The sequence below is a fragment of the Geodermatophilus sp. SYSU D00691 genome (genome assembly GCF_054050275.1).
Genome location: NZ_JBJGYZ010000011.1, coordinates 1 through 54,248, shown reverse-complemented (window position 1 = coordinate 54,248; position 54,248 = coordinate 1). Strand labels below are relative to the sequence as shown.

The following is a 54,248-nucleotide window of genomic DNA, read 5'->3' as shown; positions in this document are numbered from 1 at the left end:
TCATGAGGTAGCGCAGCAGCTTGAACTCCGTCGGCGAGAGGGGGATCAGCTGCCCGGCCTTGAGCACCTCGTGCGACTCCTCGTCGAGCTCGATGTCGGCGAAGGTGAGCCGCGGCGCCTCGGCGGCCCGCTGCGGACCGGACGTGCGGCGCAGCACCGCCCGGATGCGGGCGAGCACCTCGTCGAGGCTGAACGGCTTGGTGACGTAGTCGTCGCCGCCCAGGGTGAGCCCGGAGACCTTGTCCTCCGCCGCGTCGCGCGCGGTCAGGAACAGCACGGGGGTGTGCCGGCCGCTCTCGCGCAGCCGCCGCACGACGCCGAAGCCGTCGAGGCCGGGCATCATCACGTCGAGCACGAGCAGGTCGGGACGGAAGGACGCCGCGAGGGCGAGGGCCTGCTGGCCGTCGGCGGCCGTGGCGACCTCGAAGCCGGCGTAGCGCAGGCTCGCCGAGAGCAGCTCGCGGATGTTCGGCTCGTCGTCCACCACCAGGAGGCGGGCCTCGGGCGCGGGGCGCCCGCTGGGCTGGCTGCCGGTCACGGCTCCTCCCGAGGGGCGCGCTGATGCCGTGGTCATGCCTGAGAGGTTCCTGGCACCGGCTTCGGCTGCCCTGGACGGTACCTGTGAACTGCCTGTCAGCGATGTCGTCGGGCGGCTTCCGCGCCGCGGTCCGCTCCTCGCTCGTTCCTCGCTGCGATGCTCCCGCGGCGGTCAGCCGCCGGCGGGCGACATCGCCCGCCCGCGCCGCCAGTAGCCGATCGCGTGGTGCTGCGCCCGCCCCAGTCCCCAGCGTCCGCGCAGGTCGGCGCGCACCGCGCGGACGGCGGCCGACTCCGCCGCCACCCAGGCGAACAGGTCGTCGCCGGCCGGCCGCTCCAGCGCGGCCACCGCGTCGGCCAGCAGGGTGCTCTCGCCCGGCGCCGTCCCGCCGCGGTGCAGCCAGCGCACCTCGACCCCGGCCGGAGTGGCGAGCGGCTGCTCCTCCTCCGGCCCGGCGACCTCCACCAGCGCCAGCCCCTCCGTGGCCGCCGGGGCGGCGGCGAGGACCCGGCTGATCGCCGGGAGGGCGGTCTCGTCACCGGCCAGGAGCAGCCGGCCGGCCGGCCGGTCGCCGAGCGCCGCGCCACCGGCGACGGCGAGCGGGGCGCCGGCCGTGGCGGCCGCGGCCCACGCGGCGGCCGGGCCGGTGCCGTGCAGCACGAAGTCGATCTCGACCGTGCCGGCGGCGAGGTCCTGCCGGCGGGCGGTGTAGCTGCGCAGGCTCACCCCGTGGCTGCCCTGCGGCCAGACGATCCGGCCGTCCCGGGCGATCCCCGGCCATACCGGGGCGTCGTCGCCGACCCGGGGGACGAGGAGGTGCACCGTGGGACCGGCGGCGGCGACCGCGGCCGGCTCGCCGCGCAGCAGCACCCGGCGCACGGTCGGCGTCACGTCCGCCACCGACGCGACGGTGAGGACGTCGACCGGGCGGACGTCGGGAGCGTTCACGGGGGACCAGCGTAGGAACGGGCCGACCCGGCCGACCCCGGGGGAATGGAGTCGACCGGGCCGGCGATCGAGGACGGCGGTCGAACTCACCCTCGGTAGTCGTCGTCCGCGCCTTGACCAGCGCGGATGAATGAGAGCGACCCCGTCGACGAACACGCTACGTCACCGGGGCGGCGATGTCAGTGCCCGCACGGGTGAGACCCGGTTCCTTTCGGGTGATGTGTGCCCGCCGCCCGCCACGGGCAGGGGAGCGGGGACCGCGCAGACCAGGAGGAGCGATGGCCGACGACTTCGAGAAGGGTGATCACGTCACCTGGAACAGCCACGGCTCGAAGGCCGAGGGCACCGTCCAGCGGAAGATCACCGAGGAGACCGAAGCCGCCGGCCGGAAGGTGAAGGCGAGCAAGGACGAGCCCCAGTACGAGGTGAAGAGCGACAAGAGCGGGGGCACCGCCGTGCACAAGCCGGGTGCCCTGCACGAGGACTGAGGAGATCCCGTGACCGAGAGCGCAGACCAGTTCGCCGGCACGTCGGCGCGCAGCACCAAGCACAGCCCCCGCGTGGACGAGGAGCTCGAGCACGAGTTGCAGGGCATGCTCAAGGCCGAGCGGGGCACCCGCGCCGAGGAGTGGCGCGAGGTCGAGCCGTCGGCCGAGGGCGAGCCCGACATCGACGCCGACCCGGCCGGCACCCTCGTCGGGGGCACCCCGGTCGGCATGGACGCCGACGCCGTCGTCCGACGCGCGGAGCTCGCCCGCTGGCTCGACCGCGCCGACTTCCCCAGCGACGGCCCGAACCTGGTGGAGGCCGCGCGCGACCACCGGGCACCCGACGCCGTCGTCGCCGAGCTGGAGCGGCTGCCCGGGGGCCAGACCTACGAGCGGATCGGTGACGTCGTCCGCGCGCTGGGCTACCCCACCGAGACCTGACCGCGACCCGCCGCCGGGTCGTCAGGACCCGGCGGCGGGCCCCGCTCCGTCGGAGGACGGCTCCTCCGCCTGCTCCTGCGCGATCTCCTCGCGCCCGCGGCGGCGGAACAGCCTCGAGCCCGGGAAGCCCTTCACCACCTCGCGCAGGTCCTGGACGGTGTCCAGCAGCGCGTGCACGTCCGGCGCCACGCCCTCGAGGCCCTGCAGCACGGGCAGGATGTCGTCGTCCAGGTGGGTCACCAGGGTGGGCAGCCGGTCGATCAGCGTCACCAGCGCCTCGACCTCGTGCGGGTCCATGGTCTCGGCCAGCCGGCGCAGCGAGGGTGCCAGCTGCTGCAGCGGCTCGGCGTAGCCGTCCACCACCGGTTCCATCCGCCCGACCAGCCCCTCCGCCCGGGCCAGGGCGCCGTCGGCGCGCTCGGTGGTCCGGCCGACGGCGGTGATCGCCTCGTCGGCCTTGGCCCGCGTCGCGCCCACGGCGGCGATCGCGTCGTCCGCCCGCTGCTGGGTGCCGGCCAGCCGGTCGATGGCCTCGTCGGCCTTGCGCTGCGTGTCACCGACCCGGCCGATGGCGGCGTCCGCCTTGTCGCGGGTCGCCTCCAGCGCGGTGAGCGCCGCCTCGGCCCGCCCGACCGCGACCTCCACCCGGCCGATCAGCGTCGTCACGCGGCCGAGCAGCTCCTCGACCCGCCCCACGACCGAGCCGATGCGCGGCACCAGCGCCAGCGCGTCCGAGACCCCCTCGCGCAACCCCTCCACCGCGTTGAGCACGTCGCCCGGACCAGGGAGGGAAGGCAATCTCACCCCCGCGACGCTACGACGGGTGCGGATCCGGCGCCCCTCGGTACAGGCGAGTCGACACGATCGAGCGGTGCGGCGCCCGTATCGTGGGAGGACCGCCGCACGGATGCGCGGGCGCCGGCGCCTGGCCGCCGGATGCGGACGGGGTACGGCAGCGCACGCACAGCCACGATGGGAAGTCGACAGCGGTGGGGGAACAGCCGAGGCGGGACGACGGCGGCGACCGTCGGGTGCCCGGGCGGTCCCGGGCCCGCGCCGACCAGCCCGGCGCCCAGCCGATCACCGTCGAACAGCTGCTCGCCCGCCAGGGCGGTCCGGCCACCGGCCGCCGGCGCGCCGTCCGGCGCGGTGGGGAACCCGGGCCCGGCGAGGCGCCCGCGCGGCTGAGGGCCCCGGACGCACCGCCGGCGGGCACGCGCGGCGGCATGCCCCCGGTCCCCGGTGCCGGCCCGGCGCCCGTGGCGCCCCCGCCCGCCCCGGCCCCGCCCGTGTCCTCCGCGACGACGGCCCCACCCGCCGGCCACCGCCCCGGCCTGCCGCCCATGCCCGACGGCCGGGCGCGCCCCTCCGTGCCGGTCCCGCCGCTGCCCCGTGCCGGCGCCGCGGTCTCCTTCCCGCCCGCCGACGTCGAGCCGGGCGTGCGCCCGTCCCGTCCCGTCGCCCCGCTGCCGCCGATCCCGGGCAAGCGGCCGGCCCCGCCGGCGCCGGAGGAGCGGCCGCCCCCCGGCTTCGCCCACCGGGCCCGCCGGTCCGCCACCGCCACCCGCGGTCGCCGGCGCCTGACGCGTGCGGTCCTCGTGATCGTCGCGGTCGTCGCCCTCGTCGGGCTGTACCACCTCGGCCTGTACTTCTACGTCGACCGCAGCATCGGGCGGGTGGACGCGCTGGCCACCGACGGGGCCGAGGTGCTGGCCCCGCAGCTGCAGGCCGACACCGAGACCTACGTGGTGGTCGGCTACGACGTCCCCGGGCAGGAGGGGCCGGCGTCGGTCGCCACGCTGGTCGCCTCCGTGTCCGAGGAGGAGCAGCGGGCGGTGCTGGTCAGCATCCCGCCGACCGCCTACGTCGACACCCCGGCCTGCCGCACCTCCGACGGCTCGCTGCGCCCGCCGACGTCGGAGGCGTTCGCCTCCTCGCTGCTCGACGGCGGTCCGGCCTGCCTGGTGCGCGCCGTGCAGCAGCTCTCCGGCCTGCGCGTGGACCACTACCTGGCGGTGGACCTCTCCCAGCTGCCCGGCATGGTCGACGCCCTCGACGGGATCTCGGTGTGCGTCCCGGGCTCGGCGGCGTCGGCAGCGGCGGCCGAACCCCTGCCCGCCGGGCAGCACCAGCTCACGGGCGCGGACGCGGCGGCGTTCCTGCGCCCGGGGGACGCCGGCTCCGACGTCACCGGCGCCGGGGTCGCCGAGCGGGCGCAGGTCGTGCTGACCGCCACCCTGGGCGGGGCGATGTCGACCGGCACGCTGCTGAACACCGTCGCCCTCACCCAGTTCCTGTCGCGGGCGGCCGACGCCCTCACCGTCGACGAGGCGACGACCCTCGGCGACCTGCGCGGCCTGGCCGGCACCCTCGGCGAGCTGCCGGACGGCGCGGTGCAGGGGGCCGGCCTGCCGGTGTCCCTGGTTGGCTACGTGCCGGTCGGCTCCGAGGAGGCGTACGTGCTCCTCGACGGCGCCGGCGCGCGGAAGATCTTCGACGCCGTCATCGAGCGCACGGCACTGCCGGAGGAGTACACCGCCGCCCCGCCGGCTGCCGACGGGGCACCGGCGGAGGCGTCGCCCCCGGCCGAGCCGAGCGCGTCCGCCGAGGCCGCGGTCCCGCCGGCGCCGGCCGGTCCCGAGCCGCTCACCGCGGCGCCGGGCACCGTCACCGTCGACGTCCTCAACGGCACGGGCACGGCGGGGCTGGCGGCCCAGGTCGGCGACCAGCTGCGGGCGCAGGGCTTCGGCGTCGGGGCGGTGGGCAACGAGCCCGGGACCGTGAACGAGACCCTCGTCCGCCACGGCCCGGCGGCCCTCGAGCGCGCCCGCACCGTCGCGGCGGCGGTGCCGGGTGCGGTGCTGCAGGCCAGCGACAGCATCGGCGACGCCGTCCAGCTGGTGCTCGGCCCCAACTTCTCCACCGTGGTGGCGGTGACCGTCCCCGATCGCGCGGTGGCGGTGCCGGCTCCGGAGACGCCGGCCGCCGAGACGACCGCCGCACCCACCCCCGAGCCGACCGCGCCGGCCTGCAGCTAGCCCCTGCGGCCGCGACGGTGCGGTGGACCGGCGGCGATGTGCACCACCGGCGCATGCGCGCGCCGAAAGTGCGCCCCTGCCGCACAGGGCTTCGCGCTGGAGCCGGCACCTGCCGGGGAACGACACCGGCGCCGTCCCCCGGTGGGGACGGCGCCGGTGGGCGACGACTACGGGCGGGCGATCACCCGAAGCGGCCGGAGATGTAGTCCTCGGTCGCCTTCTCGTCGGGGTTGGTGAAGATCTTCTCGGTCGGGTTGAACTCGATCAGCCGGCCCGGCTGCCCCACGCCGTTGAGGTTGAAGAACCCGGTGTGCTGGCTCACCCGCGCCGCCTGCTGCATGTTGTGCGTGACGATGACGATCGTGAACTGCTCCTTGAGCTCCGTCATCAGGTCCTCGATGGCCAGCGTCGAGATCGGGTCCAGGGCCGAGCAGGGCTCGTCCATGAGCAGCACGTCGGGCTCGACGGCGATCGCGCGGGCGATGCACAGCCGCTGCTGCTGACCGCCGGACAGGCCGGCGCCGGGCCGGTCGAGGCGGTCCTTGACCTCGTCCCACAGGTTGGCGCCGCGCAGCGACTGCTCCACCAGCTCGTCGAGCTCGGGCTTGCGCATCTTCTTGCTGTTGAGCCGCACGCCGGCGATCACGTTGTCGTAGATCGACATCGTCGGGAACGGGTTCGGCCGCTGGAAGACCATGCCGATCTGCCGGCGGACGTCGACGGGGTCGGTGTCAGCGGCGTAGAGATCCTGGCCGTCCATGACGACCTTACCCTCGACGCGGGCGCCGGGGATCACCTCGTGCATCCGGTTGAGCGAGCGCAGGAAGGTGGACTTGCCGCAGCCCGAGGGGCCGATGAGCGCCGTCACGGCGCGCGGCTCGATCGAGACGTTGACCCCCTCCACCGCGAGGAAGTTGCCGTAGTAGATGTTCAGGTCCGAGACGTCGATGCGCTTGGCCACGATGTTCTCCGTAGGTCGGGTCGGCCGGGTCAGCGACCGGTCTTGGGGGCGAAGACGCGGCTGATCAGCCGTGCGACGAGGTTCAGGATGAGCACGATCACGATGAGCACGAACGCCGCGGTCCAGGCCCGGTTGATGCCGTTCTCCGGAGGCACGCCGGGCTGGGTGAGCTGGTAGTACGCGTAGACCGGCAGGGTGGCCATGCGGCCGTCGAACGGGTCGAAGTTCGACGCGTTGGTGAGGCCGACGGTGACCAGCAGCGGCGCCGTCTCACCGATGACCCGGGCGATAGCCAACGTCACCGCGGTGCCGAGACCGGCGAGCGCGGTGGGCAGGACCACCTTCACGATCGTGCGCCACTTCGGCACGCCCAGAGCGTAGGAGGCCTCGCGCAGCTCGTTGGGCACGAGCTTCAGCACCTCTTCGGACGAGCGCACGACGACCGGGATCATCAGCACCGACAGGGCGACCGCACCGGCGAAGCCCATGCGCACGCCCGGGCCGAAGAAGATCACGAACAGCGCGTAGGCGAACAGGCCGGCGACGATCGACGGGATGCCGGTCATGACGTCGACCAGGAAGGTGATCCACTTCTTCAGCCGGCCGCGGCCGTACTCGACGAGGTAGATCGCGGTCATCAGGCCGATCGGCACCGACATGAGCGCGGTGATCGCGGTGATGATCAGCGTGCCGAAGATGGCGTGGTAGGCGCCGCCGCCGGGGCCGGTGACCCCCACCATCGAGGAGGAGAAGAACTCCCCGTCGAGCCGGGCGGCGCCCTTGCTGACGACCTCCCAGACGAGGCTCACCAGCGGCACCATCGCGACGAGGAAGGCGCTGTAGACCAGGCTGGTGACGAACCGGTCGGTCGCCTTGCGCGAGCCCTCGCGGGCTCGGGACGCCGTGCAGACGATCGCGGTGCCGACCACCCCGACCGCCACGGCGAGCAGGACGACGTTGAGGTCGGTGACCACCAGGAGCAGGACGGCGAGGACGGCCAGCCCGCCGAACACGGCGGGCGCGAACCTGCGCGGGAGCGGGTGGTGGTCGCTCCCGGGCAGGGAGTCGACCGGGGCGGGGGCCTCCGGGGTCCGGGTCGGGGTGCTCATCCGATTCACTCCGAGAAGTCGGCCCGGCGGTTGACGATCGCCCGGGCGAAGAAGTTGACCGCGAAGGTGATGACGAACAGCGCCAGACCGCTGAAGATCAGCGTGTTCACGTCCAGGCCGCTGGCCTCGGGGAAGTTCAGCGCGATGTTCGCGGCGATCGTCGACGGGTTGGTGCTGCTGATCAGGTTGAACGTGACGACGCCGGAGGCCGACAGCACGATCGCGACGGCGAGCGTCTCGCCGAGCGCACGGCCGAGCCCGAGCATCGCGCCGCCGATGACCCCGGAGCGGCCGTAGGGGAGCACGGCCATGCGGATCATCTCCCAGCGGGTCGCGCCCAGGGCGAGGGCTGCCTCGCGGTGCAGCGCGGGGGCCTGGCTGAAGACCTCGCGGGAGATGGCGCTGATGATCGGCAGGATCATGACCGCCAGCACGATCCCGGTGGTGAACATGGTGCGGCCGGTCGCCGAGGCGGGACCGGCGAAGAGCGGGATGAACCCGAGGTTGCGCTCGAGCCACTCGTACATCGGGACGAGCTTCGGGGCCAGCCACGCGATGCCCCAGAACCCGAAGACGATGCTGGGGATGGCGGCGAGCAGGTCGACGACGTAGCCGAGCCCCTGCGCCAGCCGGCGCGGGGCGTAGTACGTGATGAACAGGGCGATGCCGATCGCCAGCGGGGTGGCGATGAGCAGCGCGAGGATCGCGGCGAGCAGCGTGCCGAAGAGCAGCGGCCAGACGTAGGCGAGGGCGCTCTCCTCGCCGGGCAGCTCGCTCGGGTCGGCGACCAGCGCGGGGATGGACTGGGCGATGAGGAAGACGGCGACCCCGGCCAGGACGACCAGGATCAGGATGCCGGCGCCGCTGGCGCTGCCGGCGAAGAGGCGGTCGCCCAGCCGGCGGACCGAGCGCTTCGGTCGCTCCTGCTGCTGGGGGGCGCTGGTGAAGGTCACTCCGGCTCCGGTCGACGAGCGGTGGATGTGGGGTCCGGGCGGCCGAACGGCCCGGGGCGTCTGTCGACGCCCCGGGCCATCCGGGCTGAAGGCACGGTCAGGCGGCGCTGATCGCGTCGACCGCGGTCTGGGCCTGCTCGCGCAGACCCTCGGAGATCGGCGACGAGCCGGCCTGCTCGGCCGCGGCCTGCTGGCCGTCCTCGCTGATCACGTAGCCCATGAAGGCCTTGACCAGGTCGGCGGTCTCCTGGTCCTCGTACTGGACGCAGCCGATGTGGTAGCTGACCAGCACGATCGGGTACTCGTCCGGGTTCGTCGTGGTGCGGTTGATCTCGTAGGCGAAGTCGTACTCGCCACGGCCGGAGACCAGCTCCGAGCCCTCGACCACGGCCGAGGCGGCCTCGGGGCTCGGGGCGACGAACTGCTCGCCGACCTTGATGTTGGCGACGCCCAGCTCGCCGGCCTGGCTCTCGTCGGCGTAGCCGATCGCGCCCTCGCCGGCCTGCACCGCGCTGATCACGCCTGAGGTGCCGTTGGCGGCCTCGCCACCCTCGAGAGGCCACTCGCCGTCCGGCTCCGAGGTCCACACCTCCGGCGCGGCCGCCGCCAGGTACTCGGTGAAGTTGTTCGTGGTGCCCGAGTCGTCACCGCGGTGGACGGCGGTGATCGCCGTGCCGGGCAGCTGCGCCTCCGGGTTGTCGGCGGCGATCGCCGGGTCGTTCCACGTGGTGATCGCCCCGGTGAAGATGCCCGCGATCGTGGCGGGGGAGAGGTTGAGCTCCTCGACGCCCGGCAGGTTGTAGACGACCGCGATGGCCGAGATGTAGTTCGGCAGCTCGAACACGCCGGAGTCGCCGCAGACCTCGGCCGCGGCCGCGAGCTCCTCGTCGTCGAGCGGGGCGTCGGAGCCGGCGAACTGCACACCGCCGGTGGTGAACTGCTCGCGGCCACCGCCGGAGCCGACCGGGTCGTAGTTCACGGTCACGTCGGGCTGCTCGCCGCTGAAGCCGGCCGTCCAGCCCTGCATGGCGGCCTGCTGGGCGCTCGAACCGGCGCCGTTCAGGGTGCCGCTCAGCTGCTCGGCGCTGCTGCCGCCCTCGCTGCCCCCGTCACCGCTGCCGGACTCGTTGGACGCGCCGCACGCGGCGAGCGCGAGGGAGCCAGCGAGCGCCATCGCCACGGGGATGGCGCGCGTCTTGGTGCTGAGCTTCAAGTCGTTGCCTCTCGACACGGCCCGGACGTCGTAGCCGGGCGCACTGGACCAACGTGCGAGAAAGCTAGGGAGCCGAGGTGGCCTGATCCGGGTCGCCGGGTGAACGAGCGGTGAACGCCTGCCGAGCGTTTCCCGACCGGGTGAGAACGGGATCACAACCGCTCGGTGAACGAGGGCGCGTCGGCTATCGCCGGTAACGAGACCGTCTCAGCTCGCTACGCCCGGCGCCACTGCACGTCGACGGAGAACCGCCGGAAGCCGGTGCGCTCGTACAGCGCGACGGCGGCGGCGTTCTCCTCCTCGGTGTACAGCAGCACCTGCCCCAGACCGCGGCCGCGCAGGTGCGCCAGCCCGAGGTCGGTGAGCGCGCGCCCGAGGCGCAGCCCCTGGGCGTCGGGGTCGATGCCGAGCACGTAGATCTCGCCGACCGCCTCGTCGGCGGCGTCCCCGGGCGGGTGCACCTTCGTCCAGTGCGAGCCGAGCAGGACGCCGCCGTCGTCGGGGTCGCCGCGCCAGGCCAGCAGGAAGCCCGCCGGGTCGAACCACGGCTCGGCTTCGCGCAGCCGCAGGTCCTCGGCGGTCCACCGGCCCTGCTCCGGGTGCCACGCGAAGGCGCGGGCGTTGACCCGCAGCCACGCCTCCTCGTCGCGGCCGGGGACGAACGGCAGCACCTGCACGCCCTCCGGCAGCCGGGGCCGCGGGTCGGCGTCGACGCCGGTGAGGTCGCGGCGCATCTGCAGCAGCACCCGGGCCCGGCCGTAGCCGCGCCGCCCGGCCAGGGCCGTGGCGCCCGGCAGGTCGCCGTGCGCCCACACCGCCAGCGGGCCACCGCCGGCGAGCTGCTCGAGCCGGGTCACCAGCGCCGTCCCCACGCCCTGCCGGCGGGCGGCGGGTGCGACCACCAGCTCGGCGACCACGTCGGCGTCGGTCTCGAGCCGCGCGTACCCGACCAGGGCGCCGTCGGCCGCGATGGCGAGCACGTCGCGGCTGCCGGGCGGTCCCCCGTGCTGCAGCCGCAGCTCGGTCTCCTCCGACACCGGGCGGACGCCGTCGGCGTCCTGCGCCGCGTCGAGCAGCGCGAGGACGGCGGCGACGTCGTCCGGGGCGAGCCGGTCGACGTCGCGGAGCGCGGGCGCGGAGGTCAGGGCCGGCTCAGACCAGGGGTGCGGGGGCGGCCTCGGCCTCGGCCTCGGCCTTCTCGGCCTTGGCGGCGGCCTCGGCCACCTGCTGGTCGAGCTTGTAGCCGACGTTGCGCACCGTGCCGATCAGCGCCTCGTGCTCGGTGCCGAGCTTGGCGCGCAGCCGGCGGACGTGGACGTCGACGGTGCGCGTGCCGCCGAAGTAGTCGTAGCCCCAGATCTCCTGCAGCAGCTGCGCCCGGGAGAACACCCGGCCGGGGTGCTGGGCCAGGTACTTCAGGAGCTCGAACTCCTTGTAGGTGAGGTCGAGCGGCCGCCCGCGGAGCTTGGCCGAGTAGCTGTGCTCGTCGATCACCAGGTCGCCGGCCTTGGTGACGCCGCCCTCGGGGCCGTCGACCGGCGTCGCGGCGGCCAGCCGGCGGGCGGTCGCCCACTTCAGCCGCGCGTCGACCTCGGCGGGGCCCGCGGTGTCGAGCAGGACGTCGTCGACGCCCCAGTCGGCCGACAGCGCCACCAGGCCGCCCTCGGAGAGGACGGCGACCAGCGAGGAGGCCACGCCGGTGGAGGAGAGCAGCCCGCACAGCGTGCGGGCCTGGATCAGGTCGTGGCGGGCGTCGACGAGCACCACGTCGCCCGAGTCGCCGTCGAGCAGGCTGGACAGCTCGGGCGCCACCACGCGGACCTGGTGGGCGAGCAGCCCCAGCGCGGGCAGGACCTCGGTGGTCGCCTGGCGCGCCGCCGTCATGAGCACGAGTCGCATGCGGTCTCCTCGTGGGGGGAGGCGTCGACGGCGCTGTCGAGCGTGAGCACGCAGGATAACCGACGTGCCGTCGACCTCGTGGTTACCGACAGGTAACGGGACCTGGGAGGTCGTCACACCGGATCGGGTGACGCTGCGCGGGATCGTCGTGCCCTCCGCGGCCCCGCCCCGGCCGGACGGGCGCACGCTGACCTGGGTGGTGGCGCACGGCTTCACCAACTCGGTCGCCTACCCGCCGTTCGTGCGGCTGACCGGTTGGCTGCGCCGCTTCGGCGCGGTGCGGGCGCTCGACTTCCGCGGCCACGGGCGCTCGGACGGGAGCTCGTCGGTCGGCGGCGACCTCGAGCTCGCCGACGTCGACGCCGCGGTGGGCGCCGCCCGGGAGGACGGCGCCGACGTGGTGGTCACACTGGGGCTGTCGATGGGCGGGGGAGCCGTGCTGCGGCAGGCGGCGCTGGGCCGGCACCGGCCCGACGCCGTGGTGAGCGTCAGCGCGGTGAGCCGCTGGTACGTCCGGGACACCCGGCCGATGCGGCGGGTGCACTGGCTGCTCGAGACCTCACCGGGCCGGACGGTGGGCCGGCGGCTGGTGCGGCTGGACCGGCCGTGGCAGACCCCGCCCCCCGCGCCGGTTGAGGTCGTGAGCCGGATCGCGCCCACCCCGCTGCTCCTGGTGCACGGCGACCGCGACGAGTACTTCCCGCTCGAGCACTTCCGGACGCTGGCGCAGGCCGCCGGACCGTCGGCGACCGCCTGGGTCGTCCCCGGCTTCGGGCACGCCGAGAGCGGCGTGTCGGCTCCCCTCGTCGAGCGGATCGGGCGCTGGGTGTCTGAGACGATCGACCCGTGAGCTCCGCCGACGTGGACACGGTCGTCCCGCGCCGCGCGCACCACCTGCCCGCGGCCCTGGCGGCGGTGGTCGCCGTCGGCGTGGTGCTCGCCGGTGCGCAGCCGGCCGACGAGCGCGCCCTGCCGGCCGCGGTGCTGGTGCTGCAGGTGCTGCTGGTCGCCGCGTGGGTCGTGGTGACCGGTGCCGGGGTCGGGACGGCGGTCGTCGGCGTCGCGGCCGCGGTGGGCGGCGTCCTCGCGCTCGAGCTGTCCGACCGCCCCGCGCTCGGCGACCTCCTGGCGGTGCTCGGGCCGGCCTTCCTCGTCGTCGTCCTGGGGCAGATGCTCCGGCGCGACCGGCACGACGTCGTGGCCGGCCTGGCGACGGGTGTCCTGCTGGTCTGCGCGGTCACGGCGCTCGCCGTCCTGCTGCTGCTCGGCCGGACGGACCCCAGCGGCGGGCTCGTCACCACCGCGCTGCTGGTGGTGGGGGCCGCCCTGGTCGTGGGGCACCTCGTCGACCTCGTGCTGCCGCAGCCGCAGCTGGCGGCCGACGTGCCGCGCGGGCTGATCGGCCTGCTGCTGTCGGTGGCGGCCGCGGTCGCGGTGGCGCTGGTCCGCCGCGGCGAGGCCGGCCTCGCCGACGCCGTCTCCGCCGGCACGTTCGGCGCGGTGCTGGGTGCGGTCGCCGCGCTCGTCGCCGTCGCGGCCAGCTACGTGGCCGTCGAGACCGGCGGGGGACGCGGGCGGGCGGTCGCGCTCCCGGTGCTGCAGGCGGTGCTGCCGCTGGCCGCCTGCGCGCCGGTCGCCCTCGCCCTGCAGACGGCGCTCTGAGCGTGAAGGGTCTGCTGATCACGGTCGTCGTCCTGCTCGGGCTCGCGCTGGTCGCCGACCGGCTCGCCGTCGGCTTCGCCGAGGACCGGGTGGCCGAGCAGCTGGCCACCCAGGGCCGGCTGCAGGGGACGCCGTCGGTGGAGATCGGTGGCTTCCCCTTCCTCACCCAGGTGGTGGCCGGGGACTACGAGGACGTGCGGATCTCGCTGACCGCCGACGAGCTCGGGCAGCCGGAGGGGACGAGCGCCGACGTCGTCCTCCAGGGGGTGCAGGTGCCGCTGTCGAGCCTCGTCTCCGGGTCGGTGACCGAGGTGCCGGTCGACCACGTCGACGGCACGGCGACCCTCGCCTACGACCTGCTCGCGGCCGAGCTCGGAGGGGACACCACCCTGGCGCCGGAGGGCGACGGGCTGCGGATCACCAGGACGGTGGAGGTGGCCGGGTTCACGCTGCCGCTGACCGCGGCGGGCACCGTCACCCTCGACGGCAACCAGCTCGTGGTCGACGTCGAGGAGGCCGCCGGCGCGGGTGCCGACGTGCCGGGCTGGCTGGTGGGGGAGGTCAGCGACCTGCTCGACCTGCGCTACGACATCCCCGCACTGCCGTTCGGCCTGCAGCTGACCGGCGTGCGCCCCGGCGAGGACGGCGTGGTGGTCACCGTCGAGGCCACCGACACGGTGCTCCGCGGCTGACACCGGCGCCGCCCGGGAATGCGGGGGCCGGAGCGCCGTGTTGGCGCGGGGGATGAGTCCGATCGGAGCGGTCGTGCTCGGCGTCGCCCTCGTGCTGACGGCGGTCACGGCCTGGTGGCTGCGCACCCGCGACGGCGCCGTCCGCGCGGCGGGAGGGGACGGCGACGTGCGTCCGCAGGCGGTGCTCGAGCGGCTGGGGGTCCGGCCGCAGGACGCCGACCTGACCGTCGTCCAGTTCTCCACGGCCTTCTGCGCCCCCTGCCGCGCCACCCGTGCGCGGGTCCAGCAGCTGCAGGCGACCCGGCCGGGGCTGGCCTACGTGCACGTCGACGCCGAGAGCCACCTCGACGAGGTGCGCGAGCTCGACGTCCGCCGCACCCCCACGCTGTTCTACCTGCGCCGCGACGGCAGCGTGGTCGGCCGCAGCAGCGGCGCCCCGGCACCTGCGGAGCTGACCGCTCTCGTCGACGCCCATGTGGGGAGCACGACGTGATCCGTTACCCTCGGCTCGTGGGCACCCTGCTGACCTCGCGCCGCACAGTGGACCTGTGCCGCGTCGGCAGCTGCCTGTGTCCGACCTGCTGAGGTCGGTTCGCGACCGTCCAGACGTGCCCCGTCCGCCGTCCGAAGGTCTCCTCCATGACTGCACCGTCGCGTGAGATCGACGTGCGCGGCCCGCGCTTCGCCGCGTGGGTCACCACCGTCGTGCTCGCCGTCGTCCTGCTGACCGCCTCCTGGCAGCTGCTCGCCGTCCAGACGGTGGTCTTCGCCGTGGGGGCGGCCGCCGGGCTGCGGTACGCGCCGTACGGCGTGCTCTTCCGGGTCCTGGTCGCCCCGCGGCTGGGACCGGTCCGCGAGCGGGAGCCCGAGACCCCGCCGCGCTTCGCCCAGTTCGTCGGCCTGCTGTTCGCGGCGGTCGGCACGCTGGGCTACCTGCTCGACGCGCCGCTGGTCGGCGCGATCGCCACCGGTCTGGCGCTGGTGGCGGCCCTGCTCAACGCGGCCACCGGCTTCTGCCTGGGCTGCGAGATGTACCTGCTCATCCGGCGCGCGACCGGGCCCCGGACCCGCGCCGCCTGACCGCCTCCCACCAGGAAGGAAATCCCATGAGCCGCAACGACGTGCTCGTCTCCGCCGACTGGGCCCAGGAGCACCTCGGTGATCCCGGCCTCGTGTTCGTCGAGGTCGACGAGGACACCAGCGCCTACGACAAGGGCCACCTCGAGGGTGCGGTGAAGCTGGACTGGAAGAAGGACCTCCAGGACCCGCTGCGCCGCGACTTCGTCAGCAAGGAGCAGTTCGAGCAGCTGCTGTCCGAGAAGGGCATCGGCAACGACGACACCGTCGTGCTCTACGGCGGCAACAACAACTGGTTCGCCGCCTACGCCTACTGGTACTTCAAGCTCTACGGCCACCAGGCCGTGAAGCTGATCGACGGCGGCCGCAAGAAGTGGGAGCTCGACAGCCGCCCGCTGTCCGACGCCGAGGTCTCCCGGCCGGCCACCCAGTACAAGGCGCAGGAGCCCGACACCTCGATCCGCGCGTTCCGCGACGAGGTCGTCGCCGCGATCGGCCAGCAGAACCTGGTCGACGTCCGCTCGCCCGACGAGTTCGCCGGCAAGCTGGTCGCCCCCGCGCACCTGCCGCAGGAGGGCGCGCAGCGCCCGGGCCACATCCCGACCGCGGTGAACGTGCCCTGGAGCAAGGCGGCCAACGAGGACGGCACCTTCAAGAGCGACGACGAGCTGCGCCAGCTCTACGCCGACGCCGGCCTCGACACCGGCAAGGACACCATCGCCTACTGCCGCATCGGCGAGCGCTCGAGCCACACCTGGTTCGTCCTGCGCGAGCTGCTCGGCCAGCAGAACGTGAAGAACTACGACGGCTCGTGGACCGAGTACGGCTCGCTCGTCGGCGTCCCGATCGAGAAGGGGGCCTGAGCATGTGCGGAGCCCCGAAGCAGGGCGGCAGCCTCGCCGGGATCGACCTGGACACGCAGACGGTGATCCAGGGCCAGGTCTGGCACGACGGCGCGCCGGTGGCCGGCGCCTACGTCCGGCTGCTCGACGCGACCGACGAGTTCACCGCCGAGGTGGTGACCAGCCCCGAGGGCGAGTTCCGGTTCTTCGCCGCTCCGGGTGAGTGGAAGGTCCGCTCGCTGGCCCCGGTCGGCAAGGGCGAGCGCACTCTCACCGCCGACGTCGGCCTGAACGAGACGACCGTCGCCCTCGCCTGAGGACGGACCCCGCCGCCCGGCGGGGCCGTTCCAGCACGTCACAGCCCGCCCCGGCTCCGGCCGGGGCGGGCTGACGCGCATCCGGGGGAGGATCGGTCCGTGACCCGCTCCTACGTGGTGACCGGCGGCGGCCGCGGCGTCGGCCGGGCGGTCGTCGAGCGGCTGGCCGCCGACGGGAGCACCGTCGTCGTCCTCGAACGGGACGCCGCGGCGCTGGCCTGGCTGCCGGCGCACCCGGCCGGTGCGCGCCTGCTGCCGGTCACCGGGGACGCCGCCGACCCCGCCGTGACCGAGCAGGCCGCCGACCGCGCCGAGGCCGCCGGGCGGCTGGCCGGCTGGGTGAACAACGCCGCGGTCTTCCGCGACGCGGCCGTGGACACGCACCCGCCGGCCGAGGTGCTGGCCCTGATCGCGGCGAACCTGGCCCCGGTGGTCACCGGCTGCACGAGCGCCGTCCGCCGCTTCCTGGCCGCCGGCGGCGGCGGGTCGATCGTGAACGTCTCGAGCCACCAGGCGCAGCGGCCGGTCCGCGGCGCGCTCCCGTACGCGACCGCCAAGGCCGCGGTCGAGGGGTTCACCCGGGCGCTGGCCGTCGAGCACGGCGCCGACGGCGTCCGGGTCAACGCGGTGGCGCTGGGCTCGATCGACACCGAGCGCTACCAGCAGCTCCTCCGGTCGCAGGGCCCGCAGGCGGCGGCGCGGACGACGGACCAGATGGCCGTGCTCCACCCCCTGGGCCGCGTCGGCACGCCGGCCGAGGTGGCCGACACCGTGGCGTTCCTGCTCTCCGACGCCGCCTCCTTCGTCACCGGGGCGGTGCTGCCCGTGGACGGTGGCCGCGCGGTGCGCGGCCCGGACCCGGAGGAGGCCTGAGGTACTTCCCCGACGGGTGCCGACGCTCCACGATCGACAGCCGTGGAGATCGGGATCCTGGGCAGTGGGGTCGTCGGACGGGCGCTGGCGATCGGGTACGCGCGGCACGGGCACCGGGTGCGGATCGGCACCCGGCGGGCGGAGATCGAGGGCGTGCCCAGCGGGGAGCCGGCCGAGGTGGTCCGGGTCGCCGAGCTCGTCGTCCTCGCCGTGAACGGCCAGGTGGCGGTCGACCTGGTCCGGTCCGTCGCCGACGAGCTCGTCGGCAAGGTGCTCGTCGACGCGACGAACCCGCTCGACACGTCCTCCGGCCGGCCCGGCCTGTTCGTCGGCACCACCGACTCGCTGGGCGAGCAGGTGCAGCGCGCGGTGCCCGACGCGCGGGTGGTCAAGGCCTACAACACGGTCGGCAACGCGCTCATGGTCGACCCCGACCTGACCGGCGGGCCGCCGACCATGTTCATCGCAGGAGACGACGCCGGCGCCAAGCAGACCGTCACCGGCCTGCTCGAGCAGACCGGCTGGGACGTCGCCGACCTCGGCGGCATCGAGGCCAGCCGGTGGCTGGAGGCGATGGCCCTGGCCTGGACGGCGTACGGGTTCGCGCACGGCACCTGGACACACGCCTTCCGGCTGCTGCGCGGCTGACCGCCGAACGCCTCCTCGAACGCCGCCTCCCTCTCGGGCGTGGCCGGCCCGCTGTAGCCGCAGCCGTTGACCGTGCCGTCGGCGGCGGCGGTCACCAGGTAGCGCTCGCCGGCGCGGAAGTCGACGCCGTCCAGCGCGGCCGAGGTCTGGGCCGGCGGGACGGCGAGGGTGACCCGCTCGGTGTCGGCCGCGGTGACCGTGCCGGCGAACGCCACGGGCATGTCCCGCAGGACGGCCACGTCGAACGCCAGGCACGAGGCCGCGACGTCCGGCGCCGGGAGCGAGAACGCGGCGGTGCCCGGCTCCCGCGCGCCGCCCCCGCCGACCACGAGCGCGGCGACGACGACGGCGGCGGCGACGGCTGCGGCGGCGGCGAGCCAGGCCAGCGGGCGGCGGCGGGTGGTCAGGTCGGTCGGGACGTCGGTGCTCTGCACGGCGCGCTCCCTCAGCTCGGCGGCCCGCGGGCCGGTGGCGGGGTCGACCGGCACCTGCGGGCCGGCCGGGTCGACCCGGGCCGGGCGGGCGCGCAGGTCGTCGTCGTCCTCGGACCCGGTCACGCCGCACCTCCTCCGTCTCGCATCCCCACCTGTCCGGCCGCGCCGCCGTCCTTCCGCGCGGCGAACGCCTCCCGCAGCCGCAGGAGCTCCTGGTCGGCGGCGGACAGCCCGGCGAGCGCCTCGGCCAGCGCGCCGTCGTCCTCGGCCTCGTCGGTCCGCACCCGGGCGAGCCGGTGCACGAGGCGCTCCTGCCGGGCCGTGCCGCGCCGGCTGTCGGCCAGGCAACCGCGCGCGACCCCGTAGGTCCACGGCAGCGGGTCGTCGGCGGTCGCCGGGGGTCGGCCCGCCGCAGCAGGTACCGCTGGACCGGCTCGAAGACGGCGGCCACCAGGCGCTCGAAGCGCGGGCGCCGGTCGGCAGCGGGGGCCACGCCGGGAGTCTGTCCGGTGCGGGCCCCGATCTCCCGTCAGCCGGCGCGCGGTTCGTCCGATCGGCGGAGCCGGCGCGCGGCGTGCCAGGCCGCGGCCAGCACCACGCCGGCCACCAGGGCCGAGCCGCCGGCCCACCGCGCGCCGGGGAAGACGGCGTCGTCCAGGGTGCCCGCGCGCAGCGCCGCGGCGGTGCCGGCGACCACCGCCACGGCCGCGAGCAGCGGCCAGACCCACCGGGTGTCCCGGTCCGGCACGACGGGTGCGGCCGGCGTCCGCCGCCACCAGCGGACCGACCAGGCCAGCAGGACGACGACGCCGACGACGCTGCTGGCGTACTGCAGCCAGCGGTGACCCGGCAGCGGTCCCCAGCTCGCCGCGAGGGCGGGCAGGTGCTCGGGTCCCCAGCGGCGGGGGTGGGTGAACTCGTCCCACAGCACGTGCGTGGCCGCGCCGAGCACCAGCGCCGCGACCAGCAGCAGCGCCTGCCGCCCGGTGGCGAGCCGGGGACGCAGGCCCGTCCGGAGCCCGGCGAGCCGCGCCCGCAGCGGCGCGGGTGCCGTCGCCAGCGCCGGTGCCGCCAGCAGGCCGTGCCACACAGCCCACGCGAGGAGGCCCACGAGCAGGTCGGTGGTCACGACCGCCAGGGCGGTGTGCGTGGCGTACCACTGCGGCAGCGGCAGGTAGAAGGGCAGGTCGGGGGCCGTGCTGCCGATGACCAGCGCCGAGGCCGGCAGCGGTGTGCGCAGGAACGGGAGGACCGCCGCCGGGTGGCTACCGGTGAACGGCACGGGAGCTCCTCACGCCGCCGCCAGCCACCGGCGCAGCGCCTCCTGGTGACGGGTCAGGTCGCGCCGGTGCACCCCCAGGCCGGGGGGCGCGGCGGCCTGCAGCGCCACCACGGTGCCGTCCCGCAGCAGCAGCTGGAGGCCCGCTCCCTGGGCGGACCGGCCGGTGGCCGGGCGGACGTCCTCGATCTCGGACCGCGCGAAGGTCCGGGTGCGGAGCTGGTTGCGCACGAGCAGCCGGCCGTCCGCGGTCGTGCGGACCGCCGTGCCGGTGGTGCGCACGGCGATCGCCAGCCACACCACCGCGAACGCGACGCGCAGCAGCGCCGCGCCGGGGTCGCCGGCCCGGACGGCGTCGACCAGCCCGGGCCCGAGGACCAGCACCAGGCCGCCCACCGCGACCACCCAGCCGGTGACCCGCACGACCAGCGGGGCGCGGATCTCGACCTCCGGCCCCTCCGCGTTGGCCGTCATGCCAGGCCGAGCAGGTCGGCCAGTTCCCCCATGGCGCGGTCGAAGTAGCGGTCGGCGTCCTCGACGGCGCCCACGAAGTGGCCGAACAGCTCGAAGCTGATCGTCCCGTAGATCGAGCTCCACGCCAGCAGCGCGCGCACCCGGACGGTCTCGTCGATGGCCGGGTGGTCGCCGCCGAGCACGGTGACCGTGTCGTCGCTGATCAGCGCGCGGTCGCGCTCGCCGGCGCTGGCGGGCAGCTCGCCGGCCCGTGCGGCGTCCCCGAGGATCCGGCCCAGCAGCGTGCCGACGCGGACCGCCGGCGGCACCGTGTCCTCCGGCGCGCGGTAGCCGGGCACCGGCGAGCCGTAGAGGAGCGCGTACTCGTGCGGGTGCTCCCGGGCCCACGCCCGGACGGCGCGGCAGACCGCCAGCCAGCGCTGCCGGGACGGCGCGCCGGGGTCGTCGGCCTGCTCGGCGGCGGCGCCCAGGGCGTCGTAGCCGTCGATGATCAGCCGGGTCAGCAGGTCGTCGCGGCTGGGGAAGTACCGGTAGAGCGCGGACGACGCCATCCCCAGCTCGCGCGCCACGGCGCGCAGCGACAGCCCGGCCGCACCCACCTCGGCCAGCTGGCTGCGGGCCGCGTCGGTGATCTCGCGGGTGAGCTCCGCGCGGACGCGTGCGCGGGCGGTGGTCGGCACGCGGCCATGATCGCCCGCGAGAACACCAGACGCAAGTGAGAGCATCGCTCTTGACAGCGACGCGGGTGCATGGTGAGCATGGATCCCATCCGAGAGCACTGATCGCAGAACAGGGGAACGGCATGGCACTGCACGTGATCGTCGGCAAGGGTCCGGTCGGGACGGCGACGGCGGAGCTCCTCGCCGCCCGCGGCCACGAGGTGCGGGTGCTGTCCCGCAGCGGCGGCACGTCCACCGCGGCCGTCGAGCACCGCGCCGTGGACGCGGCCGACGCCACCGCCCTCACCGCGGCCACCGGCGGGGCGGCCGCGCTCTACAACGCGGTCAACCCCGCCTACCACCGCTGGGCCACCGACTGGCCGCCGGTCGCCGCCGCGCTGCTGACCGCGGCGGAGCACGCCGGCGCCGTCCTGGTGACCATGGGCAACCTGTACGGCTACGGCCGGCCCGACGGCCCGATGACGCCGGAGTCGCCGCTGCGGGCGACCGACACCAAGGGCCGCGTGCGCGTCCGGATGTGGGAGGACGTGCTGGCCGCGCACCGGGCCGGACGGCTCCGCGTCACCGAGGCCCGCGCCGCCGACTTCGTCGGCCCCACCGTGCCGGCCGCGCACTCGCACCTGCAGCGCCAACTGCCCGCCCTGCGGGCCGGCCGCCGCGCGTGGGTGGTCGGCGACCCCGACGTGCCGCGTGGGTGGTCCTACATCCCCGACGTCGCCGAGGTGCTGGTGACCCTCGCGGAGGACGAGCGCGCCCACGGGCGGGCGTGGCACGTGCCCAGCGCCGTCCGCACGCAGCGGCAGGCGCTCACCGACCTCGCCGCGGCGCTCGGGCGGACCGCGCCGGAGGTGAGCGGGATCCCGTGGGGCCTGCTGCGGGCGATCGGCCCGTTCTCGCCGATGATGCGCGAGGTGCTCGACGTCCGGCACCAGTTCGACCAGGCCTACGTCATCGACGCCTCCGCCACCACGGCCACCTTCGGGCTGACCGCCACCCCGTGGCCGGACGTCGTGGCCGACGCCGCGGGCGTCGGTCCGCGGGCGGGCGCCCCGGCCGCCTGAGGCGCCGCGCCGCCGTCCTTCTACGGTGGGGTCATGGTCTCCGCCTGGCTCCTGGTCGCCCTGGTGGCGCTGGCCGCCCTGGGCAGCGCGTACGGCGCCTACCGGGCCGGCCGCCGGCCGAGAGGCGTGCGCCGGTGAGCGCCCCGACCGAGCTGCCCGTCCCCGACACCGCCGACGTCCGCTCCGGTCCCGGCGTCTCCGACGAGCTGCTGTCGGTCCTCCCGCTGCTCGGCGAGTGGCACGGCGAGGGGCAGGCGGCCGGCCCCGAGGGCGACCACCGGTTCGGCCAGTGGATCCGCTTCGCCCACGACGGGCGCGGCTTCCTCGCCTACGAGGCGCGGTCGTGGCGGCTGACCGACGCCGGGCAGATCGTCGGCCCCGACTCCCGCGAGTCGGGGTTCCTCCGGCCGCGCGGTCAGGACGACGTCGAGCTCCTCGTCGCCAGCCCCGACGGCTGGGTCGAGATCTACGCCGGCCGGGCACGGACGACGACGAGCTGGGAGCTGGCCACCGACGTGCTGGCCCGCACGCCGGACGCGCCCGACGTCGTCCACGCCGTCCGGCTCTACGGCATCGTCGAGGGCGCGCTCCTGTACGCCATCGACCGCGCCGGGCCCGACCGCGAGCTGCGCCCCACCATGTCCGCCCGACTCGAACGGATCCGATGACCACTCCCGATTCGTCGACCCGCCCCGCCACCCCGCGCACGGTCGCCGACGCCTACGTCGAGGAGGTCAGCGACCTCGACCCGATCGTCGCCACCGCCCTCGGCAACCGACCGGGCGACGACCGGCTGCCCGACATCTCGCCCGCCGGCCTCGAGGCCGAGGCGGCCCTGCTCCGCGACACCCTCGCCGAGCTGGACCGCGTCCTGGCCGCCGACCCCGCGCTCGAGGACGACCCGGTCGAGCGGCGCTGCGCCCGCCTGCTGCGCGAGCGCCTGGAGGCCGAGCTCGCCGCGCACGAGGCGGGGGAGGGGCTGCGGTCGGTGTCCAACCTGTTCAGCCCCGTGCACTCGATCCGCCAGGTGTTCGCGCTGATGCCGGCGCAGAGCGAGGACGACTGGGCGGTGATCGCCCGTCGGCTGGCCCGCGTGCCCGAGGCCTACCGCGGCTACCGCGAGTCGCTGGAGGAGGGCTCGCGGCGGGGGCTGTTCGCCGCGCCGCGGCAGGTGGACACCGTCGTCGGCCAGCTCGGCGAGTGGCTCGCGGGGCCGTACTTCCACTCGTTCGTGCAGGCGGGTCCCGAGGCGCTGCGCGGCGAGCTGGAGACGGCGGCGCGGGCCGCCGACGAGGCGGTCGCCGGCGTCCGCGACTTCCTGCGCGACACCTACCGGCCGCAGGCGGAGGGGACGCCGGACGCCGTGGGCCGCGACCGCTACGCCATGTTCGCCCGCCGGTGGACCGGCTCCGACCTCGGCGCCGGCGGCGGCCTGGAGGAGGCCTACGCCTGGGGTTGGGCCGAGCACCAGCGGATCCTGGCCGAGCAGCGCACCGAGGCCGGGAAGGTCGTGCCCGGGGCGACGCCCATGGAGGCGATGCGCTGGCTCGACGTGCACGGCGAGGCCGTCGAGGGCGTCGAGGCCGTCCGCGAGCGGCTGCAGGCGATGATGGACGAGGCGATGGACGCCCTCGACGGGACGCACTTCGACCTCGCCGAGCCGGTCCGCCGGGTCGAGGCGATGATCGCGCCGCCCGGCAGCGCGGCCGCGCCGTACTACACCCGCCCGTCGCAGGACTTCTCCCGGCCCGGCCGCACCTGGCTGCCGACGCTGGGCCGCGAGCGCTTCCCGCTGTGGGACCTGGTCTCAACCTGGTACCACGAGGGCGTCCCCGGCCACCACCTGCAGCTGGCGCAGTGGGCCTACGTGGCCAAGGACCTCTCCACCTACCAGGCCTCGATCGGCTCGGTGGGCGCCAACGTCGAGGGGTGGGCGCTCTACGCCGAGCGGCTCATGGACGAGCTCGGCTACCTCACCGACCCCGGTGCCCGGCTCGGCTACCTCGACGCCCAGCAGATGCGCGCCGTCCGCGTGGTCGTCGACATCGGCATGCACCTGGAGCTGCCGATCCCGGACGACGCCGAGGGCGCCGTCGCCGACCACCGCGGGCAGCCCTGGACGCCGGAGCTCGCGCGGGCGTTCTTCGGGGAGAACTGCGGCCGCGACCCGCAGTTCCTCGACAGCGAGCTGGTGCGCTACCTCGGCATGCCGGGGCAGGCGATCAGCTACAAGCTCGGCGAGCGCGCGTGGCTGGCCGGTCGGGAGGCCGCGCGGGAGAACCGGGGCGCCGACTTCGACCTCAAGGCCTGGCACATGGCCGCGCTCTCCCAGGGCTCGCTCGGGCTGGACGACCTCGCCGCCGAGCTCGCGCAGCTGTAGGAGGAGCACGCCGTGGCCGCCCCGCCCGTCCGGACGTGGATCTCGCCGAAGGCGCAGAAGGGCGTCGCCAGCGGGATCGCCGGGCGGGGGCTGCGCGCCACGGCGCCGATCGCCGCGGGTGAGGTGGTCGCGGTCAAGGGCGGGCACGTCGTGACCGACGACGAGCTGGCCGCGCTGCCCGAACCGCTGCCCAACTCGGCCGTGCAGATCGCCGACGGCCTGCACCTCGTGGCGCGCGAGCCGGACGAGTACGAGCCGGTGATGCTCTTCCTCAACCACTCGTGCGACCCGAACGCCGGCTTCGGCGGGAACGTCCTCGTCGTGGCGATGCGGGACATCGGCGCGGGCGAGGAGATCACCACCGACTACGCGCTCTTCGACGACCACGACGACGAGATGCCCTGCTCCTGCGGCACGGCGCGGTGCCGCGGCGTGGTCCGGGGGCGGGACTGGCAGCTGCCCGACCTGCAGCGGCGCTACCGCGGCCACTTCTCCTGGTACCTGGAGCGGAAGATCGTCGGCGGGTGAGCGTCAGCCGCGTCCCCACCGCCGCCGCTGCTGCGGTGGTGGGGCCGGCGGCGGTGGGGCGGGGAACAGCCCGGAACTCCACCGGAGCACGCAGCGGGTGCCGTCGGGCAGCGGGCCGGGGACGCCGGGCGGCAGCTGCCCGGCGTCGTGGACGGCGACGCCCCGGATCGTCAGGGCGGACGGCGACCGCCGCCGGACCACCCACTCCCGGGGACCGAGGGCCTCGAGCTCGTCCCCCGGCTGCGCGCCCGCCCGCAGCTGCGCCTCCGCCCACCCGGCCACGCGGTCGGGATCCTCGGGGGAGGCCTCCCAGTCGTCCTGGCCGTGCCCGCCACCGCCGTGCACCCGGGTCCGGCCCAGCGACGTCCGCGCGGGCGCCCGAGGGCCCTCCGGCGCGGGGAGCTGCGCGACGACCTCGGCCGCCAGCCCGGCGCGCAACGCGGCCACGACGTCCTCGGTCGAGGTGAGGTGCCCCGGTACCCGCACCTCGAGGACCGCGTCCCGGTCGCGGTACGCGTCCTCGACCGGCCAGGCGCGTCCCCGATCGGCGTGCGGGTCGCCGAGCACGCGCAGCCCGGCGCGGCGCCCGTCGGCGAGCACCACGAAGCCCTCCCGCTCGTGGACGCCGTACGACACCGACGGCCCGATCCAGCCGAACCGCACGCCGGGCGCCACCTCCACCGCCGGCCACCGGTCGTAGGGGAGCTCACCGCGGAACGGCGTCCCGGGAGGGACCTCGTCGGTGCGCGGCGGCCGGGTGCGGTGGACGAACTCGGGGTCCATCGCGCCCCAGGCGGTGTAGGCGTTGCGCGCCTCCAGCAGGCACGCCATCCGGTTGACGGGGCTCGGGTGGTCCAGGGCCGTCGTCCCGTCGTCCTCCCAGAAGCAGACCGGGCAGATGTCGTAGTTCGCGTGACCCGGCAGCGTCCGGCTGCCGCAGCAGGGGCACGGCAGCAGGCCGTCGGTCACCGGACCCCCGCCCGCTCGTCGACCGCGGGCGCCGCCCGCCCGGCCGACCGCGCCGGCGCCAGCGACACCGCGACGAGGGCCGCCGCCCACACCAGGCAGAGCACCGACCAGGTCGGGTCGAGGCCCGCCCAGGTGACCGGGAACGCGTACGAGACCACGCCGAGGTAGCCGGCGCACAGCCCCGCGCCGACGCCCAGGTGCCGCCGCCCCCGCGGCCAGACGGCGGCGGCGAGCGGCAGCGCGACGAGCGCGAGGGCCAGCGCCCCCTGCACCGCGTGGTGGTCGACCCCCATGGTGACGTCGCCGATGAGCACCCCGGCCGACCGGCGGTTCTCGCGGAACACCCGCTCGGCGTGCGCCAGCCAGGGCCAGGCACCGAGGACGGCGACGACCAGCAGCGGCGCGGAGGGGCCCCACGCCACCGGACGCAGCGCCTCGCGCCACGGACGGAGCAGCGCCACCAGGACCGCCGCCTCGACCGCCAGCACGCCGGCGTAGCCGAGCACCTGCCACTCCAGCCCGGCCGCGGCGGCGACCAGCAGGGCGCCCAGGGCGAGCGCCAGGGTGACCAGCGCGGGAGCGGACCGGGCCGGACGCACCGCCACGGCCAGGAACGCGCCGCCGACGAGCACGGTCGTGAACACGCCCCAGCTCGCCTCCAGGACCACCGGCCAGTCCGGGTCCCAGGAGACGGACAGGTCCGCCAGACCGAAGCCGGGGAAGACCCACCAGGTCAGCGCCCACAGCACGGCGGTGAGGCGGGCGGTGAGCAGGCGCACCGGCGCAGGATGCAGGGGCGGCGCTCCGCCGTCCAGCACCCCTACTCCGGAGGCGGGTTGACCGGGTCGCTGTCCGGCGACACCGGGTCGTCCGGCTCGGCCGGCCAGGCGTCGAGCCCGTCGGCGGCCAGCACCGCGGCCACCGCCTCCCGGCTGCCACCGAGGTAGCTGCTCATCAGGTCGATGTCGGTGACGACGCACCAGGCGCGGTCGGCCGGGAACCAGAGGCTCGGGCTCTGCTCCGCCGGTTCGGGGGCGAAGTTGGCCGCGGCCAGGTCGATCGGCCCGCGCACCAGCCGGTGGCAGCGGTCGCCGAGGACGAGCGTGCCCCCGTCGGCCGGCGGATCGGTGTAGGCCCCGAACCAGCAGTCGTCGGGCGTGGTCGTGTGCCGGACGAGGACGGCGGCCAGCCGCTCGGCGACCGGCACCGGCAGGTGGCCCTCGGCGGGGGAGTCGTTCCAGAGCTCGGGCTGGTCGTCGTCGGCGACGAAGTCCCAGGAGCCGGTCACCGCCGCCCACTGCATCAACCGGTGGGCGGTCCGGTCGTTGTGCTCGGCGACCGCGGCCCAGGGGACCTCGACGTCGTCGTCCCCGTCGTAGCGGATCGCGGGGTGCAGCACGCGGGCGTAGGCCTCGAACACGGCCGGGACGAGCGAGCCCACCGTCGGTGGTCCGGGCGGTGCCGGCGCGGCGGCGAGCCACGCCCCGGCCGAGGTGTCGGTCTCCACGGGGCGGCCGGCCAGGTGCACGGGCGGAACCTACCCGGAGAACGGACAACCCCCGGGCTGCTCCGCGGCGCCGGTCCGACAGGACGGCTGCTCGCGGGCCGACTGGACAATGGTCGGCGGCCCGGGGGTCGGGTGACTGTCCGGTTCTCGCTCGCCGCCGTTCACAGCGACGGGCGGTCGTGCCGTTCGCCCGGCTTCCACGCCGGACGGGCGGCCCATCACAGACGGCGGCTAGCGGACAGCCACCTCACGAGTCCGATGAGCATGCAAAGTACGGACCACCTCCTCTCTCGTGTACCTCGACGGTACGACGCCGTCGGGAGGGGCGGCAACGTGATTGTTCAGCCGTCGGCTGAATCCGACTCGTAGACGTCCGGAATGCCGTCGGCATCGGCGTCGACCTGCTCGCGGGCCCACAACCGCCGGTAGAGCCGGTTGCGCAGCCGGAGAAGCACCGCGGCCAGCAGCGCGGCGGTGACGGTGCCGACGAGGACGCCGACCTTCACGTGGTCGTCGCGCTCCGAGCCGGTGCCGAAGGCCAGCTCGCCGATCAGCAGCGAGACGGTGAAGCCGATGCCGCCGAGCAGGGCCAGCCCGACCACGTCGGGCCAGCCGAGGTCCTCGTCGAGCTCGGCCCGGGTGAACCGCTGGACCAGCCAGGTCGCCGCCGTGATGCCGATCGTCTTGCCGAGCACCAGGCCCGCGACGATGCCCAGAGCCACGCGGTCCTGCAGCGACTCCACCAGCCCCGACAGCCCGCCGATGGTCACCCCGGCGGCGAAGAAGGCGAAGACCGGCACCGCGATCCCCGCGGAGATCGGCCGGAACCGGTGCTCGAAGTGCTCCGCCAGGCCGGGCCCGGCGTCGGGCCCGCCGGCGGCGTCGGACCGCACGACCGGCACGGTGAAGGCCAGCAGCACGCCGGCGACGGTGGCGTGCACGCCCGACTCGTGGACCAGCACCCACGTGGCGGCGGCCAGCGGCAGCAGCAGCCACCACGAGCGCACCCGCTTCTGCACCAGCACCCCGAAGACCGCCAGCGGCACGAGGGCCAGCAGCAGCGGCCCGACCGACAGCGCCGACGTGTAGAAGATCGCGATGATCGTGATCGCCAGCAGGTCGTCGACCACGGCGAGCGTGAGCAGGAACGTGCGCAGCCCGCTGGGCAGGTGCGTGCTGATCACCGCCAGGACGGCGAGGGCGAACGCGATGTCGGTGGCGGTGGGGATCGCCCAGCCGCGCAGCCCGCCGCCCTGCAGGTTGACGAGCGTGTAGATCAGCGCCGGCACGGCCATGCCGCCGATCGCGGCCGCCACCGGCAGGGCCGCCCGGCGCACGTCGCGCAGGTCACCGGCGACGAACTCACGCTTGAGCTCGAGCCCGGCGACGAAGAAGAAGATGGCCAGCAGCCCGTCGGCCGCCCAGGTCCCGAGCGTCAGGTCGAGATGCAGCGAACTCGGCCCGACCCGGGTGTCGCGGAGCGTCTCGTAGGCCCCCGACCACGGCGAGTTCGCCCAGGCCAGCGCGACCACCGTGCCCACCAGCAGCAGGACGCCACCGACGGTCTCCTGGCGCAGGACGTCGGCGATGCGCTTCGCCTCGGGCCACGTGCCGCGGCCGAAGAGGGGGAGGGGGCGGGACATCGGGCGGCTCCGGGGCGAGGGGTCGGCGGACGACGCGCCGACCAGACTTCCCGGCTCACCCGGTGGCGAGCCTACCGGTCGAGCAGCTCCCGCACCCGGGCGGACAGACCCGCATCGCCGCGCCGCACGCCGTCCAGGGTGTGCACGGCCGCGACCCCGCGGATGCCCGACACGAGCCACACGGCGTCAGCGGCGTGCAGGTCCGCGACGGTGCCCCTGGCCACCTCGGCCGGCCAGCCGGTCTCCGCCGCGCGCGCGAACAGGCGCTGCACCGTCGTCCCGGCGAGGATGCCCGTGTCCACCGGCGGGGTGCGCAGCACGCCGCCCGCCGCCCACACGACGGTCGACGTCGGCCCCTCGAGCAGCTGCCCCTCCACCGACGTGAACACCACGTCGTCGGCGTCGTGCTCGTGGGCGTACCGCAGCGCGGCCATGTTCACCGCGTACGACAGCGTCTTCGCCCCGCCCAGCAGCCACGGCGCCCGCGCCCGGAAGTCGGCGGGCACCCCCAGGCCGAGGCTCAGCACGGCGATGCCCTCGGCGCGCTGCCGCAGCACCTCCGCCGACACCGGGGAGAGCACGCCGAGCACCGTGGGCGTCGAGCCGTCGCCCAGGCCACGGGTCAGGTAGAGCCGGACGGCGCCCTCCACGTCGGCCGGCCACTTCTCCACCAGCGCGTCGACCACCGCCCGCCACACCGCCGCGCCGGGGTCGGCGAGGCCGAGCAGCCCGGCCGAGCGGGACAGGCGGGCGACGTGCGGGTCGAGGTGCGGGGCCCGGCCGCCGACGACGGCGACGGACTCGAAGACGCCGTCACCGCGGGACAGGCCCTGGTCGAAGGCGCTCACCACCGGCTCGTCGGCCGCCGGCGTCCGCACGCCGCCGTCCTGCCACACCGCCACCCGCTGCACGTCGTCCACCCCCCCAGCCTGCTACACGGCACGCCTAGGCTCGTCGCGTGGCGCACGAGCACGGACACCGGGGCGGCCCGGCCGGCGAGGTCGCGCCCCTGGCGGAGCGGCTGCACGCGCAGGGGCTGCGGCTCACCGCGCCGCGCCGCCAGGTGCTCGCCGCGGTCGACGAGCTGCGCCACGCCACCCCCGAGGCGATCGGCGCCTGGCTGCGCGACCAGGCCGGCCCCGACGGCGCGGCCCCCGACACCTCGACCGTCTACCGCAACCTCGAGGTGCTCGAGCGCCTCGGGCTGGTCTGGCACACCCACCTCGGCAAGGGCGCGCCGGTCTACCACGCCGCGGCCGAGCACCGGCACCTGCACGTGGTCTGCCAGTCGTGCGGCACCATCGCCTCGGCCGATCCGGCGCTGCTCGACGGCGCCGCGGAACGTCTGGCCGCCGATCTCGGTTTCACCGTGGACGTGGGGCACGTCGCGCTCTCCGGGACCTGCCGCGACTGCCGGGACCGAGCCGGAACGGAGCACTCATGAACCCCCTGCTGGACCGCCCGGGAGCGGTGGCAGTCGAGAGCGGCGGGGCCGCCGCCGGCTCTGCTGAGATCCCGGCCGTCGCCGCCCACTACGGCGACCCCCTGCGCGAGCAGCGCCTGCTGGCCGAGGGCGCCGGGCTGGTCGACCGCAGCGACCGCGACGTGCTGGCGATCCCCGGCCCCGACCGGCTGACCTGGCTGCACAGCCTCACCAGCCAGCACCTCGAGCGGCTCGCCGACGGCGCCGGCACCGAGGCGCTGGTCCTCTCGCCGAACGGGCACGTCGAGCACCACCTGGTCCTGGCCGACCTCGCGGGCACCACGTGGGTCGACGTCGAGCCGGGCACCGGCGCCGGGCTGCTGGGCTTCCTGCAGCGGATGGTCTTCATGCTCCGCGTCGAGCCCGCGCTCGTCACCGACGGGTGGGCGGTGCTCTCGCTCGTCGGCCCGCGGGGCGCCGACGTGCTCGCCGCGGCCGGTCTGCCCGTGCCCGACGCGGTCACCCCGCTCGACGGCGGCGGCTTCGCCCGCCGGATGCCCGCGATCGGCGACGGGACCGCCGCCGTCGTCGACCTGGTCGTCCCGCGCGCGTCGGTGGGGGAGCTGGCCGACCGGCTGCTCGCCGCCGGCGCCGGCCCCGCCGGGCTCGACGCGTACGAGGCGCTGCGGGTGGAGGCGCGGCGGCCGCGGGCCGGCGTCGACAGCGACCACCGCACCATCCCCAACGAGCTGGAGTGGCTCACCACCGCCGTCCACCTGGAGAAGGGGTGCTACCGCGGGCAGGAGACCGTCGCCCGGGTGCACAACCTCGGCCGCCCGCCGCGGCGGCTGGTGCTGCTGCACCTCGACGGCGTGAGCGAGGAGCTGCCCGCGCCCGGCACGCCGGTGCAGGCCGGCCCGCGCGAGGTGGGCCGGGTGGGGACCGTCGTCCGCCACCACGAGCTCGGCGTCGTCGCCCTGGCGCTGGTGAAGCGGTCCGTGCAGCCGGGCACCGCGCTCACCGTGGGCGGGGCGGCGGCCGCGATCGACCCCGACGACGCGCCGGCCGAGGTGGACGACGCGCTCGCCGCGGCCCGGGAGCGCGTGCGCGCGGTCCGGTCTGCGAACATCGGCCGGTGACCCAGGGCACGCTGATCACCCTCGCCCCCACGGGGGCGGAGTCGGCCAAGGCCGACGTCCCGGCGCTGCCGGTCACCGTCGAGGAGGTCGTGCGCACCGCCCGCGACTGCGAGGCGGTGGGCGCCGCGGTGGTCCACCTGCACGTGCGCGGCGAGGACGCCCGCCCGACCCTCGACCTGGGCCGCTGCCGCGAGGTGGTCGCCGCCGTGCGCCAGGCCACCGACCTGGTCGTGCAGATCTCCACCGGCGGCGCGGTCACCGACCCGTTCGACGCCCGCCTCGCCGTCCTCGGCGTCGAGCCCGACGCCGCCTCGCTGTCGCTGGGCACCGTCAACTTCGGCCGCGACGTGTTCAGCAACCCGTGGGACCTCATCGTCGAGCTGCACACGCAGATGCAGCAGCGCGGGATCGTCCCCGAGTACGAGGTCTTCGACCTCGGGCACCTGGCCACCCTGCAGCGGCTGCTCGACCGCCACGGCCCGCCGCACGGCGGGCACGTGCACGTCGACCTCGTCATGGGGGTCCCCGGCGGCATGCCGGGGACGACGCAGGCGCTCGCCGCCTGCCTGCCCCTGCTCCCCGCCGGGGCGACCTTCGCCGCGACCGGCGTGGGCCGCACCTCGCTGCCGGTGATGCTCGCCGCCCTCTCGGCCGGCGGTCACCTCCGGGTGGGCATGGAGGACACGCTCACCTACGCTCCCGGCGAACCGGTGCGCGACAACGCACAGTTGGTGGCGCGGGCCGCCGGGCTGGCCCGCATCGCCCAGCGCCCGCCGCTGACGACCGACCAGGCCCGGGCCCTGCTCGGCATCGGAAGAAACCTCGTGGAGGCCTCCTCGTGACTCCCCAGCCGACCCCCGCCGGCGGCGCCGCCGTGGACGCGCTCCTCGACCCGGGCTTCGTCGAGAACGCGGTGCACCAGCCGATGGCCGAGGTCCGCCGGCTGCGCCGCACGGCCGAGCAGGAGGAGGTCAACCTCTCCTACACCCGGCGCCTGCTGCAGGGCCGGCTCGACATCGTCCGGCGGGAGCTGCAGCGCCGCGCCGACAACGACGGCCGCTCGCTGGTCGACCTGCTGCCCGAGATCCTCGCCGAGAAGGGCCGCGGCCCGGCGCACGGCCTCGGCCGGCACCAGACCGTGCAGCCGGCGGCGCCGGAGGAGTACGAGTCGTGGGTCAACGGCCTCACCGACGTCGACCTCTCCGCGATCACCGAGCTCTCCGACGCGAAGCTGGAGAAGGCCGCCCGCGCCCTGGCCGAGGCCGAGACCGGCCTGTCGGAGCGCCGCCGCGGCGTGCAGCAGGTGATGGACGCGCTCGCCGGGGAGCTGGGCCGCCGTTACCGCGACGGCGAGGCCGACGTCGCCGCCCTCCTGGCCGACGAGGGGCGCCACTGAACGGCTGGCCGGACAACCCGGTCCTGGTCGAGGTCCGGCGCTCGGGGTTCCTCGAGTCGGTGCACCGGGGCGCCCTCGTCGTCCTCGGGGCCGACGGCGCGGTCCTCGCCGCCGCCGGCGCGGTCGACCGGCCGGTCCTGCCGCGCTCGGCGAACAAGCCGGTGCAGGCGACGGCGTTCCTCGCCGCCGGCTGGGCGCCCCGCTCCGCCGAGGAGCTCGCCATCGGCGCGGCCTCGCACTCCGGCGAGGACGGTCACCGCGAGCTGGTCGCCGGCATGCTCGCCGCCATCGGGCTGGGCCCGGAGCACCTGGGCTGCCCGCCCGCCCTGCCGCTGCACGAGCCGACCAGGGCGCGGTGGCTGGCCGGGGGTCGGGCGCCGGAGCGCCTGGCGATGAACTGCTCGGGCAAGCACGCCGCGATGCTGTCGGCCTGCGTGGCGGCCGGCTGGGACCCGCACGGCTACCTCGACCCGGGGCACCCGCTGCAGCGGGCGGTCGAGGCCCGGCTCGCCGAGACGGCGGAGGAGCCGGTCGAGGCCGTCGTCGTCGACGGCTGCGGGGCGCCGCAGCACGCCCTCACCCTGACCGGTCTCGCCCGCGGGGTGCTGTCGCTGGTGACGGCGCCCGAGGGCAGCCGGGAGCGGTCGGTGGCCGACGCGATGCGCGCCTCCCCGTGGCTGGTCGCCGGCACCGGCCGGGAGGACACCGAGCTGATGCGCGCCGTCCCCGGCCTGCTGGTCAAGGGCGGGGCCGACGGCGTGCACGTCGCCGCGCTGCCCGGCGGTGGTGCGGTGGCGCTCAAGCTGGACGACGGCGGGGACCGCGGCCGCACGCCCGCGCTGGCCGCTGGCCTGCGCCGGCTCGGGGTCCCCGCCGACCTGCTCGGCCCGTGGTTGCTGGGCCCCGTCCGCGGTGGGGACGGTGTGGTGGGTGAGATCCGACCCTCAGCGGCGATAACCGCCTGACCTGCGGATTCCGGTGTGATGATGGTCACCGTCGCGTGCTAGCAGTACCGCTTGCAGCAGCTAGCACCTGCGGCTAGCGTCGTACCCGTGCAGAAGCCGACGGAGTTCGTGCGGGAGCAGGTGACGACGGTCCGCGAGACGGTGGACCGGATCGCCGGCTCGGTCGCGGACACCGTGGCCGCGGCGCCCACGGCCTCGGCGGTGGGTGACTTCATCCGCGAGCAGCGCCACGCCGCGCGCGTCTCCGTGCGCGAGCTGGCCCGCTCCGCCGGCGTCAGCAACCCGTACCTGTCCCAGGTGGAGCGGGGCCTCCGCAAGCCGTCGGCGGAGGTCCTCGCAGCGATCGCCCGGGGCCTGAAGATCTCGGCCGAGACGCTCTACGAGCAGGCCGGGATCCTCGACCGGCGGCCCGGCAACGCCGACACCGTGGCGGCGATCCGCTCGGACGACGCGCTGTCGGAGCGGCACAAGGCGGTGCTGCTCGAGCTCTACGAGACCTACGTCCGCGAGCACGCAGCAGCCGCCGCGACCACCCCCCGCACCGCCCCCGACCCCCGATCCTCCGAGGAGACAGCATGACCCCCACCGACACCGTGAAGCAGTACGGCGAGACCGCCGTCAAGCTCACCAAGACCCAGCTGCTGGCGACCATCGGCGCCGGCGACCTCGCCGTCGAGCGCGCCAAGGCCGTCGTGGGCACCCTCCGCTCCCGCGCCGAGGCCCTGCCCGGCGAGGCCAAGGTCCAGGCCGACCTCGGCGTCAAGGAGGCCCGCACCCGGGCCACCGAGGCCGTGAGCACCGCCCGCACCCGGGCCCACGAGCTCGCCGTCGCCGCCCGGCCCGAGTCGGTGCGCAGCACCGTCGCCGGTCTGGTCGAGACCGCCCGCACCCAGGCGCTGGCCACCGTCGAGTCGCTCGCCGAGCGCGGCGCCGTCGTGGTCGACGAGCTGCGTCGCCAGCCCGGCTTCCGCCGCGTCGTGACCCGTGCCGAGCGCGCCGTCGACACCGTCGAGGACGCCCTCGAGGACGTGCTCGAGGAGACCGCGGAGAAGGTCCAGGACGCCTCCGACGAGGTGACCTCCGTCGCGCAGAAGACCGCTGCCAAGGCCACCAAGGTGACCGCCAAGGCCGAGAAGGCGACCGCCGAGGCCGCCGAGTCCGCCAAGGAGACGGTCGAGGCCGCCGCCGCCGAGCCGGTCCAGCCGGCCACGCGCACGCCGCGCACCACCGCGGCCCGCAAGGCCACCCCGGCCAAGGCGACCTCCTCCGTGGGCGAGGCGCGCACCACCCGCGCCCGCACCGCGAAGCCGGCCGACCCGACCGCCGTCCCGGCCAAGAAGGCCTGACGCCGGATCGCCGAACCAGGGCCCCGGAGCTGCCACGAGCGCTCCGGGGCCCTGTGGCGTCCCCGGGACCTCACCCCTGCGGAGCGCGATCGCCCGCGATGAGCCGGGACGAGGCCGCTCCCGCGGGTACCCTGCCCCCATGACGTTCGACGCGCTCCTGCTGACGGCCCTGTACTGGGCCGCGCTGGCACTCCCGGTCTGGGCGTTCGTCGACGCCGTCATCCGGCCCGCGACCGCCTACGTGGCCACCGGCAAGCTGTCCAAGCCGGCCTGGGTCGGGATCACCGCCCTCGCCGCGGTGGTCCTGTTCTTCCGCGGGCCGCTGGACTTCTTCGGGCTCCCCGCCGTCATCGCCGCCGTCGTCTACCTCGTCGACGTCCGGCCGGCGGTGCGCGGGCTGCGCCGCGGCAACAGCTGGTGAGCTAGCGCCGGGTGTCCGGCGGCAGCACGATCCACAGCACCACGTAGGCGATGAACTGCGGGCCGGGCAGGATGCAGGACAGCACGAACGCCAGGCGCAGCGCCGTCGTCGACAGGCCGTAGCGGCGGGCGATGCCGGCGCAGACACCCCCGAGCACCTTGTTCTGCGTGTCGCGGGCGAGCCGGCGGGGGACGGGCGGCGTCATGCCTGCCGACCCTACGGTGCAGACGTGGACCTGCGCGCCGTCCTGGGCGACATCACCGAGGCCGACGTGGACGTCGTCGTGAACGCGGCCAACCCCGGGCTGCTCGGGGGCGGCGGCGTGGACGGCGCCGTCCACCGGGCCGGCGGGCCGGAGATCCTCGCCGAGTGCCGGGCGCTGAAGGCCCGGCTGCCCGAGGGACGGCTGCCCCGGGGCGACGCCGTCGCGACGACGGCCGGGCGGCTGCCCGCGCGCTGGGTCGTGCACACCGCCGGGCCGATCTGGTCGGCGACCGAGGACCGCTCGGCGGTGCTGCGCTCCTGCTACGCCACGAGCCTGCGGGTGGCCGACGGGCTGGGCGCCCGCAGTGTCGCGTTCCCCGCCGTCTCGGCCGGCATCTACGGCTGGCCCCTGGACGACGCGGCGCGGCAGGCCGTCGCGGGCGTGCGCTCGGTCGCCGTCGAGCACGTGGCCGAGGTGCGGTTCGTGCTGTTCTCCGCGGAGGCGCTGGCCGCGTTCGAGGCCGCGCTCAGCGGCTGAAGACGCCCTCCGGTGGCTCGGGGGAGGGCTGCGCCTCGGCGTCGGGCACCGGCCGGGCGTCCCCGGCGAAGCGGACCAGGTCGCCCCCGGCGACGACGCGCGAGGGCATCGGGTCGCCGGCGCAGCGGCGGACGAGCGCGGGCACCGGCAGCGGCGCGTCGGAGGCGACCGCGACCAGGTTGCCGAACCGCCGGCCGCGCAGCGTGCCCGGCTCGGCGAGGACGCAGACGTGCCGGAACACCGCCCGCAGGGTCGCCACCTGCGTCCGCGCGAACGCCAGCGGCGGGCCGTCGGCCACGTTGGCGGCGAGCACGCCGCCGGGCCGCAGCACGCGGTGCACCTCGCAGGCGAACTCGACCGTGGTCAGGTGCGCCGGGGTGCGCGCACCGGCGAAGACGTCGACGACGACCACGTCGGCGCTGCCCGGGTGCATGGAGGCGAGCGCCTCGCGGGCGTCGGCGGCCCGCACCCGCACCCGCGCGTCCCGCGGCAGCGGCAGGTGTGCCCGCACCAGCTCGGTGAGCGGCTCGTCGATCTCGGCCACCCGCTGGCGCGAGCCCGGGCGGGTGGCGGCGACGTATCGGGGCAGCGTGAGCGCGCCGCCGCCCAGGTGGACGACGTCGAGCGGCCGGCCCTCCTCGGCGGCGAGGTCCAGCACGTGCCCCATCCGCCGGACGTACTCGAACTCCAGGTGGGTCGGCTCGTCGAGGTCGACGTGCGACTGCGGCGTGCCGTTCACCAGGAGCACCCAGGAGGCGTCGCGGTCGGCGTCGCCGAGCAGCTCGGCGGTGCCGCCGAGCACCGGCGTCGGCCCCGGCGGCAGCACCTCGTCGCGCCCCCTGCGTCGCGCCATCAGCGGCCGCGCAGCAGCGCCTCGGCGGCTGCGTCGCCCTCGACCCGCACCTCGGCCGGGCGACCCCACAGGTGCAGCAGCAGCTGGGTGCCCCCGCCGCGCACGTGCGCCTGCGCGGCGCCGGAGTGCGATCCGGCGACCTCGACCGCGCCGCGGGTCACCCGCACCTCCCACTCGCGGCCGGTGTCGGTGTCGGTGACCGCCACCACGGCCTCGGCGTCGCGCAGCGGCTCGGTGTGCGCCCACCGGGGGACGACGACGCCGAGCAGCTCGGCCACGCCGTCGGCGGCCAGCGCCGGTTCCAGCGGCGCGTGCGCGACGCCGGCCGCGGCCTCGAGGTCCATCCGGTGCACGGCCAGCTCGTGCGCCTGGCGGCGGGCCCACTCGGCGGCCACCTTGGGCGCGGCCGGGCTCATGTGCCAGGCGGGGGCGTCGGGCGGCGTCTCGCGCAGCGCCCGCACCAGGCCGCTCAGGCCCGCGCCGTACCAGTCGAGGAGGGCGCCGTCCGGTGCGCTGCGCCCGGCCGGCGGGGAGTCGGCGTGCCCGGCGGTGACGATCGCGGTCGCCCAGCGGTGCACCGTGCCCAGGTGCGCCACCAGGTCGGCCGCCGTCCACGCCGGCACCCACGGGACGACGACGCCGAGCCGGCCGTCGGCGTCCAGCTCGGCGGCGAGCACGCCCACCCGCTCGCCCTCCTCGACCACCGCCTCGATGCACCGCAGCCGGAACCGCTCGTCGGCCGTCACGCGGGCGCCACGGCCGACCAGCGGACCGTCACCTCGCCCTGCTTCCACCGCCTGGCCGGCCCGATCACGGGCCAGCCCTGCTCGGCGAGCGCCTCCACCGCGCCGGCCCAGCGCTGCCGCGGGCCGAACGCCGACAGGCTCGCGACGGCGGCCCAGGCGGCGTCGAAGGCCCGGAGGAAGTCGTGCACGGGCTGGCCGGGGACGTTGTGGTGGATGAGCGCCTTGGGCAGCCGCTCGGCGAGGTCGGACGGCGCCTGCAGGTCCGACACCCGCGCGGAGAAGGTGAGGGTGAGCGGGCCGTCGTCGTCCAGGGCCACCCACGCCGCGCGCCGTCCCCACTCGTCGCAGGTGCCCTCGACGACCAGCCCGCCCGGGGCGAGCGAGCTGCGCATGGTGTCCCACGCCCGGCTCGCCGACTCCAGGTCGTACTGGCGCAGCACGTTGAAGGCGCGCACGAGCACCGGCTGCAGCCCCGCCAGCTCGAACCCGCCCAGCCGGAAGTCGACCCGTGGCGGATCGCGGTCGGCGGCGACGGCGGTCACCCGCTCGGGGTCGATCTCCAGCCCCACGACCTCCAGCCCCTTGACCTCGGGGGCGAGCCGCTCGACCAGCTCCAGGGTGGTGACGGCGGAGGCGCCGTAGCCGAGGTCGACGACGAGCGGCCGCGCGGCGTCGCGCAGCCGAGGGACCTGCGTGGCGAGCAGCCAGCGGTCGACCCGGCGCAGGCGGTTGGCGTTGGTGGTGCCGCGGGTGGGCAGGCCGAGCGCGCGGGCGCGGCCGGCGGCGAGGCGGGGCGCCTTCTTGCGGACCGGTGGCAGGGTCGCCCGCTGCTTGTGGTCACTCCCGCCGCTCACCTGTCCGGAGCGTAGTCGCGGTTAGCGTGGACGCGTGCACGTGCGACGCGACGCCCGGCTGGCCGACCTCACCACCCTGGCGGTGGGCGGTCCGATCGACCGGCTCGTCGAGGTGACCGACGCCGCCGAGCTGGTCGAGGCCGTGCGGGATGCCGACGAGGCCGGCCGGCCGCTGCTGCTCCTGGGCGGCGGCTCGAACCTGGTGGCGCCCGACGAGGGGTGGCCCGGCGACGTCGTCGCGGTCCGCAGCCGCGGGATCGAGCGCACCGGCGACACGCTCGTCGTCCAGGCCGGTGAGGACTGGGACGGGCTCGTCGCGCGCACCGTCGCCGAGCGGCTGGCCGGCATGGAGGCGCTCTCCGGCATCCCCGGGTCGACCGGTGCGACGCCGGTGCAGAACGTGGGCGCCTACGGCCAGGAGGTCGCCCAGACGATCACCGCCGTGCGCGTGTGGGACCGCGCGGAGAAGAACGAGCGCACCCTCGCGCCGGCCGAGTGCGGCTTCGGCTACCGCGACAGCCGGCTCAAGCGCGAGCCCGGCCGGTTCGTCGTCCTCGAGGTCTCGTTCGCGCTGCACCCCGGCGACCTCTCGGCCCCGGTCGGGTACGCCGAGCTGGCCCGCACGCTGGGCGTCGAGCTGGGGGACCGGGCGCCGCTGGCCGACGTCCGCGAGGCGGTGCTGCGGCTGCGCCGCGGCAAGGGCATGGTGCTCGACCCCGCCGACCCCGACAGCCGCAGTGCCGGGTCGTTCTTCACCAACCCGGTCGTGCCGGCCGACCGCGCCGTCGACGGCTGCCCGAGCTGGCCGGCGCACGACGGGCAGGTCAAGCTCAGCGCCGCATGGCTGGTGCAGCACGCCGGCTTCGGCCGGGGCACCCGCGCCGGCCGCGTGGGGACGTCGTCGCGGCACAGCCTGGCCCTCACCACCGAGGACGGCGCCACCGCCGCCGAGCTCCTCGCCTTCGCCGACCGGGTGGTGGCCGCCGTCCGGGAGCGGTTCGGCGTGACGCTGGAACGCGAGCCCACCGCCCTGGAGGTGCCCTAGCCCGAAAAGCGCCTAGTCCTCGCGGTGGACCTTGTGCTGGGCGGCCTGCGCGCGGGGGCGCACGACCATGAGGTCGACGTTCACGTGGTGCGGCCGGGTCACCGTCCAGGCGATGCAGTCGGCGACGTCCTCGGCCACCAGCGGCTCGCGCACCCCCTGGTAGACCGCGTCGGCCTTCTCCTGCGAGCCCAACCGGATCCGCGAGAACTCCTCCGTGCGGACCATCCCGGGTGCGATCTCGATCACCCGCACCGGCTCGGCGACCAGCTCCAGCCGCAGGGTCTCCACCAGCGTGTGCACCCCGTGCTTGGCCGCGGTGTAGGAGGCACCGCCCTCGTAGCTGATCAAGCCGGCGGTGGAGCCGACGAACACGAGGTCACCGGCCCCGGAGGCGCGCAGCGCGGGCAGCAGCGCCTTGGTCAGCCGGACGGTGCCCAGCACGTTGACGTCGTAGGTGCGCGCCCACGAGTCGAGGTCGGCGTCGGCCACCGGGTTGGCGTCGAAGGCCCCGCCCGCGTTGTTGACCAGCACGTCCACCCGGTCGAGCTGCGCGCAGAAGGCGTCCACCGAGGCCTGGTCGGTGACGTCGAGCGGGAGCGCCCGCCCGCCGATCCGCCCGGCCAGCCCGGTCAGCCGGTCCAGCCGTCGCGCGCCGAGGACGACGTCGAACCCCTCCTCCGCCAAGCGCTCGGCGGTGGCCGCGCCGATGCCGCTCGAGGCGCCGGTGACGACGGCGACGCGGCCCGATCCGGAGGGCCGGGACGGGACGCGTGGTTGAGAGGTGGAGGGTCCGGGCATGTGGTCATCCTGACGCTGTTGCAGGATGGAGAGCCGGCAGGGGTGCGTTGACACCCCTCGTGCAGCCAGCAGCCAGGAACAGCAGGAGCGGGAGGTCACGCGTGCCCGCTCGCCGTTTCCGCCGGTCCGGGACCCCGCGCCGGGTCGCCACCCTCTCGGTGCACACCAGCCCGCTCGACCAGCCCGGGGCCGGGGACGCCGGCGGGATGAACGTCTACATCGTCGAGGTCTCCCGGCGGCTGGCCGCCCGCGGCATCGAGGTCGACGTCTTCACCCGCGCCACCTCCAGCGACCTGCCGCCGGTCGTCGAGATGAGCCCCGGCGTCACCGTCCGGCACGTCCCCGCCGGTCCGTTCGAGGACCTCGGCAAGGAAGAGCTGCCGGCGCAGCTGTGCGCCTTCACCGCCGCGGTGCTGCGCGAGGAGGCCCAGCACGAGCCCGGCCACTACGACGTCGTCCACTCGCACTACTGGCTCTCCGGGCAGGTGGGCTGGCTGGCCCGCGACCGGTGGAGCGTCCCGCTGGTGCACACCGCGCACACCCTGGCCAAGGTCAAGAACGCCGCGCTGGCCGCGGGGGACCGCCCCGAGCCCCGCGTCCGGGTGGTCGGCGAGGAGCAGGTGGTCGCCGAGGCCGACCGGCTGATCGCCAACACCGAGGAGGAGGCGCGCCAGCTGGTCCGCTTCTACGGCGCCGACCCGCGCCGCACGCTCGTGGTGCCGCCCGGCGTCGACCTCGACCGCTTCTCGCCGGGCGACCGGGTGGCGGCCCGGCGCGCGCTCGGCATCCGGCAGGACGCCGTCGTGCTGATGTTCGTCGGCCGGATCCAGCCGCTCAAGGCCCCCGACCTGCTGCTGGGGGCCGCGGCGCGGATGCTCGCCGACGACCCGTCGCTGCGCGACCGGCTCGAGGTGCACGTCATCGGCGCCCCCAGCGGGTCCGGCCTGGAGGCGCCACGGCAGCTGGAGGAGCTGGCCACGCGGCTGGGCATCGGCGGGCTGGTCCGCTTCCTGCCCCCGCAGGCCCCGCACCGGCTGGCCGACCACTACCGCGCCGCCGACGTCGCCGTCGTCCCCAGCCACAACGAGTCCTTCGGCCTGGTGGCGCTGGAGGCGCAGGCCTGCGGGACGCCGGTGGTGGCCGCCGCCGTGGGCGGGCTGCCGACCGCGGTCCGCGACGGCGTCTCCGGCCTGCTCGTCGAGGGCCGCGACCCCGCCGACTACGCCGCGGCGATCCGCAGCGCGCTCGCCCGCCGGCCGTTCCTCGCCGCGGGCGCCCGCCGGCACGCGGCCCGGTTCTCGTGGGACCGCACCGCCGAGTCGCTGGTCGAGGCGTACTCCGCCGCCGCCTCCGAGATGGCCGCCGGCGTGCCGGCGCTGGCCCCGATCCGCGCCATCCCCGGCGCCTCGGTCGCGCGGTGAGCTCCGACGTCGTCGCGCGGCTCGACGAGGTGATCGGGCAGACCCTGCGCGACAGCGAGCTGGTGCACGAGCACCCCGCCGCCGGCCGGTGGCTGGTCGACCTGCCCGGCACGAAGAAGCTCAAGACCGTCTGCGGGCTGATCGTCGGCGAGCACGCGCTGCGGGTGGAGGCGTTCGTCTGCCGCCAGCCCGACGAGAACCGCGAGCAGCTGTGGACCTTCCTGCTGCAGCACAACGCCCGGATGTACGGCGTCGCGTACTCGATCGACAGCGTGGGCGACATCTACCTCACCGGCCGGCTGCCGCACGCCGCGGTGACCCCGGAGGAGATCGACCGCATCCTCGGCTCGGTGCTCAGCTACGCCGACGACCACTTCAACGCCATGCTCGAGATCGGCTTCGGCACCTCGATCCGGCGCGAGTGGGAGTGGCGGGTCAAGCGCGGGGAGTCGCTGCGCAACCTCGAGGCCTTCGCGGCCTTCGCCCAGCGGTCCGGGGGCGAGCGCCGCGGGTGACCGATCCGGCCGAGGAGGAGCGGCCGGGCTACGCCCGGCGGTGGTGGGTCCTCGCCACCATGACCGTCTGCCTCCTGGTCGTGATCACCGGCAACACGATCCTCAACGTCGCGCTGCCCACGCTGCAGCGGGAGCTCGACGCCACCCAGGGTGAGCTGCAGTGGGCGATCGACGCCTACATCCTCGTGTTCGCCGGCCTGCTGTTCTCCTGGGGCGTCATAGGTGACCGGATCGGCCGGCGCCGGACCCTGCTCATCGGCCTGACGGTGTTCGCGGTGGCGTCCACCTTCGCCGCCTTCAGCGGCAGCCCGGTCGAGCTGATCGTCTGGCGCGCGGTGATGGGCGTCGGCGGCGCCGCGGTCCAGCCGACGACGCTCGCCGTCATCACCAACGTCTTCCCGCCCCGCGAGCGCGGCCGCGCGATCGGCGTCTGGGCCGGGACGGCGGGCATCGCGGTCGCCGGCGGCCCGCTGGCCGGCGGGGCGGTGCTGCAGCACTTCTGGTGGGGCGCGGTGTTCCTCATCGGCGTCCCGGTCTGCCTGCTCGGGATCGCCGGCGTGCTCGCGGTCGTCCCGGAGTCGCGCGACCCGCAGCCGCGGCGCCTCGACGTGCCCGGCGTCCTGCTGTCCATCGTGGCCCTGGTGGGGCTGGTCTACGGCATCATCCGCGGCGGCTCCGGCGTCGGGTGGACCGACCCGACCGTCCTCGTCCCGCTGGGCGGCGGCATCGTGCTGCTGGCCCTGTTCGTCTGGCTGCAGCGCCGCTCGAGCCACCCCGCGCTGGACGTCTCGCTGTTCCGCAACCCCGCCTTCTCCGCGGCCGCCGCCGCGCTCGGGCTGAACTTCTTCGCCCTGCAGGGGGCGACCTTCTACCTCGTCTACTACCTGCAGGGCGGCCGCGGCTACACCGCGCTGCAGAGCGGTGCCCTGCTCATCCCGGTCGCCGTGGGCATGGCGGTCATGGCGCCGCGCAGCTCCCGGCTGGCCGAACGCTTCGGCCCGAAGGCGGTCTGCGCGGCCGGGTTCCTGGCGATCAGCGCCTCGTTCGCCGGCATCCAGCTGCTCGACCTCACCTCGCCGGTCTGGCTGATCGTCGTCCTGTTCTCGGTGCAGGGCCTGGGCATGGGCGCGGTGATGGCGCCGGCGACCGAGTCGATCATGTCGGTCGTGCCGCGGGACAAGGCCGGCGCGGGCGCCGCGGTGAACAACTCGGTGCGCCAGGTGGGCGGCGCGCTGGGGGTCGCGATCCTCGGGTCGCTGCTCACCGCCGCCTACCGCGACGACCTGGGCGACGCCCTCGAGCCGCTGCCGGCCGGGGTGCGCGACCAGGCGGGGGAGTCCGTCGTCGCCACCCTCGAGGTGGTCCGCCGGGTCACCGCGGGTGGCGATCCCGACCTCGCCGCGGCGGCCGGCGCCGTGGTGGAGCCCGCCCGCGAGGCGTTCGTCTCCGCGATGCACCTGACCGCCGTCGGCACCGCGACCGCCAGCCTGGTCGCCGCCGTCGTCGTCCTCACGTGGCTGCCGGGCCGGCGCAGCCGGAGCTGAGGCGCGCGGTCGATCAGGGCGCCCACCAGAAGGTCGTCGAGGTCGGCGTCCGGGGTGGCGCCAGCCGGGCCAGGGCGTCGGCGACCTCGGGGTCGCGCGATGCCGGCAGGCACAGCCGGCGCCGGGTGAACGCGAGCACCTCCGCCGGGTCGGCGTCACGCCACAGGTCCGGTCGCTCCCACCGCACGGACGACGGCCGCAGCCCCAGCTCGGCCAGCACCTCCTCGAACAGCGCGGACGTGGGGCCGTCCGGTCTGTCCTGGCCGTGGAAGTGCCGCCACAGCGGCGCCAGCGACGTCCACGGGTGGGTGTCGGTCAGCTCGACGACCACCCGCCGCCGGGCGTGCGCGGTCAGCTCGGTGAGGAACGGGACGAGGTCGGGCACGTTGTAGACGACGTTCGCGGCCACGACCACGTCGGCGGCGGGGACGGCGTCGGCGACGTCGGGCCAGCGACCGAGCCAGGTGCGCGCGGGCACGTCGCCCGCCGCGGCGCGGTAGCGGTCCAGCATCGCGGCGGACTCGTCGACGGCGAGCAGCTCGCCGGCGCCGGCGGGGATGCTGGCCCCGCCGCCACCGCAGCCGACGTCGAGGACGCTGCCCGGCAGCGCCGCGCGCACCGCGTCGAGGGTGGCCGCCGAGCCGCGCCCGCTGCCGAACAGCCCGGGTGGGAAGCCGTACGGCGACTCCGGGGCGGCGGCCAGGATCCGCGGGTCGATCGCCCACGCCGCCAGCTCCTCCGCCCACCGCCGCGCCGCGCTCACGGGTGAGATCCTGCCCTGACCGGTGCCGCCGGGGGAGGTTCGCGGTTAGCGTGGGGGTCGATGGACGGCAGCACCGCGCAGCAGCGCTTCGTCCGGGCGCTGATGGGCGTCGTGGCGGCCTCCGCGCTCGTCTACCCGATGCTGCTCTGCGCCGTCCAGCTCGTCTTCGCCCAGCTGTTCGACGTCGACGTCCTGGCCACCGTGCTGTGGCTGTCGGTGGCCGTGGTGTGCAGCGTCGGCTTCGTCGCGGCCGTGCGCTGGGGAGCCGCCCGCCGGATCCGCAGCTACTGGCTGCTGCTGGGATTGGCGCCGCCGGCCGCCTACGAGCTGTGGCTGGTCTGGCCGGCGATCACCGCCTGAGCGGGCCGGTCGGGCCGTCCGGCAGGATGAGGCCGTGACCACCGGAACCCTGGTACTGCTGCGCCACGGCGAGAGCGAGTGGAACAAGGCCAACCTGTTCACCGGGTGGGTCGACGTCCCGCTGTCGGACAAGGGGCGCGCCGAGGCCGCGCGCGGCGGCGAGCTGCTGGTCGAGACCGGGCTGCTGCCCGACGTCTGCCACACCTCGGTGCTCAAGCGGGCGATCGCCACGGCCGAGCTGGCGCTGGCCGCGGCCGACCGGCAGTGGATCCCGGTGAAGCGCTCCTGGCGGCTCAACGAGCGGCACTACGGCGCACTGCAGGGCAAGGACAAGGCCGCCACCCTCGCCGAGTACGGCGAGGAGCAGTTCATGACCTGGCGGCGCTCCTACGACACCCCGCCGCCGCCGATCGAGCCCGGCAGCGAGTACAGCCAGGACGGCGACGCCCGCTACGCGGTGCTGCCGCCCGAGGTGCGCCCGGCCACCGAGTGCCTGGCCGACGTCGTCGTCCGGATGCTGCCGTACTGGTACGACGCGATCGTCCCCGACCTGCGCACCGGGCGGACGGTGCTGGTCGCCGCGCACGGCAACAGCCTGCGGGCGCTGGTGAAGCACCTCGACGGCATGGGCGAGGAGGAGGTCGTCGGGCTGAACATCCCCACCGGCATCCCGCTGCGCTACGACCTCGACGACGACCTGCGCCCGGTCAAGCCCGGCGGCGAGTACCTCGACCCCGAGGCCGCGGCGGCGTCCATCGAGGCGGTCAAGAACCAGGGCAAGAAGAAGTAGGTCCGTCCAGATGCGCCTGAGGGGCGGCTCCCCACCGGGGAACCGCCCCTCAGGCGCAACTGGACGACGTCAGCTGGCGGTCGCGTGCATCTCCCGCTCGCCGGTCACCAGGTAGACGACCCGGCGGGCGACGCTGACGGCGTGGTCGGCGAACCGCTCGTAGTAGCGGCCGAGCAGCGTGACGTCGATCGCCGCCTCGATGCCGTGCGGCCACTCCTTGGACAGCAGCTCGCGGAACAGCTGCCGGTGCAGCTGGTCCATGAGGTCGTCGTCGGCCTCCAGGCGGGTCGCCGCCTCGACGTCGAGCTTGGCGATCACCGCGGCGGTCTGCGCGACCAGCCGCTCGGCGACGTGCCCGGCCTCGAGGAAGATCGGCCGCACCTCGGTGGGCACCGCCGCCTCCGGGAACCGCATGCGGGCGAGCTTGGCGACGTGGACGGCGAGGTCGCCCATGCGCTCGAGGTCGGCCACGATCCGCATCGCGGCGGTGATCGTGCGCAGGTCGGTGGCGACCGGCTGCTGCTGGGCGAGCAGCGTGAAGCAGCGCTGCTCGATGCTCTCGCGGGTGTCGTCGACGTGCTGGTCGCCGGCGATGACCAGGTCGGCCAGGGCGACGTCGGCGTCCAGCAGGGCGGTGGTGGCCTTGTGCATCGCCGAGCCCACCGTGTTGGCCATCTGGACCAGGCAGTTGTTGATGTCGGCGAGTTCCTCGTGGTACTGCTGGCGCACTGTTCGTTGCCCCTCTCCCGGCCGCGTCGACCGGTGTTCCAAGACGCGCGTCTCCTGCAGGGTAGGAGGCCCCCTGGGTGCCCCAGCGGGCGCCGAGGTGAACGCAGGACCACACGACGGTGAACAGTCCCCCGGGACGGGTGACGTCGACCGCGAACCGTTCCTGGGTCGGCTTCCCGCGCACCTAGCATCGGTGGCGTGACGACGCTGGTCGTGCTCCTGATCGGCCTCGCCGTCGGCGCCGGGATCGCCGCGGCGGTGCTGGTGCCGCGCGTGCGCGCGGCCCGGGAGGACCGGACCCCCGAGCCGGCCGGGGCGCCGTCGGAGGCGGCCCTGGCCCGGCGGCTGGTCGACCTCATGGACCCCGCGGTCGTCCTCCTCGACGCCGACGACGTCCTCGTCCTCGCCAACCCCGCCGCTCGCGCCCTGGGCATCGTGCGCGACACCCGCCTGCTGGTGCCCGAGCTGCTCCAGCTCTCCCTCGAGGTGCGCACCGGCGGCAGCCGGCGCCGCGACGTCCGCCTGCCCGGCGGGCTGGTCGGCAGCGGCCCGCGGCTGATGGAGGTGCACGGCGTGCGCCTCGACAGCGGCGCGGCGCCGCCGCCCGGGCCGGTCGCGCTCATCCTGTCCGACGTCACCGAGGTGCGCCGCGGCGAGGCGGTCCGCCGCGACTTCGTCGCGAACGTCGGCCACGAGCTCAAGACGCCGGTGGGGGCGCTGGCGCTGCTCGCCGAGGCGCTGCAGGACGCCGCCGACGACCCCGACACGGTGCGGCGCTTCGCCGAGCGGGCCGGGCACGAGGCCGAGCGGCTGGGCCGGCTGGTGCGCGAGCTCATCGACCTCTCCCGGCTGCAGGGCGCCGAGCCGCTGCCCGACCTCGAGCCGGTCGCCGTCGACACGGTCATCGCCGAGGCCGTCGACCGCACCCGCACCGCCGCGGCCGCCAAGAAGATCGCCATCGCGACCGGCGGGGAGCACGGGCTCGTCGTCCGCGGCGTGGAGGCGCAGCTGGCCACCGCGGTGACCAACCTGCTGGCCAACGCCGTCGCGTACAGCCCCGAGGACACGAAGATCGCCGTCGCCGCCCGCGGCCGCTCCGGGTTCGCCGAGATCGCGGTGACCGACAGCGGGATCGGCATCCCGCGGGCCGACCGCAGCCGGATCTTCGAGCGCTTCTACCGGGTCGACCAGTCGCGGGCGAGCCGCACCGGCGGCACCGGGCTCGGCCTGGCGATCGTCAAGCACGTCGCCAACAACCACGGTGGCTCGGTCACCGTCTGGAGCGAGGAGGGCGTCGGCTCGACGTTCACGCTCCGCATCCCCCTGGCGAACGACGTCCCCGCGGCCGGGCCCGCCGGGGAGGAGCAGGAACCGGCGGACGACGTCGTCGCCGCCGACGTCTCGAGAGGACGGGAATGACGCGGGTACTGGTGGTCGAGGACGAGGAGTCGTTCTCCGACGCGCTGTCCTACATGCTCAAGCGCGAGGGGTTCGAGGCCGCCGTCGCCGCGACGGGGCCGGACGCCCTGGCGGAGTTCGACCGCGGCGGCGCCGACATCGTGCTGCTCGACCTCATGCTCCCCGGCCTGCCCGGCACCGAGGTGTGCCGTCAGCTGCGCAGCCGCAGCAACGTGCCGATCATCATGCTCACGGCCAAGGACGGCGAGATCGACAAGGTCGTCGGCCTGGAGCTGGGCGCCGACGACTACGTCACGAAGCCGTACTCGGCGCGCGAGCTGGTGGCCCGGATCCGCGCGGTGCTGCGCCGCCGCGGCGAGGGGGAGGCGCCGGCCGAGCCGGTGCTCGAGGCCGGGCCGGTCCGGATGGACGTCGAGCGGCACGTCGTGGCCGTGGACGGCGAGCCGGTGGCGCTGCCGCTCAAGGAGTTCGACCTGCTCGAGCTCCTGATGCGCAACGCCGGCCGGGTGCTCACCCGCATGCAACTGATCGACCGGGTCTGGGGTTCGGACTACGTGGGCGACACCAAGACCCTCGACGTCCACGTCAAGCGGCTGCGCGCCAAGATCGAGCCCGACCCGGCCAACCCCCGCTACCTGCTGACGGTCCGCGGCCTGGGCTACAAGCTGGAGGCCTGAGGCTCCTCGAGCGGCGGGCCCGCCGGGTCCGCCCTCGGGGAGCCCCCGACGGGGCTACTGCCCCCGGCCCGTCTCGTCCTGCAGCTCGTCGATCTTCCGCGAGGCGTCGGCCTTGGTCAGCTCGTCGGGCACGTCCTCGCCCGCCTCGCGGGCGAGGGTCTGCAGGTAGCTCTTCTGGGCGCCGGTGGCGGGTTCGTCCCCGGTCACCCAGTCGGACGGGTCCTTCTCCGCGGTGCGGTCCTGCTGCGGTTCGCTCATGTGTTCGACTCTAGGCCGGGATGAGCTCCGCCGCCTCCCGAGCCGGGACGACCGGGGTGGCCTCGGCCCAGCGCCGGCCGGTGCGGTGGACGTGCGTCTCGCCGCAGGGGCACGCGACGGTGACGGCGATGTGGTCGGCGTGGTTGGCGATCCCGCGGATCTGCAGCGCGGAGATCAGCTCGTCGCGGCCGGTGACGGGGCAGGTGATCAGCAACATGCGGACAGCCTGCTGCGGCACCGCGGTCCGCACGAGTGGCAGGACTGACCGCTATCGCATCTTTTCTGCCACACTGTCGGCATGACCGTCCCGGACCGTCCCCTCGTGGTCAGCGTCGTCCTCGCCGACGGCCTCGTCGGCAGCTTCGGCCTCGGCGTCTGCCACGAGGTGTTCGCCTACGACCGCCGGCACCTCGGGCTGCCCCGGTTCGACTTCGGTCTGGTGGCCGAGGTGCCGGGCATCCTGCGCACCGACACCGGCCTGGGCGTCGTGGTCGAGCACGGGCTGGAGCGCATCGACCGGTCCGACATCGTGCTCATCACCGCGTGGGAGCTGTTCGAGCACGTGCCGTCGGAGGCGATGCTCGACGCGCTGCGCCGCGCGCACGCCCGGGGCGCGCAGCTGATCAGCCACTGCACCGGTGTCTTCGTGCTCGCCGCCGCCGGGCTGCTCGGCGGGCTCCGGGTGACCACGCACTGGCGCTACGCCGGCGAGCTCGCCGCCCGCTTCCCGGAGCTGGACGTCGACCCGGCGGTGCTCTACGTCGACAACGGCTCGGTCATCACCGGCGCGGGCACCGCGGCCGGGGTGGACACGCTGCTGCACCTGGTGCGGCGCGAGTGGGGGGCGGCCGCGGCGAACGCGCTGGCCCGCGAGATGGTCGTGCCCCCGCACCGCGACGGCGGGCAGGCGCAGTTCATCGACGCACCCGTCCCGGCCTGCGCCGACGACCTGCTCGGCGCCGTCCTGGAGTGGGCGACCGGCCACCTGGCCGAGGACATCAGCGTGGAGCTGCTGGCCCGGCGGGCGCTCATGAGCCCGCGGAGCTTCGCCCGCCGGTTCAAGGCCACGACGGGCACCACCCCGCACGCCTGGCTGCTCGGCCAGCGGCTGGCCGCGGCCGAGGAGCTGCTGGAGAACACGGACGCGCCGGTGGAGGAGATCGCCCGCCTGGTCGGCTTCGGCACCGCGGCCGGGCTGCGGGAGCAGTTCACCCGCCGGCGGGGCGTCTCGCCGCGGGCCTACCGGCAGACCTTCCGAGCGGTGGGGGCGCCCAGCGGCTCAGCCGCCGGGACGGCGCCGGTGCAGCTCGACGAGCACCGGCTCGGGGCTGGCCGGGTGCGGCGCGACGAGGCCGGCGTCGAGGCGGGCCTCGGCCAGCCGGCGTAGCTCCTCGTAGGCCGGGCCGCCGATCAGCCCGGTGAGCTCGGCCTCGTAGGTGAGCACGAGCGGCTCGGGGGAGACGTGCGCGGCCGGCGAGCCGGTGCACCACCAGTGCAGGTCGTGCCCGCCGGGACCCCAGCCGCGGCGGTCGAACTCGCCGATCGTCGTCACCAGGACCTTGGTGCCGTCGGGGCGCTCGACGTGCTCCTGCTCGCGGCGCACCGGCAGCTGCCAGCAGACGTCGGGCTTGGTGGTCATCGGGTGCAGTCCGGTGCGCAGCGCCATGCGGTGCAGCGCGCAGCCGGTGCCGCCGGGGTGGCCCGGGCGGTTGAGGAAGACGCAGGCGCCGTCGACCACGCGGGTGCGCAGCGAGCGGACGCCGTCGGCCTCGTCGGGGGCCACCCCGTCCTCGGCATCGTCCTGCTCGGTCCAGTCCCCGCGGCCGACGGGCGCGAGCTGCCAGTCGTCGTCGGTGAGGTCGGCCACCGCGGCGGTGACCCGCAGCAGGTCGTCCTCCTCGGTGAAGAACGCGCCGTGGCTGCAGCAGCCGTCGTCCGGCCGGCCGGGGACGACGCCGGCGCAGCCGCGGCCGAAGATGCAGGTCCAGGCGGAGGTGAGCCAGGTGAGATCGGCGCGGACGACGTGCTCCGGGTCGGCGGGGTCGGGGAACGTCACCCACTCGCGCGCGAAGTCGAGCGGCACCTCGGGCGGCGGCTCGTCGGACACCCCGCCAGCCTAGGCGCCGCCCGATCCGTGTCCGGTCGGTGCGGGTGATCGCGACCGGGCAGACTGTGACCATGCGGTTGGGAGTCCTGGACGTCGGGTCGAACACGGTGCACCTCCTCGTGGTCGACGCCCACGCGGGCGCGCACCCGACCCCGATGCACGACGACCGCGAGCTGCTGCGGCTGGCCGAGCACGTCGGCAAGGACGACAAGCTGTCCAAGGCGGGGGAGAAGGCCCTGGTCCGGGCGGTGCAGAAGGCCTGCGACCAGGCCGAGAAGCAGGGCTGCGAGGACTTCATGGCCCTGGTCACCTCGGCGATCCGCGAGGCCGAGAACGGTCTGGAGGTGCTCGACCGGGTCAGGAAGCAGACCGGTGTCGACCTCACGGTCCTCAGCGGCGAGGACGAGGCCCGGCTGACCTTCCTCGCCGTCCGCCGGTGGTTCGGCTGGAGCGCCGGCCGGCTGCTCGTCCTCGACATCGGCGGCGGGTCGCTGGAGCTCGCTGGCGGGGTGGACGAGGAGCCCGAGGTCGCGCTCTCGCTGCCGCTGGGCGCGGGGCGGATGACCCGGAAGTTCCTGCCCGAGGCCCGCACCGGCGGGCGGCCCGACCTCAAGGCGCTGCGCGCCCTCGACGAGCACGCCGAGCGGCTGATCGAGCCGGCCGCCCGCAAGCTGAGCGCCCTCGGCACGCCCGACCTGGTGGCGGCCACCAGCAAGACCTTCCGCACGCTGGCCCGCCTGAACGGCGCCGCGCCCTACTCGGCGGGGCTGCAGGTCGACCGCCGGCTCACGCTCACCGGTCTCGGCCAGCTGGTCGGGTTCGTGTCGCGCATCGAGTCCGGCGCGCTCGCCGAGCTGCCCGGCGTCTCGCCCGACCGCGCCCACCAGATCCCGGCCGGCGCGGTCGTCGCGCAGGCGGCGATGCGGGCGCTCGACGTGCCGTCGGTGCGGATCTGCCCGTGGGCGTTGCGCGAAGGTGTCATCCTGCGTCGACTCGACTCGTTGGAAGGGGCGTGATGGCCGAACCACGGCGGGACCCCGAGACCGGGGGCCGTTCCCTCGCGGAGATCCTCCGGGAGGCCGGCATCGAGTCCCCGACCCGCGGCCAGCGGCGGCGGAGGGTGGACGATCCCGACGACACCGGCATCCGGCAGCGCCGCGCCGAGGCGGAGGAGACCTCCGACACCGGCCGGGTCGGCGGGCGGCCCTACGGCCGGCGCGCGGGCGACCTGCGCATCGCGGCGTCCGCGCCGGCCGATCCGCAGACCGCGGCCATCCCCGGTGTCCGCCCCTCCGGCAAGCCCGAGGTGCCCGGCGCCGCCGCGCAGACCGGTGCGGTGCGCGACCGGCGGGCCGGCGACCAGCGCGGTGCCGGTGGCGACCGCCGCCAGGCCGACCGGCGGCCGGACGACGACCGCTCCACCGGTCGCGTCGGCGAGCGCCGCCAGGGCGACCGCCGGCTCGCCGACCGCCGGGTCGAGGACCGCCGTCCCGACGGCGACCGGTCCACGGGCCGGGTCGCCGACCGCCCGCTCGACGACGACCGGTCGACCGGCCGGGTCGGCGACCGGCGGGCCGTCGAGCCGCGCCCCGAGCGGCGCGCCGGCGACCGCCGGGCGGACGACGACCGCTCGACCGGCCGGGTCGGCGAGCGCCGCAAGCCGGCGGCACCGCCGCTCGAGGAGCGCCGGGTGCCGCCGCCGGCCGAGCCGCTCGACGACAACCCGTCGACGGGGCCGATCCCCGTCGTCACCGACGAGGCCGACGCCGCGGACCTGGACGGCACGCCGAAGGAGAGCGCGCTCGCCTGGGTCCGCTTCGGCGGTGAGCTGGTGATCGCCCTGGCCGCGGGGGTCGGGATCTACTTCCTGTTCACGGTGATCTGGGAGACCTTGCCGCACCTCGCCGTCCTGGTGGCGCCGCTCGCGGTCACCGGGCTGGTGGCCGGCGTCGGTGCCTACCGGCACAAGATGTCGCGCGACCCCGTGGGCCCGAAGCTGCTCGCCGTCCTCGTCTTCGCCGGGGTGCTGCTCACCGTCGCCCCGGCTGCGGCGCTGCTGGCGACCGGCTAGGCGTCGACGGCCTCGTCGGCCGTCCGGCCGGCGAACTCCTCGACGATCGCGGCGCAGAACGCGTCGAGGTCGTCGGGCTTGCGGCTGGTGATCAGGTTGCCGTCGACGACGAGCTCCTCGTCGACCCACTCGCCCCGGCGTTGCGCAGATCGGTGCGCAGCGACGGCCACGAGGTCATCCGCCGGCCCCGGACGACGTCGGCCTCGGCCAGCACCCAGGGCGCGTGGCAGATCGCCGCCACCGGCTTGCCGGCGTCGAAGAAGGCCTTCACGAACGCCACGGCGTCGCTGTCGGCGCGCACGAAGTCCCCGTTGATGACGCCGCCGGGCAGCACGAGCGCCGTGTAGTCGTCGGGGTCGGCGTCGCCCAGGGTGGCGTGGACCTCCTTGCGGTCGGCCTTGTCGATGTGGTCGTAGGCGGTGATCGTCCCGGCCTCGAACGACACCAGCTCCGGTTCCGCCCCGGCCTCCTCGAGCGCCTGCCACGGCCGGTCGAGCTCGACCTGCTCGACGCCGTCGGTCGCGAGGACGGCGACCTTCATCCCGTCCAGTTCTCCTGCCATGCGGGCGCGGCTACCCCGGCCTCCGAGCAGGCACACACGCTCTGAGCACTACGGTTCTCCTCGTGCCTCTGATGACCCGGCCCGGCGTGCGCCGCCTGCTGGGCCGCTCCGTCGCCGGCCGGTTCGTCGCCGGGCCGACGGTCGACGACGCCCTGCGCGCGGCCGGCGAGCTGGTCGCCTCGGGCCGGTTGGTGGCGCTCGAGCACGTGGCCGAGGACCCCGGGGACGACGAGGCCGAACTCGGCGCGCTGGTCTCCCGCACGGCGGACGCCGGACTGGCCGCCTCCTGCGACCTGACCCTGTCGGTCCCCCGGCTCGGCGCCGCCCGTGCGCAGGCGCTGGCGACCGCCGCCGGGACCGCCGGGCTGGGCGTCGCGCTCGAGGGCCCCGCGGACGACGTCGCGGCCGTGGCCGCGGAGCTGCCGACCGCCGTGGTCGTCGTGCCGGCCCGCGAGCCGGGGGCCGAGGACCGCTGCCGGGCGCTGGCCGACCGGCGCGTCCGGCTCGTCGGGGGCCGCGGTGCGGCCACGGACCTGGCGTTCGTGCGCTGCCTCAACGTCCTCATGTCCGGCGCCGGGTCGCCGGGCGTCGCCACCTCCGACCCCCGCCTGCTGGCGATCGCGGGGGAGCGCGCGGCCTGGAACGGCCGC

At 75.7% G+C, this 54,248-nt stretch carries 64 protein-coding genes and 2 pseudogenes (1 of these 66 running past the window's edge); 37 read left to right on the top strand and 29 right to left on the bottom strand.

All coding sequences use genetic code 11. From position 1 onward, the window contains the following. Nucleotides 1-538: the 5' portion of a response regulator transcription factor gene (locus ACI797_RS10475; protein ID WP_456858544.1), read on the bottom strand. Its footprint begins 191 nt before the window's first position; only the first 538 of its 729 coding nucleotides appear in the window; the start codon lies at nt 536-538; its stop codon lies off the left edge, out of view. A gap of 171 nt (nt 539-709) precedes the next feature. Continuing rightward, nucleotides 710-1,486, bottom strand: coding sequence for a siderophore-interacting protein (locus ACI797_RS10470; RefSeq protein WP_456858543.1), 777 nt, complete (start codon nt 1,484-1,486; stop codon nt 710-712). A gap of 278 nt (nt 1,487-1,764) precedes the next feature. Between ACI797_RS10470 and ACI797_RS10465 the strand changes: the two genes are divergently transcribed. Both ACI797_RS10465 and ACI797_RS10460 read left to right on the top strand, forming a co-directional pair. Then, nucleotides 1,765-1,974, top strand: a complete 210-nt coding sequence (locus ACI797_RS10465) for a DUF2945 domain-containing protein (RefSeq protein ID WP_456858542.1) — start codon at nt 1,765-1,767, stop codon at nt 1,972-1,974. 9 nt (nt 1,975-1,983) lie between these two features. Beyond that, a complete protein-coding gene (locus tag ACI797_RS10460) occupies nt 1,984-2,415 on the top strand; it encodes a DUF2795 domain-containing protein (protein WP_456858541.1) in 432 nt (143 codons plus the stop codon). A 21-nt stretch (nt 2,416-2,436) separates the two neighbouring features. Here ACI797_RS10460 and ACI797_RS10455 read toward each other — a convergent pair whose 3' ends face one another. Further along, on the bottom strand, nt 2,437-3,219 hold the full coding sequence (locus tag ACI797_RS10455) for a hypothetical protein (protein WP_456858540.1): 783 nt from the start codon (nt 3,217-3,219) through the stop codon (nt 2,437-2,439). A 227-nt stretch (nt 3,220-3,446) separates the two neighbouring features. On the opposite strand from ACI797_RS10455, the gene ACI797_RS10450 reads away from it, so the two are divergent. Then, entirely contained in the window at nt 3,447-5,453 is a 2,007-nt protein-coding gene (locus ACI797_RS10450; protein WP_456858539.1) for an LCP family glycopolymer transferase, read from the top strand. Between the two features lie 181 nt (nt 5,454-5,634). On the opposite strand, the gene pstB is transcribed toward ACI797_RS10450, so the two are convergent. From pstB to ACI797_RS10420, 6 genes are all read right to left on the bottom strand, one after another. Next, nucleotides 5,635-6,414: a phosphate ABC transporter ATP-binding protein PstB gene (gene pstB / locus ACI797_RS10445; protein ID WP_456538546.1), complete on the bottom strand. Its 780-nt coding sequence runs from the start codon at nt 6,412-6,414 to the stop codon at nt 5,635-5,637. 29 nt (nt 6,415-6,443) lie between these two features. After that, nucleotides 6,444-7,523, bottom strand: a complete 1,080-nt coding sequence (gene pstA, locus ACI797_RS10440; RefSeq protein WP_456858538.1) for a phosphate ABC transporter permease PstA — start codon at nt 7,521-7,523, stop codon at nt 6,444-6,446. Nucleotides 7,524-7,528: 5 nt separating this feature from the next. Beyond that, on the bottom strand, nt 7,529-8,476 hold the full coding sequence (pstC, locus tag ACI797_RS10435) for a phosphate ABC transporter permease subunit PstC (RefSeq protein ID WP_456858537.1): 948 nt from the start codon (nt 8,474-8,476) through the stop codon (nt 7,529-7,531). Between the two features lie 97 nt (nt 8,477-8,573). Next, nucleotides 8,574-9,689, bottom strand: a complete 1,116-nt coding sequence (gene pstS, locus ACI797_RS10430) for a phosphate ABC transporter substrate-binding protein PstS (RefSeq protein ID WP_456858536.1) — start codon at nt 9,687-9,689, stop codon at nt 8,574-8,576. A 215-nt stretch (nt 9,690-9,904) separates the two neighbouring features. Continuing rightward, nucleotides 9,905-10,834 carry a mycothiol synthase gene (gene mshD, locus ACI797_RS10425; RefSeq protein ID WP_456858635.1) on the bottom strand — a complete coding sequence of 310 codons (930 nt, stop codon included), beginning with the start codon at nt 10,832-10,834 and terminating at the stop codon, nt 9,905-9,907. Nucleotides 10,835-10,841: 7 nt separating this feature from the next. Next, on the bottom strand, nt 10,842-11,588 hold the full coding sequence (locus ACI797_RS10420) for a winged helix-turn-helix domain-containing protein (RefSeq protein ID WP_456858535.1): 747 nt from the start codon (nt 11,586-11,588) through the stop codon (nt 10,842-10,844). A 127-nt stretch (nt 11,589-11,715) separates the two neighbouring features. Between ACI797_RS10420 and ACI797_RS10415 the strand changes: the two genes are divergently transcribed. The 9 genes from ACI797_RS10415 (at nt 11,716) to ACI797_RS10375 (ending at nt 17,699) form a co-directional block, all read left to right on the top strand. Then, entirely contained in the window at nt 11,716-12,438 is a 723-nt protein-coding gene (locus ACI797_RS10415) for an alpha/beta hydrolase family protein (RefSeq protein WP_456858534.1), read from the top strand. Continuing rightward, the gene (locus ACI797_RS10410; RefSeq protein ID WP_456858533.1) at nt 12,435-13,250 is read left to right on the top strand and encodes a hypothetical protein; all 816 of its coding nucleotides are present in this window, start codon (nt 12,435-12,437) and stop codon (nt 13,248-13,250) included. The genes ACI797_RS10415 and ACI797_RS10410 overlap by 4 nt, the downstream gene beginning before the upstream one ends. 2 nt (nt 13,251-13,252) lie before the next feature. After that, a complete protein-coding gene (locus tag ACI797_RS10405) occupies nt 13,253-13,942 on the top strand; it encodes an LmeA family phospholipid-binding protein (protein ID WP_456858532.1) in 690 nt (229 codons plus the stop codon). 52 nt (nt 13,943-13,994) lie between these two features. Beyond that, a complete protein-coding gene (locus ACI797_RS10400) occupies nt 13,995-14,435 on the top strand; it encodes a thioredoxin family protein (protein WP_456858531.1) in 441 nt (146 codons plus the stop codon). 146 nt (nt 14,436-14,581) lie between these two features. Next, complete coding sequence (locus ACI797_RS10395; RefSeq protein ID WP_456858530.1) at nt 14,582-15,022, top strand: DUF4395 domain-containing protein; 441 nt, start codon at nt 14,582-14,584, stop codon at nt 15,020-15,022. A gap of 26 nt (nt 15,023-15,048) precedes the next feature. Continuing rightward, nucleotides 15,049-15,882: a sulfurtransferase gene (locus tag ACI797_RS10390; protein WP_456858529.1), complete on the top strand. Its 834-nt coding sequence runs from the start codon at nt 15,049-15,051 to the stop codon at nt 15,880-15,882. 2 nt (nt 15,883-15,884) lie between these two features. Then, the gene (locus ACI797_RS10385) at nt 15,885-16,178 is read left to right on the top strand and encodes a DUF1416 domain-containing protein (RefSeq protein WP_456538557.1); all 294 of its coding nucleotides are present in this window, start codon (nt 15,885-15,887) and stop codon (nt 16,176-16,178) included. Nucleotides 16,179-16,277: 99 nt separating this feature from the next. Then, nucleotides 16,278-17,051, top strand: a complete 774-nt coding sequence (locus ACI797_RS10380) for an SDR family NAD(P)-dependent oxidoreductase (RefSeq protein WP_456858528.1) — start codon at nt 16,278-16,280, stop codon at nt 17,049-17,051. A 42-nt stretch (nt 17,052-17,093) separates the two neighbouring features. After that, nucleotides 17,094-17,699, top strand: a complete 606-nt coding sequence (locus ACI797_RS10375; protein ID WP_456858527.1) for an NADPH-dependent F420 reductase — start codon at nt 17,094-17,096, stop codon at nt 17,697-17,699. A gap of 553 nt (nt 17,700-18,252) precedes the next feature. Here ACI797_RS10375 and ACI797_RS10370 read toward each other — a convergent pair. The 4 genes from ACI797_RS10370 to ACI797_RS10355 form a co-directional block, all read right to left on the bottom strand. After that, nucleotides 18,253-18,435, bottom strand: coding sequence for a hypothetical protein (locus tag ACI797_RS10370; protein ID WP_456858526.1), 183 nt, complete (start codon nt 18,433-18,435; stop codon nt 18,253-18,255). Nucleotides 18,436-18,662: 227 nt separating this feature from the next. Continuing rightward, nucleotides 18,663-19,415: a DUF4184 family protein gene (locus ACI797_RS10365; protein ID WP_456858525.1), complete on the bottom strand. Its 753-nt coding sequence runs from the start codon at nt 19,413-19,415 to the stop codon at nt 18,663-18,665. 9 nt (nt 19,416-19,424) lie between these two features. Continuing rightward, nucleotides 19,425-19,886, bottom strand: a complete 462-nt coding sequence (locus tag ACI797_RS10360) for a hypothetical protein (protein ID WP_456858524.1) — start codon at nt 19,884-19,886, stop codon at nt 19,425-19,427. Then, on the bottom strand, nt 19,883-20,566 hold the full coding sequence (locus tag ACI797_RS10355; protein ID WP_456858523.1) for a TetR/AcrR family transcriptional regulator: 684 nt from the start codon (nt 20,564-20,566) through the stop codon (nt 19,883-19,885). Before ACI797_RS10355 ends, ACI797_RS10360 begins: the two co-directional genes overlap by 4 nt. 122 nt (nt 20,567-20,688) lie before the next feature. Between ACI797_RS10355 and ACI797_RS10350 the strand changes: the two genes are divergently transcribed. The 4 genes from ACI797_RS10350 to ACI797_RS10335 all read left to right on the top strand — a co-directional run bounded on the left by ACI797_RS10350 (nt 20,689) and on the right by ACI797_RS10335 (nt 24,535). After that, entirely contained in the window at nt 20,689-21,627 is a 939-nt protein-coding gene (locus ACI797_RS10350; RefSeq protein ID WP_456858522.1) for an NAD-dependent epimerase/dehydratase family protein, read from the top strand. Between the two features lie 134 nt (nt 21,628-21,761). After that, entirely contained in the window at nt 21,762-22,295 is a 534-nt protein-coding gene (locus tag ACI797_RS10345) for an FABP family protein (protein WP_456858521.1), read from the top strand. Further along, nucleotides 22,292-24,007, top strand: a complete 1,716-nt coding sequence (locus tag ACI797_RS10340) for a DUF885 domain-containing protein (protein ID WP_456858520.1) — start codon at nt 22,292-22,294, stop codon at nt 24,005-24,007. The genes ACI797_RS10345 and ACI797_RS10340 overlap by 4 nt, the downstream gene beginning before the upstream one ends. Before the next feature lie 12 nt (nt 24,008-24,019). After that, nucleotides 24,020-24,535: an SET domain-containing protein gene (locus ACI797_RS10335; RefSeq protein WP_456858519.1), complete on the top strand. Its 516-nt coding sequence runs from the start codon at nt 24,020-24,022 to the stop codon at nt 24,533-24,535. Nucleotides 24,536-24,538: 3 nt separating this feature from the next. Here the strand turns inward: ACI797_RS10335 and ACI797_RS10330 are convergent, their stop codons facing one another. From ACI797_RS10330 to ACI797_RS10310, 5 genes are all read right to left on the bottom strand, one after another. Then, nucleotides 24,539-25,504: a CPCC family cysteine-rich protein gene (locus tag ACI797_RS10330; protein ID WP_456858518.1), complete on the bottom strand. Its 966-nt coding sequence runs from the start codon at nt 25,502-25,504 to the stop codon at nt 24,539-24,541. Then, a complete protein-coding gene (locus tag ACI797_RS10325) occupies nt 25,501-26,283 on the bottom strand; it encodes a hypothetical protein (protein ID WP_456858517.1) in 783 nt (260 codons plus the stop codon). The genes ACI797_RS10330 and ACI797_RS10325 overlap by 4 nt, the downstream gene beginning before the upstream one ends. Before the next feature lie 41 nt (nt 26,284-26,324). Beyond that, nucleotides 26,325-27,032 carry a hypothetical protein gene (locus ACI797_RS10320; RefSeq protein ID WP_456858516.1) on the bottom strand — a complete coding sequence of 236 codons (708 nt, stop codon included), beginning with the start codon at nt 27,030-27,032 and terminating at the stop codon, nt 26,325-26,327. A gap of 320 nt (nt 27,033-27,352) precedes the next feature. Then, nucleotides 27,353-28,654 carry a Na+/H+ antiporter NhaA gene (nhaA, locus tag ACI797_RS10315; RefSeq protein ID WP_456858515.1) on the bottom strand — a complete coding sequence of 434 codons (1,302 nt, stop codon included), beginning with the start codon at nt 28,652-28,654 and terminating at the stop codon, nt 27,353-27,355. Between the two features lie 71 nt (nt 28,655-28,725). Next, complete coding sequence (locus tag ACI797_RS10310) at nt 28,726-29,574, bottom strand: aminotransferase class IV (protein WP_456858514.1); 849 nt, start codon at nt 29,572-29,574, stop codon at nt 28,726-28,728. A 38-nt stretch (nt 29,575-29,612) separates the two neighbouring features. On the opposite strand from ACI797_RS10310, the gene ACI797_RS10305 reads away from it, so the two are divergent. From ACI797_RS10305 to ACI797_RS10270, 8 genes are all read left to right on the top strand, one after another. Then, complete coding sequence (locus ACI797_RS10305) at nt 29,613-30,098, top strand: Fur family transcriptional regulator (RefSeq protein ID WP_456538574.1); 486 nt, start codon at nt 29,613-29,615, stop codon at nt 30,096-30,098. Beyond that, entirely contained in the window at nt 30,095-31,216 is a 1,122-nt protein-coding gene (ygfZ, locus tag ACI797_RS10300; protein WP_456858513.1) for a CAF17-like 4Fe-4S cluster assembly/insertion protein YgfZ, read from the top strand. Before ACI797_RS10305 ends, ygfZ begins: the two co-directional genes overlap by 4 nt. Next, the gene (locus tag ACI797_RS10295; RefSeq protein WP_456858512.1) at nt 31,213-32,058 is read left to right on the top strand and encodes a 3-keto-5-aminohexanoate cleavage protein; all 846 of its coding nucleotides are present in this window, start codon (nt 31,213-31,215) and stop codon (nt 32,056-32,058) included. Before ygfZ ends, ACI797_RS10295 begins: the two co-directional genes overlap by 4 nt. After that, on the top strand, nt 32,055-32,612 hold the full coding sequence (locus ACI797_RS10290) for an RsiG family protein (RefSeq protein ID WP_456538577.1): 558 nt from the start codon (nt 32,055-32,057) through the stop codon (nt 32,610-32,612). Before ACI797_RS10295 ends, ACI797_RS10290 begins: the two co-directional genes overlap by 4 nt. After that, a complete protein-coding gene (locus tag ACI797_RS10285) occupies nt 32,609-33,577 on the top strand; it encodes an asparaginase (protein ID WP_456858634.1) in 969 nt (322 codons plus the stop codon). Before ACI797_RS10290 ends, ACI797_RS10285 begins: the two co-directional genes overlap by 4 nt. 87 nt (nt 33,578-33,664) lie before the next feature. Continuing rightward, the gene (locus ACI797_RS10280; RefSeq protein ID WP_456858511.1) at nt 33,665-34,156 is read left to right on the top strand and encodes a helix-turn-helix domain-containing protein; all 492 of its coding nucleotides are present in this window, start codon (nt 33,665-33,667) and stop codon (nt 34,154-34,156) included. Continuing rightward, nucleotides 34,153-34,923: a hypothetical protein gene (locus tag ACI797_RS10275; RefSeq protein WP_456858510.1), complete on the top strand. Its 771-nt coding sequence runs from the start codon at nt 34,153-34,155 to the stop codon at nt 34,921-34,923. Before ACI797_RS10280 ends, ACI797_RS10275 begins: the two co-directional genes overlap by 4 nt. A 139-nt stretch (nt 34,924-35,062) precedes the next feature. Beyond that, nucleotides 35,063-35,344, top strand: a complete 282-nt coding sequence (locus ACI797_RS10270) for a DUF2516 family protein (protein ID WP_456538580.1) — start codon at nt 35,063-35,065, stop codon at nt 35,342-35,344. Between the two features lies 1 nt (nt 35,345). On the opposite strand, the gene ACI797_RS10265 is transcribed toward ACI797_RS10270, so the two are convergent. Next, nucleotides 35,346-35,549, bottom strand: a complete 204-nt coding sequence (locus ACI797_RS10265) for a PspC domain-containing protein (RefSeq protein WP_456858509.1) — start codon at nt 35,547-35,549, stop codon at nt 35,346-35,348. A gap of 24 nt (nt 35,550-35,573) precedes the next feature. On the opposite strand from ACI797_RS10265, the gene ACI797_RS10260 reads away from it, so the two are divergent. Next, nucleotides 35,574-36,086: an O-acetyl-ADP-ribose deacetylase gene (locus ACI797_RS10260; RefSeq protein WP_456858508.1), complete on the top strand. Its 513-nt coding sequence runs from the start codon at nt 35,574-35,576 to the stop codon at nt 36,084-36,086. Here the strand turns inward: ACI797_RS10260 and ACI797_RS10255 are convergent. Genes ACI797_RS10255 through ACI797_RS10245 form a run of 3 tightly spaced genes read right to left on the bottom strand, consistent with a single transcriptional unit; the run spans nt 36,076 to nt 38,539 of the window. Continuing rightward, entirely contained in the window at nt 36,076-36,939 is an 864-nt protein-coding gene (locus ACI797_RS10255; RefSeq protein WP_456858507.1) for a spermidine synthase, read from the bottom strand. The genes ACI797_RS10260 and ACI797_RS10255 overlap by 11 nt on opposite strands. After that, nucleotides 36,939-37,685, bottom strand: coding sequence for a maleylpyruvate isomerase N-terminal domain-containing protein (locus ACI797_RS10250; RefSeq protein WP_456858506.1), 747 nt, complete (start codon nt 37,683-37,685; stop codon nt 36,939-36,941). The genes ACI797_RS10255 and ACI797_RS10250 overlap by 1 nt, the downstream gene beginning before the upstream one ends. Next, nucleotides 37,682-38,539: a class I SAM-dependent methyltransferase gene (locus tag ACI797_RS10245; RefSeq protein WP_456858505.1), complete on the bottom strand. Its 858-nt coding sequence runs from the start codon at nt 38,537-38,539 to the stop codon at nt 37,682-37,684. The genes ACI797_RS10250 and ACI797_RS10245 overlap by 4 nt, the downstream gene beginning before the upstream one ends. Nucleotides 38,540-38,573: 34 nt before the next feature. Here ACI797_RS10245 and ACI797_RS10240 point away from each other — a divergent pair, with 34 nt between their 5' ends. Continuing rightward, complete coding sequence (locus ACI797_RS10240) at nt 38,574-39,584, top strand: UDP-N-acetylmuramate dehydrogenase (RefSeq protein WP_456858504.1); 1,011 nt, start codon at nt 38,574-38,576, stop codon at nt 39,582-39,584. Between the two features lie 12 nt (nt 39,585-39,596). Here ACI797_RS10240 and ACI797_RS10235 read toward each other — a convergent pair whose 3' ends face one another. Then, entirely contained in the window at nt 39,597-40,382 is a 786-nt protein-coding gene (locus tag ACI797_RS10235; RefSeq protein WP_456858503.1) for an SDR family oxidoreductase, read from the bottom strand. Between the two features lie 101 nt (nt 40,383-40,483). Between ACI797_RS10235 and mshA the strand changes: the two genes are divergently transcribed. From mshA to ACI797_RS10220, 3 genes are read left to right on the top strand one after another with little or no spacing between them, the layout of a single operon-like run. Continuing rightward, nucleotides 40,484-41,803, top strand: coding sequence for a D-inositol-3-phosphate glycosyltransferase (mshA, locus tag ACI797_RS10230; protein ID WP_456858502.1), 1,320 nt, complete (start codon nt 40,484-40,486; stop codon nt 41,801-41,803). Then, nucleotides 41,800-42,318, top strand: a complete 519-nt coding sequence (locus ACI797_RS10225; protein WP_456858501.1) for a YbjN domain-containing protein — start codon at nt 41,800-41,802, stop codon at nt 42,316-42,318. The genes mshA and ACI797_RS10225 overlap by 4 nt, the downstream gene beginning before the upstream one ends. After that, nucleotides 42,315-43,862, top strand: a complete 1,548-nt coding sequence (locus ACI797_RS10220; protein WP_456858500.1) for an MFS transporter — start codon at nt 42,315-42,317, stop codon at nt 43,860-43,862. Before ACI797_RS10225 ends, ACI797_RS10220 begins: the two co-directional genes overlap by 4 nt. 13 nt (nt 43,863-43,875) lie before the next feature. Here the strand turns inward: ACI797_RS10220 and ACI797_RS10215 are convergent, their stop codons facing one another. Then, nucleotides 43,876-44,625: a class I SAM-dependent methyltransferase gene (locus ACI797_RS10215; RefSeq protein WP_456858499.1), complete on the bottom strand. Its 750-nt coding sequence runs from the start codon at nt 44,623-44,625 to the stop codon at nt 43,876-43,878. A 60-nt stretch (nt 44,626-44,685) separates the two neighbouring features. Here ACI797_RS10215 and ACI797_RS10210 point away from each other — a divergent pair, with 60 nt between their 5' ends. Continuing rightward, on the top strand, nt 44,686-44,985 hold the full coding sequence (locus ACI797_RS10210) for a hypothetical protein (protein WP_456538592.1): 300 nt from the start codon (nt 44,686-44,688) through the stop codon (nt 44,983-44,985). A gap of 34 nt (nt 44,986-45,019) precedes the next feature. Next, nucleotides 45,020-45,775, top strand: a complete 756-nt coding sequence (locus tag ACI797_RS10205; RefSeq protein ID WP_456858498.1) for a phosphoglyceromutase — start codon at nt 45,020-45,022, stop codon at nt 45,773-45,775. A gap of 69 nt (nt 45,776-45,844) precedes the next feature. Here ACI797_RS10205 and phoU read toward each other — a convergent pair whose 3' ends face one another. Next, the gene (gene phoU, locus ACI797_RS10200; RefSeq protein WP_456858497.1) at nt 45,845-46,504 is read right to left on the bottom strand and encodes a phosphate signaling complex protein PhoU; all 660 of its coding nucleotides are present in this window, start codon (nt 46,502-46,504) and stop codon (nt 45,845-45,847) included. Between the two features lie 198 nt (nt 46,505-46,702). Between phoU and ACI797_RS10195 the strand changes: the two genes are divergently transcribed. Together ACI797_RS10195 and ACI797_RS10190 are read left to right on the top strand one after the other, a co-directional pair. After that, complete coding sequence (locus ACI797_RS10195; protein ID WP_456858496.1) at nt 46,703-47,923, top strand: sensor histidine kinase; 1,221 nt, start codon at nt 46,703-46,705, stop codon at nt 47,921-47,923. Continuing rightward, nucleotides 47,920-48,600 carry a winged helix-turn-helix domain-containing protein gene (locus tag ACI797_RS10190; protein ID WP_456538596.1) on the top strand — a complete coding sequence of 227 codons (681 nt, stop codon included), beginning with the start codon at nt 47,920-47,922 and terminating at the stop codon, nt 48,598-48,600. Before ACI797_RS10195 ends, ACI797_RS10190 begins: the two co-directional genes overlap by 4 nt. 54 nt (nt 48,601-48,654) lie before the next feature. On the opposite strand, the gene ACI797_RS10185 is transcribed toward ACI797_RS10190, so the two are convergent. Together ACI797_RS10185 and ACI797_RS10180 are read right to left on the bottom strand one after the other, a co-directional pair. Next, a complete protein-coding gene (locus tag ACI797_RS10185; protein ID WP_456858495.1) occupies nt 48,655-48,858 on the bottom strand; it encodes a DUF3072 domain-containing protein in 204 nt (67 codons plus the stop codon). Between the two features lie 10 nt (nt 48,859-48,868). Next, on the bottom strand, nt 48,869-49,075 hold the full coding sequence (locus ACI797_RS10180) for a hypothetical protein (RefSeq protein WP_456858494.1): 207 nt from the start codon (nt 49,073-49,075) through the stop codon (nt 48,869-48,871). Between the two features lie 81 nt (nt 49,076-49,156). On the opposite strand from ACI797_RS10180, the gene ACI797_RS10175 reads away from it, so the two are divergent. Further along, on the top strand, nt 49,157-50,245 hold the full coding sequence (locus tag ACI797_RS10175) for a helix-turn-helix domain-containing protein (RefSeq protein WP_456858493.1): 1,089 nt from the start codon (nt 49,157-49,159) through the stop codon (nt 50,243-50,245). Here ACI797_RS10175 and ACI797_RS10170 read toward each other — a convergent pair. Then, complete coding sequence (locus tag ACI797_RS10170; protein ID WP_456858492.1) at nt 50,138-50,965, bottom strand: hypothetical protein; 828 nt, start codon at nt 50,963-50,965, stop codon at nt 50,138-50,140. The two genes, ACI797_RS10175 and ACI797_RS10170, sit on opposite strands and share 108 nt — an antisense overlap. A 71-nt stretch (nt 50,966-51,036) precedes the next feature. Here ACI797_RS10170 and ACI797_RS10165 point away from each other — a divergent pair, with 71 nt between their 5' ends. Then, nucleotides 51,037-51,981: a Ppx/GppA phosphatase family protein gene (locus ACI797_RS10165; protein WP_456858491.1), complete on the top strand. Its 945-nt coding sequence runs from the start codon at nt 51,037-51,039 to the stop codon at nt 51,979-51,981. 104 nt (nt 51,982-52,085) lie between these two features. Beyond that, on the top strand, nt 52,086-53,036 hold the full coding sequence (locus ACI797_RS10160; protein ID WP_456858490.1) for a hypothetical protein: 951 nt from the start codon (nt 52,086-52,088) through the stop codon (nt 53,034-53,036). Here ACI797_RS10160 and ACI797_RS10155 read toward each other — a convergent pair. Next, nucleotides 53,033-53,577 (bottom strand): annotated as a pseudogene (locus ACI797_RS10155) (type 1 glutamine amidotransferase domain-containing protein). The gene ACI797_RS10160 and the pseudogene ACI797_RS10155 sit on opposite strands and share 4 nt — an antisense overlap. A gap of 83 nt (nt 53,578-53,660) precedes the next feature. Here ACI797_RS10155 and ACI797_RS10150 point away from each other — a divergent pair. Next, nucleotides 53,661-54,248, top strand: a pseudogene (locus ACI797_RS10150) (hypothetical protein); the annotation flags it as partial.

What these genes read in the sequence shown, in the direction of transcription:
- ACI797_RS10190 (WP_456538596.1), top strand. Translation starts at nt 47,920, where the DNA reads ATGACGCGGGTACTGGTGGTCGAGGACGAGGAGTCGTTCTCCGACGCG.
- ACI797_RS10180 (WP_456858494.1), bottom strand. Translation starts at nt 49,075, where the DNA reads ATGTTGCTGATCACCTGCCCCGTCACCGGCCGCGACGAGCTGATCTCC.
- ACI797_RS10270 (WP_456538580.1), top strand. Translation starts at nt 35,063, where the DNA reads ATGACGTTCGACGCGCTCCTGCTGACGGCCCTGTACTGGGCCGCGCTG.
- ACI797_RS10275 (WP_456858510.1), top strand. Translation starts at nt 34,153, where the DNA reads ATGACCCCCACCGACACCGTGAAGCAGTACGGCGAGACCGCCGTCAAG.
- ACI797_RS10185 (WP_456858495.1), bottom strand. Translation starts at nt 48,858, where the DNA reads ATGAGCGAACCGCAGCAGGACCGCACCGCGGAGAAGGACCCGTCCGAC.
- ACI797_RS10255 (WP_456858507.1), bottom strand. Translation starts at nt 36,939, where the DNA reads ATGGCGCGACGCAGGGGGCGCGACGAGGTGCTGCCGCCGGGGCCGACG.
- ACI797_RS10165 (WP_456858491.1), top strand. Translation starts at nt 51,037, where the DNA reads ATGCGGTTGGGAGTCCTGGACGTCGGGTCGAACACGGTGCACCTCCTC.
- ACI797_RS10340 (WP_456858520.1), top strand. Translation starts at nt 22,292, where the DNA reads ATGACCACTCCCGATTCGTCGACCCGCCCCGCCACCCCGCGCACGGTC.
- ACI797_RS10390 (WP_456858529.1), top strand. Translation starts at nt 15,049, where the DNA reads ATGAGCCGCAACGACGTGCTCGTCTCCGCCGACTGGGCCCAGGAGCAC.
- ACI797_RS10395 (WP_456858530.1), top strand. Translation starts at nt 14,582, where the DNA reads ATGACTGCACCGTCGCGTGAGATCGACGTGCGCGGCCCGCGCTTCGCC.
- ACI797_RS10350 (WP_456858522.1), top strand. Translation starts at nt 20,689, where the DNA reads ATGGCACTGCACGTGATCGTCGGCAAGGGTCCGGTCGGGACGGCGACG.
- nhaA (WP_456858515.1), bottom strand. Translation starts at nt 28,654, where the DNA reads ATGTCCCGCCCCCTCCCCCTCTTCGGCCGCGGCACGTGGCCCGAGGCG.
- ACI797_RS10360 (WP_456858524.1), bottom strand. Translation starts at nt 19,886, where the DNA reads ATGACGGCCAACGCGGAGGGGCCGGAGGTCGAGATCCGCGCCCCGCTG.
- pstA (WP_456858538.1), bottom strand. Translation starts at nt 7,523, where the DNA reads ATGAGCACCCCGACCCGGACCCCGGAGGCCCCCGCCCCGGTCGACTCC.
- ACI797_RS10265 (WP_456858509.1), bottom strand. Translation starts at nt 35,549, where the DNA reads ATGACGCCGCCCGTCCCCCGCCGGCTCGCCCGCGACACGCAGAACAAG.
- ACI797_RS10400 (WP_456858531.1), top strand. Translation starts at nt 13,995, where the DNA reads ATGAGTCCGATCGGAGCGGTCGTGCTCGGCGTCGCCCTCGTGCTGACG.
- ACI797_RS10175 (WP_456858493.1), top strand. Translation starts at nt 49,157, where the DNA reads ATGACCGTCCCGGACCGTCCCCTCGTGGTCAGCGTCGTCCTCGCCGAC.
- ACI797_RS10465 (WP_456858542.1), top strand. Translation starts at nt 1,765, where the DNA reads ATGGCCGACGACTTCGAGAAGGGTGATCACGTCACCTGGAACAGCCAC.
- ygfZ (WP_456858513.1), top strand. Translation starts at nt 30,095, where the DNA reads ATGAACCCCCTGCTGGACCGCCCGGGAGCGGTGGCAGTCGAGAGCGGC.
- ACI797_RS10235 (WP_456858503.1), bottom strand. Translation starts at nt 40,382, where the DNA reads ATGCCCGGACCCTCCACCTCTCAACCACGCGTCCCGTCCCGGCCCTCC.
- ACI797_RS10210 (WP_456538592.1), top strand. Translation starts at nt 44,686, where the DNA reads ATGGACGGCAGCACCGCGCAGCAGCGCTTCGTCCGGGCGCTGATGGGC.
- ACI797_RS10420 (WP_456858535.1), bottom strand. Translation starts at nt 11,588, where the DNA reads ATGCGACTCGTGCTCATGACGGCGGCGCGCCAGGCGACCACCGAGGTC.
- ACI797_RS10385 (WP_456538557.1), top strand. Translation starts at nt 15,885, where the DNA reads ATGTGCGGAGCCCCGAAGCAGGGCGGCAGCCTCGCCGGGATCGACCTG.